Annotated in this window: 50 protein-coding genes, 2 pseudogenes and 1 riboswitch (2 of these 53 cut by a window edge); of the genes and pseudogenes, 17 read left to right on the top strand and 35 right to left on the bottom strand. The window is 66.9% G+C overall.

The features are described 5' to 3' along the window. Positions 1 to 430 carry the end of an ATP-dependent Clp protease ATP-binding subunit ClpA gene (gene clpA / locus ACORQU_RS17960; RefSeq protein ID WP_491642415.1) on the top strand. It extends 1,856 nt beyond the left edge of the window, so the window shows 430 of its 2,286 coding nt (coding positions 1,857–2,286); the start codon falls outside the window, past its left edge; the stop codon is at positions 428 to 430. A gap of 205 nt (positions 431 to 635) precedes the next feature. On the opposite strand, the gene infA is transcribed toward clpA, so the two are convergent. From infA to ACORQU_RS17940, 4 genes and pseudogenes are all read right to left on the bottom strand, one after another. Continuing rightward, the gene (gene infA / locus ACORQU_RS17955; protein WP_271645773.1) at positions 636 to 854 is read right to left on the bottom strand and encodes a translation initiation factor IF-1; all 219 of its coding nucleotides are present in this window, start codon (positions 852 to 854) and stop codon (positions 636 to 638) included. A gap of 242 nt (positions 855 to 1,096) precedes the next feature. Then, a pseudogene (locus ACORQU_RS17950) lies at positions 1,097 to 1,327 on the bottom strand (hypothetical protein); the annotation flags it as partial. 32 nt (positions 1,328 to 1,359) lie between these two features. Further along, positions 1,360 to 1,437 (bottom strand): annotated as a pseudogene (locus ACORQU_RS17945) (hypothetical protein); the annotation flags it as partial. Then, positions 1,434 to 1,760: a LysR family transcriptional regulator gene (locus tag ACORQU_RS17940; RefSeq protein ID WP_491642414.1), complete on the bottom strand. Its 327-nt coding sequence runs from the start codon at positions 1,758 to 1,760 to the stop codon at positions 1,434 to 1,436. The pseudogene ACORQU_RS17945 and the gene ACORQU_RS17940, both read right to left, overlap by 4 nt. A gap of 218 nt (positions 1,761 to 1,978) precedes the next feature. On the opposite strand from ACORQU_RS17940, the gene ACORQU_RS17935 reads away from it, so the two are divergent. Together ACORQU_RS17935 and ACORQU_RS17930 are read left to right on the top strand one after the other, a co-directional pair. Beyond that, positions 1,979 to 2,476 (top strand): lipocalin-like domain-containing protein, encoded by a 498-nt coding sequence (locus tag ACORQU_RS17935; RefSeq protein ID WP_491642413.1) that lies wholly within the window; start codon positions 1,979 to 1,981, stop codon positions 2,474 to 2,476. A gap of 56 nt (positions 2,477 to 2,532) precedes the next feature. Further along, a complete protein-coding gene (locus ACORQU_RS17930; RefSeq protein ID WP_491642412.1) occupies positions 2,533 to 3,147 on the top strand; it encodes an SDR family NAD(P)-dependent oxidoreductase in 615 nt (204 codons plus the stop codon). A gap of 319 nt (positions 3,148 to 3,466) precedes the next feature. On the opposite strand, the gene aat is transcribed toward ACORQU_RS17930, so the two are convergent. From aat to trxB, 5 genes are all read right to left on the bottom strand, one after another. Further along, complete coding sequence (gene aat, locus ACORQU_RS17925) at positions 3,467 to 4,225, bottom strand: leucyl/phenylalanyl-tRNA--protein transferase (protein WP_491642410.1); 759 nt, start codon at positions 4,223 to 4,225, stop codon at positions 3,467 to 3,469. Next, complete coding sequence (locus ACORQU_RS17920; RefSeq protein ID WP_491642409.1) at positions 4,222 to 5,349, bottom strand: GNAT family N-acetyltransferase; 1,128 nt, start codon at positions 5,347 to 5,349, stop codon at positions 4,222 to 4,224. Before ACORQU_RS17920 ends, aat begins: the two co-directional genes overlap by 4 nt. Beyond that, positions 5,349 to 6,644 carry a DUF2254 domain-containing protein gene (locus tag ACORQU_RS17915; protein ID WP_491642408.1) on the bottom strand — a complete coding sequence of 432 codons (1,296 nt, stop codon included), beginning with the start codon at positions 6,642 to 6,644 and terminating at the stop codon, positions 5,349 to 5,351. Before ACORQU_RS17915 ends, ACORQU_RS17920 begins: the two co-directional genes overlap by 1 nt. 96 nt (positions 6,645 to 6,740) lie before the next feature. Continuing rightward, the gene (locus ACORQU_RS17910) at positions 6,741 to 7,640 is read right to left on the bottom strand and encodes a metallophosphoesterase (RefSeq protein WP_491642407.1); all 900 of its coding nucleotides are present in this window, start codon (positions 7,638 to 7,640) and stop codon (positions 6,741 to 6,743) included. 28 nt (positions 7,641 to 7,668) lie between these two features. Beyond that, positions 7,669 to 8,622, bottom strand: a complete 954-nt coding sequence (gene trxB, locus ACORQU_RS17905; protein ID WP_491642405.1) for a thioredoxin-disulfide reductase — start codon at positions 8,620 to 8,622, stop codon at positions 7,669 to 7,671. Between the two features lie 254 nt (positions 8,623 to 8,876). Here trxB and ACORQU_RS17900 point away from each other — a divergent pair, with 254 nt between their 5' ends. The 5 genes from ACORQU_RS17900 (at position 8,877) to crcB (ending at position 16,068) form a co-directional block, all read left to right on the top strand. Beyond that, positions 8,877 to 11,243 carry a DNA translocase FtsK gene (locus ACORQU_RS17900; RefSeq protein ID WP_491642404.1) on the top strand — a complete coding sequence of 789 codons (2,367 nt, stop codon included), beginning with the start codon at positions 8,877 to 8,879 and terminating at the stop codon, positions 11,241 to 11,243. A 95-nt stretch (positions 11,244 to 11,338) separates the two neighbouring features. Next, positions 11,339 to 13,255: a DUF3857 domain-containing protein gene (locus tag ACORQU_RS17895; RefSeq protein ID WP_491645168.1), complete on the top strand. Its 1,917-nt coding sequence runs from the start codon at positions 11,339 to 11,341 to the stop codon at positions 13,253 to 13,255. A gap of 91 nt (positions 13,256 to 13,346) precedes the next feature. Continuing rightward, positions 13,347 to 13,976, top strand: a complete 630-nt coding sequence (gene lolA / locus ACORQU_RS17890) for an outer membrane lipoprotein periplasmic chaperone LolA (protein WP_271645788.1) — start codon at positions 13,347 to 13,349, stop codon at positions 13,974 to 13,976. A gap of 190 nt (positions 13,977 to 14,166) precedes the next feature. Continuing rightward, complete coding sequence (locus ACORQU_RS17885) at positions 14,167 to 15,465, top strand: replication-associated recombination protein A (protein ID WP_491645167.1); 1,299 nt, start codon at positions 14,167 to 14,169, stop codon at positions 15,463 to 15,465. A 15-nt stretch (positions 15,466 to 15,480) separates the two neighbouring features. After that, a riboswitch (Fluoride riboswitch) is annotated at positions 15,481 to 15,552 on the top strand. A 111-nt stretch (positions 15,553 to 15,663) separates the two neighbouring features. Continuing rightward, on the top strand, positions 15,664 to 16,068 hold the full coding sequence (gene crcB, locus ACORQU_RS17880) for a fluoride efflux transporter CrcB (protein WP_491642403.1): 405 nt from the start codon (positions 15,664 to 15,666) through the stop codon (positions 16,066 to 16,068). A 48-nt stretch (positions 16,069 to 16,116) separates the two neighbouring features. Here crcB and ACORQU_RS17875 read toward each other — a convergent pair whose 3' ends face one another. The 11 genes from ACORQU_RS17875 to ACORQU_RS17825 form a co-directional block, all read right to left on the bottom strand. Beyond that, positions 16,117 to 17,190, bottom strand: coding sequence for an SAM-dependent methyltransferase (locus ACORQU_RS17875; protein ID WP_491642402.1), 1,074 nt, complete (start codon positions 17,188 to 17,190; stop codon positions 16,117 to 16,119). Positions 17,191 to 17,212: 22 nt separating this feature from the next. Continuing rightward, positions 17,213 to 17,995 (bottom strand): DUF1295 domain-containing protein, encoded by a 783-nt coding sequence (locus ACORQU_RS17870; protein WP_491642401.1) that lies wholly within the window; start codon positions 17,993 to 17,995, stop codon positions 17,213 to 17,215. Continuing rightward, on the bottom strand, positions 17,992 to 18,543 hold the full coding sequence (locus ACORQU_RS17865) for a DUF2878 domain-containing protein (protein ID WP_271645793.1): 552 nt from the start codon (positions 18,541 to 18,543) through the stop codon (positions 17,992 to 17,994). The genes ACORQU_RS17870 and ACORQU_RS17865 overlap by 4 nt, the downstream gene beginning before the upstream one ends. After that, positions 18,543 to 19,829 (bottom strand): class I SAM-dependent methyltransferase, encoded by a 1,287-nt coding sequence (locus ACORQU_RS17860; protein WP_491645166.1) that lies wholly within the window; start codon positions 19,827 to 19,829, stop codon positions 18,543 to 18,545. The genes ACORQU_RS17865 and ACORQU_RS17860 overlap by 1 nt, the downstream gene beginning before the upstream one ends. A gap of 5 nt (positions 19,830 to 19,834) precedes the next feature. Further along, entirely contained in the window at positions 19,835 to 20,710 is an 876-nt protein-coding gene (locus ACORQU_RS17855; protein ID WP_491642399.1) for a DUF1365 domain-containing protein, read from the bottom strand. Beyond that, complete coding sequence (locus tag ACORQU_RS17850; protein WP_491642398.1) at positions 20,707 to 21,954, bottom strand: NAD(P)/FAD-dependent oxidoreductase; 1,248 nt, start codon at positions 21,952 to 21,954, stop codon at positions 20,707 to 20,709. Before ACORQU_RS17850 ends, ACORQU_RS17855 begins: the two co-directional genes overlap by 4 nt. Then, the gene (locus ACORQU_RS17845) at positions 21,951 to 22,889 is read right to left on the bottom strand and encodes an acyl-CoA desaturase (RefSeq protein ID WP_491642396.1); all 939 of its coding nucleotides are present in this window, start codon (positions 22,887 to 22,889) and stop codon (positions 21,951 to 21,953) included. Before ACORQU_RS17845 ends, ACORQU_RS17850 begins: the two co-directional genes overlap by 4 nt. A gap of 119 nt (positions 22,890 to 23,008) precedes the next feature. Next, complete coding sequence (locus ACORQU_RS17840; RefSeq protein ID WP_491642395.1) at positions 23,009 to 23,812, bottom strand: anti-sigma factor; 804 nt, start codon at positions 23,810 to 23,812, stop codon at positions 23,009 to 23,011. Positions 23,813 to 23,814: 2 nt separating this feature from the next. Next, positions 23,815 to 24,384 (bottom strand): sigma-70 family RNA polymerase sigma factor, encoded by a 570-nt coding sequence (locus ACORQU_RS17835; protein WP_271645799.1) that lies wholly within the window; start codon positions 24,382 to 24,384, stop codon positions 23,815 to 23,817. Positions 24,385 to 24,466: 82 nt separating this feature from the next. Further along, positions 24,467 to 24,847: a DUF4345 family protein gene (locus ACORQU_RS17830; protein ID WP_271645800.1), complete on the bottom strand. Its 381-nt coding sequence runs from the start codon at positions 24,845 to 24,847 to the stop codon at positions 24,467 to 24,469. 96 nt (positions 24,848 to 24,943) lie between these two features. After that, complete coding sequence (locus ACORQU_RS17825; RefSeq protein WP_491642393.1) at positions 24,944 to 25,681, bottom strand: hypothetical protein; 738 nt, start codon at positions 25,679 to 25,681, stop codon at positions 24,944 to 24,946. Between the two features lie 159 nt (positions 25,682 to 25,840). Between ACORQU_RS17825 and ACORQU_RS17820 the strand changes: the two genes are divergently transcribed. Next, positions 25,841 to 26,257, top strand: coding sequence for a DUF4124 domain-containing protein (locus ACORQU_RS17820; RefSeq protein ID WP_491642392.1), 417 nt, complete (start codon positions 25,841 to 25,843; stop codon positions 26,255 to 26,257). 168 nt (positions 26,258 to 26,425) lie between these two features. On the opposite strand, the gene ACORQU_RS17815 is transcribed toward ACORQU_RS17820, so the two are convergent. Both ACORQU_RS17815 and ACORQU_RS17810 read right to left on the bottom strand, forming a co-directional pair. Continuing rightward, a complete protein-coding gene (locus tag ACORQU_RS17815) occupies positions 26,426 to 27,454 on the bottom strand; it encodes a thioesterase domain-containing protein (protein ID WP_491642391.1) in 1,029 nt (342 codons plus the stop codon). Further along, positions 27,451 to 29,076: an AMP-binding protein gene (locus ACORQU_RS17810; protein ID WP_491642389.1), complete on the bottom strand. Its 1,626-nt coding sequence runs from the start codon at positions 29,074 to 29,076 to the stop codon at positions 27,451 to 27,453. The genes ACORQU_RS17815 and ACORQU_RS17810 overlap by 4 nt, the downstream gene beginning before the upstream one ends. A 648-nt stretch (positions 29,077 to 29,724) precedes the next feature. Here ACORQU_RS17810 and paoA point away from each other — a divergent pair. From paoA to ACORQU_RS17780, 6 genes are all read left to right on the top strand, one after another. Continuing rightward, positions 29,725 to 30,384, top strand: a complete 660-nt coding sequence (paoA, locus tag ACORQU_RS17805; RefSeq protein ID WP_491642388.1) for an aldehyde dehydrogenase iron-sulfur subunit PaoA — start codon at positions 29,725 to 29,727, stop codon at positions 30,382 to 30,384. Beyond that, positions 30,381 to 31,331 (top strand): FAD binding domain-containing protein, encoded by a 951-nt coding sequence (locus tag ACORQU_RS17800; RefSeq protein WP_491642387.1) that lies wholly within the window; start codon positions 30,381 to 30,383, stop codon positions 31,329 to 31,331. The genes paoA and ACORQU_RS17800 overlap by 4 nt, the downstream gene beginning before the upstream one ends. A 1-nt stretch (position 31,332) precedes the next feature. Next, positions 31,333 to 33,540, top strand: coding sequence for an aldehyde oxidoreductase molybdenum-binding subunit PaoC (gene paoC, locus ACORQU_RS17795; RefSeq protein WP_491642385.1), 2,208 nt, complete (start codon positions 31,333 to 31,335; stop codon positions 33,538 to 33,540). 339 nt (positions 33,541 to 33,879) lie between these two features. Next, positions 33,880 to 34,338: a FecR family protein gene (locus ACORQU_RS17790; RefSeq protein ID WP_491642384.1), complete on the top strand. Its 459-nt coding sequence runs from the start codon at positions 33,880 to 33,882 to the stop codon at positions 34,336 to 34,338. A gap of 7 nt (positions 34,339 to 34,345) precedes the next feature. Continuing rightward, positions 34,346 to 34,963, top strand: a complete 618-nt coding sequence (locus tag ACORQU_RS17785; RefSeq protein WP_491642382.1) for an OmpA family protein — start codon at positions 34,346 to 34,348, stop codon at positions 34,961 to 34,963. A 13-nt stretch (positions 34,964 to 34,976) separates the two neighbouring features. Continuing rightward, positions 34,977 to 37,016 carry a CHASE2 domain-containing protein gene (locus ACORQU_RS17780; RefSeq protein WP_491642381.1) on the top strand — a complete coding sequence of 680 codons (2,040 nt, stop codon included), beginning with the start codon at positions 34,977 to 34,979 and terminating at the stop codon, positions 37,014 to 37,016. 69 nt (positions 37,017 to 37,085) lie between these two features. On the opposite strand, the gene ACORQU_RS17775 is transcribed toward ACORQU_RS17780, so the two are convergent. From ACORQU_RS17775 to ACORQU_RS17720, 12 genes are all read right to left on the bottom strand, one after another. After that, positions 37,086 to 38,120, bottom strand: coding sequence for a sialidase family protein (locus tag ACORQU_RS17775; RefSeq protein ID WP_491642379.1), 1,035 nt, complete (start codon positions 38,118 to 38,120; stop codon positions 37,086 to 37,088). Between the two features lie 29 nt (positions 38,121 to 38,149). Beyond that, on the bottom strand, positions 38,150 to 39,709 hold the full coding sequence (locus tag ACORQU_RS17770) for a sodium/sugar symporter (RefSeq protein WP_491642378.1): 1,560 nt from the start codon (positions 39,707 to 39,709) through the stop codon (positions 38,150 to 38,152). 30 nt (positions 39,710 to 39,739) lie between these two features. Then, on the bottom strand, positions 39,740 to 40,636 hold the full coding sequence (locus ACORQU_RS17765; RefSeq protein WP_491642377.1) for an SMP-30/gluconolactonase/LRE family protein: 897 nt from the start codon (positions 40,634 to 40,636) through the stop codon (positions 39,740 to 39,742). Further along, complete coding sequence (locus ACORQU_RS17760; protein ID WP_491642376.1) at positions 40,633 to 41,424, bottom strand: SDR family NAD(P)-dependent oxidoreductase; 792 nt, start codon at positions 41,422 to 41,424, stop codon at positions 40,633 to 40,635. Before ACORQU_RS17760 ends, ACORQU_RS17765 begins: the two co-directional genes overlap by 4 nt. A gap of 5 nt (positions 41,425 to 41,429) precedes the next feature. Further along, on the bottom strand, positions 41,430 to 42,578 hold the full coding sequence (gene dgoD, locus ACORQU_RS17755) for a galactonate dehydratase (protein WP_271645818.1): 1,149 nt from the start codon (positions 42,576 to 42,578) through the stop codon (positions 41,430 to 41,432). Next, entirely contained in the window at positions 42,575 to 43,213 is a 639-nt protein-coding gene (locus ACORQU_RS17750; RefSeq protein WP_491642375.1) for a 2-dehydro-3-deoxy-6-phosphogalactonate aldolase, read from the bottom strand. Before ACORQU_RS17750 ends, dgoD begins: the two co-directional genes overlap by 4 nt. A 10-nt stretch (positions 43,214 to 43,223) precedes the next feature. Further along, positions 43,224 to 43,940, bottom strand: a complete 717-nt coding sequence (locus ACORQU_RS17745) for a FadR/GntR family transcriptional regulator (RefSeq protein ID WP_491642374.1) — start codon at positions 43,938 to 43,940, stop codon at positions 43,224 to 43,226. A gap of 102 nt (positions 43,941 to 44,042) precedes the next feature. Next, positions 44,043 to 45,614 (bottom strand): sialidase family protein, encoded by a 1,572-nt coding sequence (locus ACORQU_RS17740; RefSeq protein ID WP_491642373.1) that lies wholly within the window; start codon positions 45,612 to 45,614, stop codon positions 44,043 to 44,045. Continuing rightward, on the bottom strand, positions 45,611 to 48,373 hold the full coding sequence (locus tag ACORQU_RS17735) for a TonB-dependent receptor (protein WP_491642372.1): 2,763 nt from the start codon (positions 48,371 to 48,373) through the stop codon (positions 45,611 to 45,613). The genes ACORQU_RS17740 and ACORQU_RS17735 overlap by 4 nt, the downstream gene beginning before the upstream one ends. A gap of 246 nt (positions 48,374 to 48,619) precedes the next feature. After that, complete coding sequence (locus ACORQU_RS17730) at positions 48,620 to 49,771, bottom strand: aldose epimerase family protein (protein WP_491642371.1); 1,152 nt, start codon at positions 49,769 to 49,771, stop codon at positions 48,620 to 48,622. 95 nt (positions 49,772 to 49,866) lie between these two features. After that, on the bottom strand, positions 49,867 to 50,790 hold the full coding sequence (locus ACORQU_RS17725) for a 2-dehydro-3-deoxygalactonokinase (RefSeq protein WP_491642370.1): 924 nt from the start codon (positions 50,788 to 50,790) through the stop codon (positions 49,867 to 49,869). Positions 50,791 to 50,818: 28 nt separating this feature from the next. Continuing rightward, positions 50,819 to 51,802 carry a glycoside hydrolase family 43 protein gene (locus ACORQU_RS17720; protein WP_491642369.1) on the bottom strand — a complete coding sequence of 328 codons (984 nt, stop codon included), beginning with the start codon at positions 51,800 to 51,802 and terminating at the stop codon, positions 50,819 to 50,821. A gap of 414 nt (positions 51,803 to 52,216) precedes the next feature. On the opposite strand from ACORQU_RS17720, the gene ACORQU_RS17715 reads away from it, so the two are divergent. Together ACORQU_RS17715 and ACORQU_RS17710 are read left to right on the top strand one after the other, a co-directional pair. Beyond that, positions 52,217 to 53,416, top strand: a complete 1,200-nt coding sequence (locus ACORQU_RS17715; RefSeq protein WP_491642367.1) for a cellulase family glycosylhydrolase — start codon at positions 52,217 to 52,219, stop codon at positions 53,414 to 53,416. Positions 53,417 to 53,497: 81 nt separating this feature from the next. Further along, a complete protein-coding gene (locus tag ACORQU_RS17710) occupies positions 53,498 to 56,326 on the top strand; it encodes a TonB-dependent receptor (protein ID WP_491642365.1) in 2,829 nt (942 codons plus the stop codon). 130 nt (positions 56,327 to 56,456) lie between these two features. On the opposite strand, the gene ACORQU_RS17705 is transcribed toward ACORQU_RS17710, so the two are convergent. Next, on the bottom strand, positions 56,457 to 56,878 hold the 3' portion of the coding sequence (locus tag ACORQU_RS17705; protein ID WP_491642364.1) for a histidine phosphatase family protein. The gene runs 208 nt beyond the window's last position; the window shows 422 of its 630 coding nt (coding positions 209–630); its start codon lies off the right edge, out of view; the stop codon is at positions 56,457 to 56,459.

Here is a 56,878-nt window from a genome sequence, read left to right as displayed (position 1 = left end):
GATCGGCTTCACCAAGCAGGATCACTCCACCGATGCGATGGAAGTCATCCGCCGAGGCTTCACCCCGGAATTCCGCAATCGCCTGGATGCGATCGTGCAGTTCCAGGCACTGGGCTTCGACCACATCCTGCGCGTGGTCGACAAGTTCATGATCGAACTGGAGATGCTGCTGCACGAAAAGCACGTCACCCTGTCGGCTACGCCCGAGGCGCGCGACTGGCTGGCCCAGCATGGTTTTGATCCGCAGATGGGTGCCCGCCCGATGGCCCGCGTGATCCAGGACAAGATCAAGCGTCCGCTGGCCGACGAGCTGCTGTTCGGCAAGCTAGTGGAGGGTGGCAAGGTCAGCATCGACGTCAAGGACGACGAGCTCGTCGTCACCGCCCAGCCCGAGCCCGAGCGACTGCTGCCGGCGACCGTAGAGGACTGATCTTCGGTCCATCTGGCGCCGGCGATTGGCCAAAGCCAATTGAAGAAGAAGGGAAGGCGGCCTTGCGTCGCCTTCCTCGTTTTCCAGGCTGACAGGCGGATCCGTGCGCCGTCGTTTGGAGATGTGCCAGGGTCGCGCTCCCGAACGTAACGCAAAAAGGCAGCCTCTCGGCTGCCTCTGCGGTCGGCGCTGCAAGCGCGGCCCGTTATTTCATGCGGTAGGTGATGCGGCCCTTGGTCAGGTCGTAGGGCGTCATTTCGACTTTCACCCGGTCACCGGTCAGGATGCGGATGTAGTTCTTGCGCATGCGGCCGGAGATATGGGCGATGATCTCGTGGCCGTTTTCCAGGCGCACGCGGAACATGGTGTTGGGCAGCGTCTCGGTGACGGCGCCTTCGAATTCGATTGAATCGTCTTTCGACATGGATGCCTGCTGAGAGTGCGGGCGGACCGGGCGGGCCCGCGAAGCCAGTCATTATAACCTGAAGCTGGTGTCACCGCAAAAAATGCGTTAAGCCTCGCCCAGTGCGGCGGCCGGCAGATGACCCACCGACGTGGGTCCAGGGGCCGGCCGATCCGGCTTTCCTGCTTCACCAAGTCTGCGATCTTGGGCAGGAAGCGGTCTCGTGGCATCGGCTCGGCGCCCATGCGGGTCAGGTGGTCGTTGGCGACCTGGGCATCGATCAGCGGCCAGCCCCAGCCACGCAGCACGTGGGACAGGCCCGCGAGGGCGGCTTTCGAACCTCCCGAGCATGCCGAGAACATGCTCTCCCCAAAAAACATGCGACCGATCGCCACGCCGTAGATGCCGCCAACGAGCGTGCCGGTGTCATCCCAGACCTCCAGCGAATGCGCGTGTCCGAGACCATGTCCTGCGGAATCGTCTCCATCAGGCACACGCCTGCATCGAACCCCTGTTCCACGACATCGACGAGACGTCCTTTCGAAACCAGATGGAGCTCGACGTCGGGATAGCGATCCAGGAACGGAGGCACGACGTGTCTCAGGAGGATACGGGCACCACTCTTGTTGGCATTGATCCGCAGCGTGCCGGTCGGCGTGCCGCGCTCCTCGGAGAGGATATCGAGCGCCTGATCGAGATCCTGAAGAACCGGGGGAGCCGAGCGAGCATCCGGGCGCCAGCCTGGGTCAGTGACACGCGGCGTGTCGTCCGGTCGAAAAGCCGGATGCCCAGTTTGCCCTCGAGTCCGATGATCGTGTGGCTGAGCGCGGAGCGCGAGACACCCATGACGTCTGCCGCCCTGCGAAAGCTGAGGTGACTGGCCACTGCCGTGAAGGCGGCCAGGTCATTCAGGCTGGGACGCACCATTCGTGATTATTCCTCACCACCTCATCCCATATTGAAGATCTTATAACACCAACCCCCGTGATTTACATTCGCAGACTTGCAAACGGGTAATCGCCTGAAGAAAACATGGTTCATCACCGGCAGGCACTCGAGGCGCAGTGGGAGGTCGCCCATTCCACCGACCGCCAGGCTCCGTGAAATCGCAGCAACCTAGACACCAGGAACAGAGGAAAAAAAACATGTCTATTCGTCCCGTCATGCTGGCGCTCGCTCTCGGCACCTTGCCCTCATTCGCCTTCGCACAGACCAGCGCTGAAAATCAGGTGCTGGGCACATGGAAAATGGTATCGGCGACGATCGACCCTGCCGGAAAGAATATTCCCGCCTATGGAGAAAAACCCAACAGTCTCCTCGTCTTTACGCCCGATATGCACTTCGTGGAGGTACTTACCGACGCCGACACGCCTCGTTTTGTGTCCAATGCGCGCGGTGAGGGGACGGATAAAGAGAACCGCATGGCGATGTCACGCAGTATCGGATTCTTCGGCACCTATACTGTCGACAGTAATGGAGAATTTAGCGGAAACCGTGTCTTGGGTTCGACATTCCCAAATTGGGTCGGCAGCGTGCGGACCCGTGACGATCTGACGCTTACTGTTGATGGTGACCGCATGTCCGAGAGATTTCGGCGGCCCGAGGGCACCGAGATCCAGATCGAATGGCGACGCGTCAAATAAGGTGAGAGGCCGCAGGACTGCGGACGGCAAGGCCCCCTTCATCGAGTTGAACAATCATGCAGCACATCCAGAAGCCTTTGGCAAAGGTCATCCTCATCACAGGCGCTGGACGCGGCATCGGCGCTGCGCTCGCTGTCGCGGCTGCGTCCGAGGGGCACTATGTCGCTGTAAATTATCGCTCTCAGAGCGCCGAAGTCGATCAGTTGGTGTCTTGCTTGAATGACGGCATCGGTATTCGGGCGGATGTCAGCATCGCCGAGGATGCTCAGCGGCTTATTAATGAAACGCTCGCGCACTTCGGTCGCATCGACTGCGTGATCAACAACGCGGGCATCGGCGAATTATGCCCGATCGACCGTCTCGATCTCGCGCATTTCCAGAAGACGCTTCATGCAAACTTGACGAGCGCTTTTCTTGTCTCGCAAGCGGCATGGCCTCACATGACGCGAGACGGTGGCCGGCTTATCTTCATGTCGTCCGCCGCCGCCCGCACCGGCGGGGGACTTTCAGCCGCCTATGCCGCTTCGAAAGGCGGTGTCGAGAGCCTGATGCATGCCTATGCCACTGCACTGCGCCCGCACCGAATCACCGCCAACGCCATAGCCCCCGCGTTGATCGAAAGCAGAATGGCCAAAGCGATTGCTTCAGGTCCACCGAGAACCTTCCACTAGGGCGTATGGGTCGCCCTGAAGAACTCTGGCCGGCGACACGGATGATCATCGAGACCGAATATCTAACAGGCCAAGCCATTCATGTAGATGCCGGCAAATACATGACCTGAATGCGTGGCGAACGGGCCGCCAGCGATCCAAGAAGGATAAATCACATTTATCCAGGAAGAACGGTTATGCATGCGCATCACTTCTATGAGTCAAGCAAAGGGCATGGCCTTCAACATGACCCATTGAATTCGATCGTCGCGCCACGCCCGATTGGCTGGATCAGCACCCTAAGCGAGGACGGGAAAGCGAACCTGGCTCCATACGGCTGTTAAGCCACGCACAGTGTGGCGGCTGGCAGATGACCCACCGACGTGGTCCAGGGGCCGATCCGGCCCTCCTGCTTCACCAAGTCTGCGATCTTGCGCAGGAAGCGGTCCCGTGGCATCGGCTCGGCGCCCATGCGGGTCAGGTGGTCGTTGGCGACCTGGGCATCGATCAGCGGCCAGCCCCAGCCCCGCAGCACGTGGGACAGCCCGGCGAGGGCGGCTTTCGAACCTCCCGAGCATGCCGAGAACATGCTCTCCCCGAAAAACATGCGGCCGATGGCGACGCCGTAGATGCCACCGACGAGCGTGCCGGTGTCATCCCAGACCTCCAGCGAATGCGCGTGTCCGAGCCGGTGCAGTTGCCCGTAGGCCTGCCCCATGTCCGCGGTGATCCATGTGCCGTCCTGGCCGGGACGCGACGCGGTGGCGCAGGCCTGGAGCACCTGGTCGAACGCGGTATCGGCACGCAGGACCCAGGCACTGCCGCGCAGCTGGCGGCGGAATCGGGAAGACAGGCGAACGCGGCCGGTGGCAAAGACCGTGCGCGGGTCCGGGGACCACCACAACGGCGGCTGGCCGTCCGAGAACCAGGGAAAGATGCCAGCTCGATAGGCTTTGAGCAGGCGCGGTGGTGACAGGTCACCGCCCACGGCCAGCAGGCCGTTGGGTTCCCTGAGCGCCAGGGAGGCGTCGGGAAAGGGGGCGTCCTGCGCGGGAGCGAGCAGGAAGGGCAGGGGTCGGGGCGCCACGGGGCCGGTCACGCCGACGTCGAGCGGAACGGGGAGCGCTGCGCGAGGATCAGCGCGTGCTCACGCACCGAGGCGTCCTCCTCGGCGCACCAGCGTGCCAGTGCCTCGCGAAAGGCCTCATCGCCGATCCAGTGGCGGCTGCGCACGAAGGTCGGCAAGAAGCCCCGCGCGATCTTGTGCACGCCCTGGGCGCCTGGCTCGAAGTGGGTCAGACCCTCGCGCAGGCAGTAGTCGATCCCCTGGTAGTAGCAGGTCTCGAAGTGCAGTCCGGCCAGGGTGGCGTCCGCGCCCCAGTAGCGGCCATAGAGGCTGTCCCCACCGCGCAGGCAGAGGGCGCCGGCAACCGGGCGCCCTTCGTATTCGGCCAGAAAGATCACCAGCGCACGCGGCATGCGCAGGGCCAGGGCCTGCAGGAACTCCAGGGTCAGCGCAGGCGAATTGCCGTACTCGTGGAAGGTCTGCAGGTAGAAGCCATACATCGCCTCCAGGTCGTCATCGCTGGCCTCGTCGCCGTGGACCACCCGGAAGCGCACGCCGGCGCGCGCCACCTTGGCCCGTTCCTGGCGGATGTTCTTGCGATGCTTGTGGTCCATTGCGGCCAGGAAGTCATCGAAGGTCCGCCAGCCGGCCGTATTGCGCCACTGGTACTGCACGTCGGTACGCGCCAGCCAGTCGGCGCCGAACACGGCGTCCTCGGCCTCGGTATGGAAGTTCACGTGCGCCGAGGACAGTCCATGGCGCCCGACATGCGCCTGCATGGCCAGCAGCAGCGCCTGGCGCAGCGCAGGGGTGGGTGCGAGCAGGCGTGGTCCGGTCACTGGCGAGTAGGGCACCGCGCACAGCCACTTGGGGAAGTAGTCCTGGCCATAGCGCGCATAGGCATGGGCCCAGGCATGGTCGAACACGAACTCACCATGCGAATTGGTCTTGAGGTAGCCCGGTGCGGCGGCCACCAGCCGATCGTCTTCCCACAGGGTCAGGTGCTGCGGTGTCCAACCCCAATCAGTCCGCAGGCACCCTGTCTGCTCCAGGCCTGACAGGAAAGCGTGGTGGAGGAAGGGGTTGCTGCCATCGTGCAGCGCATCCCACTGTGTCGCTTCAAGCCCGTCCAGCGCGCGGATCCAGCGTGCTTCCATCAAGACCGCTCCGGCGCCGATGGCGCATGCGCCCCAGGCTCCACGCCGTTCTCCCGTGCCGCGACCTCCTGCAGGCGCGTGCGGTCCGGCGCAAAGTCCATGTGCTGCAGCGCCCGGTCCAGGGACAGGCCGGCATGGAGATGCGCCGACCGGCGCATGGGGGCGTAACCAGAGGCCGCCAGCGCCGCATAGGCCTTCTGCAGGCGAACCTGGACTTCGAGCGAGGTGGCCGCCTCACGTGAGATCAGTGGAAACACGTCGTCGAACATGTCGGTTTCGTCCAAGGGGGCGACGTGGACGCGGGGGTACTTCACCTCCGGCATCTCGCCCTGTGCGCACTTGCCTGCCCAGCCGGATAGCAGCCGCACGCAGGTGCCGACCACGTCGATGCAGGTGCCGGGGTCGTTGATCGCCGGGGACATCGCCCGCAGCGCGATCTCGGTCAGCACCACCAGGCCGTAGCGTGGATCGTTCTCGATCGTGCGTGCGTCGGCCAGGCTGATGGCGGCACGCAGCTGCTCGGTGAGCTCCTGATCGGGCTGGCCTTGGATATGGAGCAGCGGACGGTCCGGGGTGGCGAAAGTGCCGGGCTGGCAGGCCACGTGCACCGTGAGGTCGTGTTCTTCGGCCAGGGCGTGCAGTCGCGTGGTATCGATGTGCTCGACATAGCCGACCTGGCGCGCGCCGATCGGCTGGGTGTCGGCGGGAAGGGGATCGAGGCAATGCATGCCGCCCAGCAGCGGGTCCTCCGCACGCCGCTGCATCGCTGCCCGCGTGGCGCGCTCGACCAAGTCCACGGTTTCGCCCATGCGCCCGAAGCGCGAAAGCTGCTCGATCGAGCGCAGCAGGGTGACGGTGATCAGCACGATCACCGCGATGGTGGCGCCGAACAGCACCAGCCGCCCACTGTCGCCGTAGATGCCCGTGCTGAGCGCGATCAGGCCGACGATGGAAAACAGGAAGGCGCCGATGAAGGTGGCCAGCGCCCCTTGCGCGCGCGTGTCCTCAATCAGCAGGCGCGCGGCGCGCGGCGTGGCACTGCTGGAGGCCGAGCCGTAGGCCGAGACCATGGTGGACAGGGAGAAGGTGGTCACCGTCAGCATCGAGGCGGCCAGGATGCCCAGGATGTTGCCGACCGAATCCGCGCCGATCTTGCCGGCCAGGCCGACGGGCAGCAGGAACTTCACGAAGGCACCGGCCAGCGCGGTCACCACGCCAAGCGCCCCGTAGAGCGTGGCGCGGAACCACATCCTGCGCGTGATCCTGGCCCAGGCCAGCTTCCACTTGGACATCATCGGGGCAGGGTGGACCAGCAGCGGAGACAGCCCACAGTATGCCCAGCCTCATCGCGAGCGGGGTGTAGAAGGTGGTGCTGCACGGAGTGGAAACGTCTAGGGGCGCAGTTCGAGCAGGTCGATCACGGGAGGATCGAACAACCGCACCGGCAAGCCGCTCTCGCCCAGGCCGGAGGTCGTGTAGACGCGGATGCGTCCACGCGGGCCCGCATACCATTGCTCGCCCCGATCGAAGCCATGGCGCACCGGGAGCACCTGCCTGTACAGCCACGGGATCCGCAGTTGACCCCCGTGCGTATGTCCGGCCAGGAGCAACAGGTGTTCACGCGGCCGCAGGCGATCGGCGCTGTCCGGGTTGTGCGCAAGGACCAGCAGGGGCCGGCTGGACGGGATCCGGGCGAGAAACCCGGCGCCGTCCTTGCCAGCCCAGCGATCTCCCAGTCCGGCAAGCGCGAACCCGCGGACCTGCGTCGTGCGTCCTTCGATCACCGTGACGCCCTGCGCGCGCAGGGCCGCACGCAAGGCTAAGTCGATCTCCGGACCGGGCTTTTGCTCATCGTGATTGCCCAGGACCGCGTAGGTCGGGGGCTTGAGGGCGGCCAGTGGCGCGAACAGGGTATCGAGCGACTGCCCCTGCGGTTCGTAGGTTAGATCGCCGGCGATCAACACTGCGTCGGCCTGCAGGGGATTGATCCGCGCCACGACGCGCCGCAGGAAGTCGGCGCCCTTGAACATGCCCAGGTGCGGATCGGCGATCAGCACGATGCGTCCCGTGCCGCCGGTGCCGTGCAGCACAGTGTGACGAACCACGATCAGGTTGGGCTCGGCAAACCGTGCCCACAGGAACAGCAGCGTGGCGGCGCATAGCCCTGCCAGCGCGACGCGCGTCTTGCGCTGCCTGCATCGCCACAGGCCGATGAGCAGCAGGGCGGCGGCCGGCCAGGCCAGCCAGCCGCCGTGGAGCACGGCCGCGCGCAGGACGTCGTGGGAATCCATTCCCAGCGAGATCACCGTGTGTTCCGGCTCAGGCGCCCTTGTCCAGGAAGCGCTCGGCGTCCAGCGCGGCCATGCAGCCGAAGCCGGCCGAGGTGATGGCCTGGCGGTAGTGCTGGTCGGCCACATCGCCGGCGGCGAACACGCCCGGCACCGTGGTCTGGGTGGCGTTGCCGTCCAGGCCCGACTGGATGGTCAGGTAGCCATTGTTCATGCCCAACTGGCCGTCGAACAGGCTGGTATTGGGCGTATGGCCGATCGCCACGAAGAAGCCATGCACCTTCAGGTCCTGGGTGCTGTCGTCCAGCACCGACTTGACCCGCAGGCCGGTCACCCCGGCCTCTTCGCCCAGCACCTCGTCCACCACGTGGTGCCACACCGGGACGATCTTGCCGGCGTCGATCTTGGCCTGCAGCTTGTCCTGCATGATCTTTTCCGCGCGCAGGGTGTCGCGGCGGTGGACCAGATAGACCTTGTTGGCGATGTTGGACAGGTAGAGGGCCTCTTCCACGGCGGTGTTGCCGCCGCCGACCACGGCCACGTCCTGGTCGCGGTAGAAGAAGCCGTCGCAGGTCGCGCAGGCCGAAACGCCGCGACCCTTGAAGGCTTCCTCCGACGCCAGTCCCAGATACTTGGCCGTGGCGCCGGTGGCGATGATCAGTGCGTCGCAGGTGTACTCGCCCGAGTCGCCGGACAGCTTGAACGGACGCTGGGAGACATCGGCGGTATGGATGTGGTCAAAGATGACCTCGGTCTCGAAGCGCTCGGCGTGGGCCTGCATCCGCGCCATCAGGTCCGGGCCCATCAGGCCGTGGGCGTCGCCCGGCCAGTTGTCGACCTCAGTGGTGGTCATCAGCTGGCCACCCTGCTGCAGGCCGGTGATCACCACAGGCTTGAGATTGGCGCGCGCGGCGTAAACAGCGGCGGTCCATCCGGCCGGACCGGAGCCCAGGATCAACAGGCGGCTGTGCTTGGAAGTGCTCATGTATACTCGAAATTTGTGGCGAAAAAGCGCGGAACGGACGCGAACAGGCCCGTTGTGCAGGCGCATAGAGTGGCGGTGCGGGCAGGACGAATCAAGGCGCGCCGATGGAATGCTCAGGCCGATCCGCTCGGATCGACGCGGCGTTCCGCCCTCGACGGTCCGATCCCGTGCCAGGGCCACGACAGCACTGATTTCCCTTTCAGATTCGTTTAGTATCAAACACTAACGAAGTATTTCTGAGGTCGGATCCCAAGGTGGCAAAAGCGCTCCCGGAACGCGGCAAGTCAAAGGACGCCCCCAAGGCGCGCCGCAACACGCCGACATCGCCACCCAATCCCGGCCGCCAGCGCCTGTGGCGCGATCTGGCGCTGATCGTGATTGCGCCGGTGCTGTTGTATTTGCTGGCATGCCTGTTCACGTATTCGCCCCAGGATCCCAGCTGGTCCAAGGCCGGCAGCCTGACTACGCCGATCCACAACCTGGGCGGGCACGTGGGGGCGATGGTCGCCGACATGCTGTTGGGCTTCTGCGGCTACGTGGCGTTCGTGCTGCCTGTGATCCTGGGAGCCATCGCCTGGATCGCCCTGTTTGGCATGGACAAGGGCGAGCAGGGCGAGGCCGACCTGGGGCCGGCGCTGCGCCTGGTGGGGATGGTGGGCTTTCTGATTTCGGCGTCGGGGCTGCTGCACATGCGCGGCCTGGCGGCCAACGATTTTTCGGCGGGCGCGGGTGGCATCCTGGGCCGGTTGGTCGGTAACTCGCTGACCACGCTGTTCGGCGCGCTCGGCTCCAGCCTGTTCCTGCTGGCCCTGTTCCTGGTGTCGATCACCCTGGCGACGGGGCTGTCGTGGTTCGCGGTGATGGAGCGCATCGGGGCATGGGTCGTGGCCCTGCCGGCGCTGCTGCGCCGGGGCAGCAAGCAGGCCGAGGACTGGCAAAAGACCCGTGCGATCCGCGAGCAGCGCGAGGAAGTCCGCAAGGCCGACACCGTCGCCCGGGCCAAGCGCGAGCCGGTCAAGATCGAGGCCCCCGTCGCCGTGGTGGTCGAGAAGAGCGAACGGGCCAAGCGCGAGACCCAAATCCCGCTGTTCCACGGCACCGGCGCCACCGCCGACGGGCTGCCGCCGCTGGCCCTGCTGGACGATCCCAAGCCGCAGGCCAAGGGCTATTCCGAGGAAACCCTGGAGACCCTGTCGCGGCAGATTGAGTTCAAGCTCAAGGATTTCCGCATCGACGTGCAGGTGGTCGGTGCCTATCCCGGCCCGGTCATCACCCGCTTCGAACTGGAGCCGGCGCCGGGCGTGAAGGTCAGCCAGATCAGTTCGCTGGACAAAGATCTGGCGCGCGGCCTGTCGGTCAAATCCGTGCGCGTGGTGGACGTGATCCCGGGCAAGACCGTGATCGGTCTGGAAATCCCCAATACCAGCCGCGAGATGATCTATCTGTCCGAGCTGCTGCGCTCGCGCGAGTACGACAAGTCCGCCAGCCATCTGACCCTGGCGCTGGGCAAGGGCATCGCCGGGCAGCCGACCGTGGCCGACCTGGCGCGCATGCCGCACCTGCTGGTGGCCGGTACGACCGGTTCGGGCAAGTCGGTGGCGGTCAACGCCATGGTGCTGAGCCTGCTGTACAAGGCCAGCCCGAAAGACCTGCGGATGCTGATGATCGACCCGAAGATGCTGGAGCTCAGCGTCTACGAAGGCATCCCGCACCTGCTGGCGCCGGTGGTCACCGACATGAAGGAGGCTGCCAACGGCCTGCGCTGGTGCGTGGCCGAGATGGAGCGTCGCTACAAGCTGATGAGCGCGGTCGGCGTGCGCAACCTGGCCGGTTTCAACAAGAAGGTCAAGGACGCTCTGGAAGCCGGGCAGCCGCTGATGGATCCGCTGTTCAAGCCCAACCCGGACCTGGACGAGATGCCGCGGCAGCTGGAGCCGCTGCCCTTCATCGTGATCTTCATCGACGAATTCGCCGACATGATGATGATCGTCGGCAAGAAGGTCGAAGAACTCATCGCCCGCCTGGCGCAGAAGGCGCGCGCGGCCGGCATCCACCTGATCCTGGCCACCCAGCGCCCGTCGGTGGACGTGATCACCGGCCTGATCAAGGCCAACATCCCCACGCGCATCGCCTTCCAGGTCAGCTCCAAGATCGACTCGCGCACCATCCTCGACCAGTCCGGCGCGGAAACCCTGCTCGGCCATGGCGACATGCTGTACCTGCCCCCCGGCACGGCGATGCCGGACCGCGTGCACGGCGCCTTCGTCTCCGACGAGGAAGTGCATCGCGTGGTCGAGCACCTCAAGGCCAGCGGCCCGGTGGATTACATCGAGGGCGTGCTGGAGGAAGTCCAGACCATGGGCGACGGCGTGGTGGTCGGCGCGACCGGCCTGCCCGAGACCAGTGGCGGCGGCGGAGATGAAAGCGATCCGCTCTACGACGAGGCGGTCAAGGTGGTCACCGAAACCCGGCGTGCGTCGATCTCCGGCGTGCAGCGGCGGCTGAAGATCGGCTACAACCGCGCCGCGCGGTTGGTGGAAGCCATGGAGGCCGCCGGCGTGGTCAGTCCGCCCGAACACAATGGTGATCGCAGCGTGCTGGCGCCGCCGCCGCCACGGTGAGCCTCGCCGACTTTGCATCCGTCCGGCCGGGAACCAAACCGGGGGCGTGGACTCCAATGCCGCTCCCCCGATCCGGAATCCCGCCGATGCGTCGACTGCTGATCCTGTGTTGTGCCTGGCTGTGCTGGCCAGCGCTGGCCCAGACCGGCGACGGCGAAGCGGGCAGGGCACCGGCCGGCGAAGCCAGCACCAATTTCAGCTTCGTCCGCTCCCTGGCCGACTACGTCGTCGCGCCCGACTACACCAGTACGCAGACCGACGAATACGAGATCCTGGTGCGGACCAAGGCTGGCGTGGATGCCTGGAGCCAAGTGCGCCTGAGCTACAGCGAGAAAATGGAGCGCCTGAAGGTCCTGGCCGCCTACACGGTGACCCCGGACGGCGTGCGCCATGACGTGGCGCCGGACCGCATCTACACGCAGGAAAGCTATTCCAGCGCCTCGGCGGCGATATATGCCGACCGCAAGGTCAAGGTCATCGTCTTCCCGAACCTGGCGCCGGGCACGCGGCTGGTCTATCGCTACAGCACCCAACAGGTGCAGCCCTACTTCCCGGGTTACTTCAATCTGTGGGAGAGCTTCCCGCGGATGCAGCAGTTCGACCAAGCCAAGGTCACGCTGACCGCGCCGGCGGACATGCCGATGTTCCTGCACGCCACCGGGATGCAGGGCGGCGCGCGCACGGTGAAGGACGGCCAGGCCCATTGGACCTGGACCTATCGCAATCCGACGCCGATGGAGCCGCAGCCGTGGAGCGTGCCGGCCTGGGAATACAGCCCGGGGATCACGGCCAGCACCTTCCAGACCTGGGGGCAGCTGGGGCGGGCCTACCAGGTGGCGGCGGGCAAGGCCGCGCAGGTCACGCCCGCCATCCAGCGCCAAGCCGATGCGATCACGGCGGGGATCGACGACCGCCAGGGCCAGGCGCGGGCCCTCTACGAATGGGTCGCCACCCATATCCGCTACGTCGCGGTGTACCTGGGTAATGGCGGGCTGGAGCCCAACCCGGCCGACGCGATCCTGGCCAACCGCTACGGCGACTGCAAGGACCACACCGTGATCCTGGAGGCGCTGCTGGCGGCCAAGGGCATCGCCAGTTCGCCGGTGCTCATCGGTGCCGGCGGCGGTCCGGTCCTGCCGCCTGGCGTGGTGCTTGGGCGCTTCAACCACGCCATCACCTGGGTGCCCGAGTTCGGCCTATACCTGGACTCGACCGATCCTTATGCACCGTTCGGGCAACTGCCTGCGTCCGACCTGGACGCGCCGGTGGTGCATACCGCCGATGGCGTGGTGGCGCGCACCCCGCCGAACGACCCTTCGCGCAGTGCCTACCGCGCCATCAGCACCTTCGATTACGACGACAAGGGGAATGTCAGCGGGCATACGCAGATCGACAGCGGTCCGACAGGGGAGATCGGCCTGCGTGGCACGTTCTCGCAACTGACCGTCCAGAATCGCCAGCGCATCGAAGACTCGATCATGGCCGGCTCGGGGATGGACGGCCAGGGCCACCTGCAGTTGCGTGGCCGCGCCGACGACCTAGAGCATCCCTTTGGCTACGCGTTCGACTTCAGCGCGCGTGACGAGGTCGATTTCTCCACCGTCGGTGGCATGACCCTGCCCGACATGCCCGGTGCCGACTCCATGCGGGGCCTGTACGCCAAGGCCGTGGCCCCGACCAATCTCACGCCCTTCCAGTGCAACCAGACCCTGCGTGAGGAAACCTACGTGCTGCGCTTCCCGGACTCGGTGCCGATCATCGCCATCCCGCGCAGCGCCCATTACGCCAACGCGGCCGGACGCTACGAGGTGACCTGGACGCGGGACGGGCAGCAGATCACCGCCACCCACCGCCTGCAGCTCAACGCGATGCGTGGGCCGGATCAGCGTTGCCAGCCGCAGGACTACGCCGCATTCCGTGCGCTGTACCAGGACGTGCGCCGCGGCTTCCGCGGGCAGGTGCTCTACGGCGACCTGTCCACGGTGCAGACGGCCTCCGGCGCGGCGCGCTGAACATCCGGACGCGTCCTGCCCGGGGATGGAATGCCGATTCAGGCACGCCGCGTCACACTTGGCACCAGAAATAACACGACAGGGGTTTCCCATGATTCGCACATTGCGACTGGCCGTTCTGGGAACGGTCCTGCTGGCCGGCACCGCCCTGGCCGGCGCGCGTGACCAGTTGACCACCTTCACCAGTGGCCTGAAGGGCCTGGATGGGCAGTTCACGCAGAAGGTCTACAACGGCAACGGCGGGCTCAAGGAACAGTCGAGCGGACGCGTGGCGCTGTCGGCGCCGGACCTGTTCCGCTGGGAATACGCCAAACCCTACGAGCAGCTCATCGTGGCCGACGGCAAGAAGGTCTGGATTTACGAGCCTGACCTGCAGCAGGCCACTGTGCGTGCACAGGGCAACGAAGCCCAGACCAGCCCGCTGGCCGCGCTGATGAAGCCGGCCGAGCTGGACAGCAAGTTCGATGTCAGCCAGGGCCCGGACGAAGCCGGCCTGGAATGGATGACCCTCACGCCCAAGCGCAGCGACGACAGCAGTGGCTTCGAGGTGGCGCGTCTGGGCTTTGCCGATGGGCAGCTCAAGCGCATGGAATTCACCGATGCGGTGGGGCAGCGCACTGAAGTGGCTTTCAGTGGCTGGAAGCGCAATCCTTCCTTCCCGAGCGGCACCTTCCGTTACGCGCCGGGCAAGGACGTGGACGTGGTGGGCGACGTCAACTGACGCGCCCGCAGGCGGCATGCCGGCGCTGCTGCCGTGAAGACTGCGGCGCCAGCATTCCGTCGGAAGCGCCAGGCTGCGGTGTGCCGGTTTCGACAGGGCATTTCTTGCGCCGCGATACAATGCCGGCGTGGCCAGAGCCAAGACCTTTCCCGATGACGCGCCCGACCTGCTGAGCGTGGACCGTAGCGCCATGCAGCCGCTGGCCGAGCGCATGCGGCCGCAGACGCTGGACGAGATGGTCGGTCAGCGCCGGCTGCTGGCGCCGGGCACTGCGTTGCGGCGTGCGGTCGAATCCGGCCGGGTGCATTCGATGATCCTGTGGGGGCCGCCGGGGTGCGGCAAGACCACCCTGTCCCTACTGCTGGCCCAGTACGCCGATGCCGAGTTCAAGGCGATCTCCGCCGTGTTGTCTGGTTTGCCGGAGGTGCGCCAGGTGCTGGCCGAGGCCGCACATCGCTTTGCCCAGGGACGGCGCACGGTCCTGTTCGTCGATGAGGTGCATCGGTTCAACAAGGGCCAGCAGGACGCGTTCCTGCCGCATATCGAGCGCGGCACGATCCTGTTCGTCGGCGCGACGACCGAGAATCCCTCCTTCGAACTGAATTCCGCGCTGCTCTCGCGTTGCCGCGTGCACGTGATGGAGGCGGTCTCGCCGGCCGACATCGCCCAGGCGCTGCGCCATGCGCTGGGCGATGCCGAACGCGGCCTGGGCGGACAGGATCTGCGGATCTCCGACGAGGCCCTGCTGCAGATCGCCGGGGCGGCCGATGGCGACGTGCGCCGCGCCCTGACCCTGCTGGAGATCGCCGCGGAACTGGCGGTGGACGAGGGCGGCGAAATCACCGAGGCCACCCTGGTCCAGGTCCTGGCCGACCGCACGCGGCGTTTCGACAAGGGTGGGGAGCAGTTCTACGACCAGATCTCGGCACTGCACAAATCCGTGCGCAGCTCGAATCCGGACTCGGCCCTGTACTGGCTCACGCGCATGCTCGATGGCGGCTGCGATCGCGCCTACCTGGCCCGGCGGCTCACGCGCATGGCGATCGAGGACATCGGCCTGGCCGACCCGCGCGCGCAGCAGATGGCACTGGAAGCCTGGGACGTCTACGAGCGCCTGGGCAGTCCGGAAGGCGAGCTGGCGCTGGCCCAGCTGGTGCTGTACCTGGCGGCCACGGCCAAGTCCAATGCCGGCTATGCCGCCTTCAACCTGGCCAAGGCCGAGGTGCGCCAGACCGGGACCCAGGAGGTGCCGATGCACCTGCGCAACGCGCCGACCAAGCTGATGAAGGGCCTGGGCTATGGCGACGGTTACCAATACGACCACGACGCGGAAGGCGGCATCGCCCTGGACCAGACCGGCTTTCCCGATGCGATGGGCGAGCGGGTCTATTACGAGCCGGTCGAGCGGGGCATGGAGATCAAGCTCAAGCAGAAACTCGATGCCTTGCGTGCGGCGCGGGCACAGGCGCGGGCTGACAAGGACCGCTGAGCGTCGGTATATTGCGCGGCTACAGGAGATGGCATTCCTCCTTGAACCGCCGGCGTGACCCGTCGTGCTGATGATGCCTGCCAACCCCCACGCCGGGGCGGCAGGTGCGTGCCCCGGCATCGATCCCATGGAGACCGCCATGCCGCAACACGCTTCGTTTCTTCCGTCCTCCTCGCCGGTGTGCGCCGGGAGAAACGCATGAACCCCGCGATCTGGTGGCAGCAGTTGGCGCTGGTGATGTGCGGTGGCGCGATCGGGGCCGCTACGCGATTCTGGGTGGGTGGGCAGCTTGTGCGGCACTTCGGCGCCGGGTTCCCGTACGGCACGATGGCGGTGAATTTCCTCGGGTCGCTGGTGGGCGGCTTCCTGCTGGTCTGGCTGGAGGATCGCGGACCGGCCGCGCTCTACCTGCGCGCCTTTCTCATCGTGGGAATCATGGGCGGCCTGACCACGTTTTCGTCGCTGATGATGGAAAGCCTGATGCTGCTGCGCGAGGGCCGCGGTCTTGCGGTGCTGGCCAACCTGGGCGTCAGCATTGCCGGCGGATTGCTGCTGGTCGGCCTGGGCGCGTGGTTGGCCATGCAGCTTCGTCCGGCTTCCTGATCTAGGGGCGCGTGGCGCCGGTGTCGCTGGACACTGGCGCCGGGCAGCTCAGCGCTTGAAGCGATAGTGGGCGACCATCCACTCATTGCCGCCCGAGTAACCGAACAGCTCCGCGCAGGCCATCCAGAACATGCGCCAACGCTGGTACCAGCGCCCGGCATCGGCTACGCCGTAGGTCTGGCGCATCAGGCCCATGACCTGATCGCGATTGGCGTCCTGCTTTTCCAGCCAGGCGTTGGCGGTCTTCTCGTAATGCGTGCCCGACAGCAGCCAGCGCTCCTCGATGGTCAGCTGGTCCTGGAACTTGAGCAGCGTATCGGCGGCTGGCATCAGCCCACCGGTGAAGAAGTGCCGTCCCATCCAGTTGTCGCTGCCCTCGGTCTCGAACAGATACAGCAGTTCGCGGTGGCAGAAGATGTGCACGAACAGCTTGCCGCCCGGCTTGAGCCAACCGGCGACCTTGGACAGCAGCGCCTGGTAGTTGCGCATGTGCTCGAACATCTCGATCGAGATCACCCGGTCGAACATCTCGGCGGGCAATTGCAGGGCGTTGACGTCGGCGGTGATGACCTCGACGTTGAAGATGGCGCGCTCCCGGCAGCGGGCCTCGATGAAGGCTTTCTGCGAGGCCGAGTTGGAGACCGCCGTGATCATCAGCTGCGGATAGCGTTCGGCCATCCACAGGGTCATCGATCCCCAGCCGCAGCCCAGCTCCAGCACGCGGCTGGCATTGGCCAACTGGGCGCGCTCGCAGTACAGACGCAGCATCTTTTCCTCGGCCTGGGTCAGGTCGCGGGTCGAGTCGTCCCAGAAACAGGCGCTGTACTTGAGGTGCTTGCCCAGACAGAGGCGGAAGAACTCAGGCGGCAACTCGTAGTGCTGGCGATTGGCGGCCTCGGTCTCGACCGCAATGGCGTCCTCGCGCAGGCCATCCAGCCAGGCCTGCTGACGCGCGAAAACGGCCTCCGGGCCGCCCTTGCGCTCGTCCTTGAGGCGTTGGGCGCACAGGCGGCGGATGCCCATGCGCAGCAGCGGGTCGGGCAGGCGGCCGGACTCGGCCAGGCGCGTGGCCAGGCTCTCGCGGGTGGGGGCTTGTTCGGTGAACGGGGTGGGTGCGGACATCGTCTGATTCTCTCCAGCTCGATCAACGTTTGGGTGGGCGCGGGAAGAAGGCGCTGGTCGTGCGCTGGTAACGCGCATAGTCCTCGCCGCGGCTGCGCAGTGATTGCGCTTCTGTGTATGGGATCCCGGTGACACGGTACAGAAAGGCCAGCATCAGGGCCGGGCCGCACAGGCTGCCCAGGACCCAGCCCCAGGGCAGGCCGACGGCCAGGCACACATAGGCGAACCAGTGCAGCCATTCGAAGAAATAATTCGGATGACGCGAATAACGCCACAGCCCGTCCCGGCAGGTCTGACCCTTGTGGGCGGGGTCGCGCTTCCAGGCCGCCAGTTGGCGGTCGGCCAGGCTCTCACCTGCGACCGACATGGCCCAGATCAGGACACCCAGCGTGGTCCACAGGCTCCAGTCGCCGCGCGGGTTGTGGGCGACGATCCAGAACGGGATCGACAGCAGCACGATCATCAGCGCCTGGGCCAGGAAGAACAGCAGGAACTTGCCCTGGGCATCGTCCCAATGCTTGCGCAGGTACGCGTAGCGCCCATCCTCGTGTGCATCGCCGAACACGCGGGTGCCCAGGTGCCAGGCCAGGCGCAGGCCCCAGGCGCCGCCGAGCACGGCCACCAGCAGCCGGGGCAGCAAGGCTCCGTCGAGCAGCACGGCGTAGGTCATCGCACTGGCGGCCATGCCGAACGACCACACCACATCGACCACGCCCGCGTTGCGGGTGCGCAACTGCCAGGCCCATGCCAGCAGCATCAGCGCGACGGCGCCAAGGAAAATCCAGAGCAGGGGCCAGGCGTTCATGAGGGGCCCACCGGGTGGACGCGGGGGACGCGTGGCGTGTGCAGGGCTGCCATGGCCAGCACCCCGGTTGCCGCGGCCCAAAGCGCGCCGAGTGTCACCAGGCCGGCAAAGGTCGGGGCAGAGAATCGCACCGCATCGAATCCGCTCTGCGCGCCGAGATAGGACACCGGTCCGCCGATACCCATGACCAGCACTGCCAGCGGCGGGCGACGCATCAGCCAGGCCAGCGAATGGCGAAGCGTGAGCGCCAGGCCCGCCCACAGCGCCAGGATCCAGGCCGGCGCCAGATGCGACCAGGGCAATGGCGCGGCGTAGTGCACCAGGCCACTGGCCGCCATCACCGAATCGACCAGGGCGCCCAGCAACACCGCCAGTCCCACCAACCCGGCCTCACGGCGCAGCGAACCGCCAAGGGCGACATGCACCAGGGCGAAGCCGGCCAGCGCCACCAGAGACGGCCACCACAGGCCGCGACCCGCACCCCAGACCGCGAAGAGCCACTGGGCCTGCAGCGCGAGATAGTTGACCAGATGGCGCGAGGTCGGCATCACACGTGCGCCAAGGCGTAGGGATACTGCGCCGCGCGCGCACCGGGCTTGGTGAGCCACAGGTGCACATCGCCGATGGAGCGCTCCAGGAAGCCCGCCTCGCAGTACACCAGGTAGAACTCCCACATCCGGATGAAGCGTGCGTCGTAACCCAGCGCCCGCACCTGGTCGAGCTTGCCCAGGAAGCGCTGGCGCCACGCACGCAGGGTCAGCGCGTAGCTGGGCCCGATGTCCTCCAGGTTGAACAGGCGCAGGTCGCTGGCGCGGGCGATGGCGCCGGTCATGGCCGCCACCGAGGGGATGAAGCTCCCCGGGAAGATATGCCGCTTGATGAAGTCCACCGAGTCGCGGGCCTGCGCGTAGCGGTGGTCTTCGATGGTGATGGCCTGGATCAGGGCCTGGCCGTCGGGGGCGAGCAGGTCGGAGACCTTGGCGAAATAGGTGTCCAGGTACTGATGGCCGATGGCTTCGATCATCTCGATCGAGACGACCCGGTCGAAGCAGCCCTCCAGATCGCGGTAATCCTGCATCAGCAGGGTGATGCGCTCGCCCAGGCCGGCGGCGGCGATGCGCTGGGCCGCTAGGTCGTGCTGCTCGCGCGAGATCGTGGTGGTGGTGACATGGCAGCCGTACTTGCCCGCCGCATGCAGGGCGAAGCCGCCCCAGCCGGTGCCGATCTCCACGACGCGGTGCTCCGGGCCGAGCTGCAGCTTTTGACAGATGCGGTCCAGCTTGCGGGTGGCGGCGGTTTCCAGCGACTCGTCGGCGTGTTCGTAGATGGCCGATGAGTACATCAGGTTCTCGTCCAGGAACAGCGAGAACAGCGGGTTGCCCAGGTCGTAGTGCGCGGCGATGTTGCGTCGGCTGCCGGTGCGGGTATTGCGTGACAGTGCGTGCAAGGCCTTCATCGCCACTGCGCCCACCCGCGCGGTGCCGCTGTCGAGCGCATCGAGCAGGTCGCGATTGCGCACCAGCATGCGCATCAGGGCGACTAGATCGTCGCAGTCCCACAGGCCTTCCATGTAGGCCTCGCCGGCGCCGACGCTGCCGTTGAGCGCGGCCATACGCCAGAACGCCGGGGCGTTGACGCGCATGTGTGCCTGCAGCGGGGTAGCTCCTGCCGCATCGGGCTGACCGAGCACGTGGACCTGGCCGGCTTCCTCCACCACTAGGCGGCAGCCGCGCAGGCCCGAGAGCGTGTCCAGCAGGCGGCGGCGCAGGATCCGTTCGGCCATCGAACCGCGCGCGGCCGGGGGCGTGGCGACGGGCGTGGTGGCGGCATCGATGCGGCTCATGGCGTGGGCCTCTTGTCGGGATGGTCGTGAACGGGGTTGCCGCGCAGCCACAGGCGCAGGGCATGCCAGTGGATCGCCAGGACGACCTGTACGGTCATCAACGGATAGCGCAGCAGGACGGCGGCCATGTCGGCAGCGCGCAGCCGGCGACGCCGCAGGCTCAGCGTGGCATCGAACCGCTTCGGCGCAATGTGTCCGTCGCCGTCCGGCCGGCACAGCACGTCCATGTGCACGCGCAGCGTCTCGGCCGGCAGCTCGAAACGCCATGCGTAGTCATGGTCCATGCCCATGAACGGCGACACATGGAAGGTCTTGTCGAAGCGCCAGGACAAGCGCGCCCCGTCCCGTTCGGCGGTCGAGGCGGGCAGCACATAGGTGTGGCGCTGCTTCCACGGCGTATTGGTGATCTGTGCCACCAGCGTCTCCAGCGTGCGCCCATCGGCGGCGAAGCAGTAATAGAACGTCACCGGATTGAACACATGCCCGAACATGCGCAGATGGGTCAGCATCCGCACTGGACCGTCGGGGCGATGTCCAATCTCAGCTTCCACGCAATCGCGGACCGCCTGGTCCAGCGGCACGGACGGATCGCCCAGATAGTCCGAGCGGCGGAATTGGACCAAGTTGCGTCGGCCCACCGACCACAGCCAACGCCGTGCGAACACACGGTCCAACTCGCGCAGGTCCAGATAGGCCATGAACAGCGGCCAGGTGAAGGCATGCGGCCTGGGCGCGTGGCGGCGATGCCGCACCTGGCCGACATACAGGGCGCTGGCCAGGCTCGCGTCAGACACGGTGCCCGCGGCAGCGACTCCACGGGGGAGCTCGTCTGTATCGCGGCCGGAGCGCAAAGGGGCCCGGAGCTGGTTCATGGCCATGCCGCGCCCAACGCCCGGGCGACCTGGATACCGCTGCGCAGGCCATCTTCATGGAAGCCAAACCCCCAGCCCGCACCGGCGTGCCACACATGGCCGCGTCCCTGGATCTCCGGCAGCGCCGCCTGCGCGGTGACCGTGGCAGGGGTCTGGTGTGGATGGCGGTAGTGCATGCGCCGCAACACCTTGGTTGGGTCGATGTCGGCGGCCTGGTTGAGGCTGACGATGAAGTCCTGTGGCGCATCGAGCGACTGCAGGGCGTTCATCCAGTAGCTCACCGTGCACGGGGCGTCTGGTTGCGCGGGGACGCGCGCATTCCACGCCGCCCAGGCGCGTCGGTCGCGGGGCAGGACACGGCGGTCGGTGTGCAGCAGGGTCTCGTTGGACTGGTAGGTGATCCCGCCCAGCACTGCGCGCTCCTGGTCGTCGGCGTCGGTCAGCAGGGTGAGTGCATCGTCGGCATGGCAGGCCAGAACGACTTCGTCGAACGCATGCTCCTCGGAGCCGGCATGCAGTTGCACGCGGCCATCGATGCGGCGCACCTGCTGGACCGGACAGCCCAACTGCAGGTCCACCTTCCAGCGCCGGCGCAACGCATGCACGTACTGGCTGGAGCCGCCGCTGACCACGCGCCACGCCGGGCGGCCGGTGAGCTGCAGCATGTGGTGGTTGTCCATGAAGCGCACCAGGTGCTGCATGGGAAAATCGAGGATCGTCGAGGAGGGCGAGGACCACAGGGCCGAGGCCATCGGCACGATGTGCGCGTCGCGAAACATCGCCGAGTAGCCGTGCAGGGCCAGATAGTCCCCCAGGGTCGGACCGGGCGCAGGCTCGACCAGGACGGCGGGGGCCTGCCGGTAGAAGCGCCGCAGGTCGGCCAGCATCCTCCAGAACGCGGGGCTGACCAGATTGCGCTTCTGGCAGAACAGCCCCGCCAGGTCGCCGGCGTTGTACTCCAGACCGGTGCGCGCATCACTGACCGAAAAGCTCATCGTTGTCGGCTGCGAAGCGACGTCCAGCTCTTCGAACAGCCGGCTGAGCAGCGGATAGTTGTCCGGATTGAACACGATGAAGCCGCTGTCCACCGCGTACTGGCGATCTCCCAGCACGATGCCGTGGGTATGGGTATGCCCGCCCAGGTCATCGCCTGCTTCGAACAGCGTGACCGCGTGCTGGCGGGACAGGGCCCAGGCGGCGCCCATGCCGGCGATGCCGCCGCCGACTACGGCGATCCGGCTCATTGCCGGCTCCGCGAGGTCCGGACCAGCCCGGCGGGGACTGGTTTGAGGTCGCGCACCAGGCCCAGCCAGCTCAGGAGCTTCAGTCCGTACCAGGTCAGGTCGACCTCCCACCAGCGGAAGCCCTGCCGGGCGGAGCCAGGGAAATAATGATGGTTGTTGTGCCAGCCTTCGCCGAAGGTGAGCAGCGCCAGCATCCAGTTGTTGCGGCTGTCGTCGCGCGTGTCGAAGCGCCGCGACCCAAACTGATGCGACAGCGAATTGATGGTGACCGTGGCGTGGAACAGCACGATGGTGGAGACGAAGAAACCCCATACCAAGAGCTGCCAGCCGTTGGTCTCCAGGCCGGGCGCGGCATCTTCCAGCCAGGCGCCCAGGGCAAACAGACCCAGGGCCAGCAGGACCGGCATCAGGATGTCAAAGCGGTCCAGGAAGCGCAGTTCCGGGAAGCGGCGCAGGTCGGGGATGGCGTCCCAGTTGGTGCGAAACCCGCGCGGGGTGAGGAACCACCCCATATGGCTCCACCAGAACCCATGCTGGCCGGGCGAATGCGGATCGGCGGGCGTATCGGTGACCCGATGATGGTGTCGATGATGGGCGGCCCACCACAGCGGTCCGCGTTGCACGCTGCTGGCGCCGATCGCGGCGAACACGAACTGCACCGGCCGCGAAGTCTTGAATGCCTTGTGCGAAAAATACCGATGGTAGAAACCGGTGATGGCGAACATGCGCACCGCGTACAGCGCGACCGCCACCGCGACCGCAAACCAGGACGCCTCTACCCAGATGACCGCCAGGCAGGCCACATGCATCAGGGCGAAGGGCAGGGCGCGCAGCCAGTCGATACGGTCGGCGCCGGCCTCGTTCAACGTCGTTGGCCCGGCCGTGTCGAACCAGCGCACCACGCTGGCCCACCATCCTGTCGGCCGCGCGGGCAAGCGAGCCTGCGCGTTTAGGGAAGGGGCATTGAGCGGCGAATCCGGCACACAGGCTCCTTGGATGCCCTGGGGAATGCAACGTGTACGACGGCCGCGCGCGTTCGGATGCAGTCCGGCCTTCAGGGACTGAAAGCAAGCGCCGTGATACCACCCTTGGCCACGACCGCACCGGTGGCCACGCCGCCGGGCGCGCCGCCCGGCGGTTCCATGGTCACCGCCAGCAGGGCGTCGGTACTGAGCAGATCCCGCAGGCGGGCAGGCAGGGTGTGCTGCTGCGGATGGTCCGGATCGAGCAGGCCCATGGAGATGGCCTTGCCGCCCTTCGGGATGATCCACAATTCGGGCACGCGGCCCCGCTCACGAGCCGGATGCATGGGCATGATCGTCATGCGTCCGCTGCGGGTATCCATCGTGGCCACATAGCCGGTCTGTCCGTCGTCGCTGGCCAGCGAGGCGACCATCTGCGGGATCGGCTGAGCGGGCGGTGTCGGCGCCTGGTGCGCGACCGGAGGCGTTGCGGTCGGGGGTCCCTGGCGCAGGAGCGAGACCAGGGCCAGCACCGCCACCATCGCCGTGGCCAGCCCGCCAATGCCAACGCCGCGCCACAGCCCAAGATTGTTCCAGAAGCCGGTGCGCGGCGATGATGCGGTGGCATGTCCGCCTCTGTCAGGCGCCGGTTGCAGCAGCCCCAGCGCGCTGCCGATACGGATCCAGAGATAGTCGGGCACCTCGATCGGCGCCACCTGGTCGACCAGCGGGGCAAGATGTTGCTCCCATCGCTGCACGTCGGCGGCGAAGGCGGGATCCTGTTCAACCCGCGCGCGGGCGGCGGCATGCGCCTGCGGCTCCAGCACACCGAGCACGAACTCGCCGGCCAGTACCGATTCGCCAGGCGGATCCTGCTCGATGGTGTCAGGGGTCATGTTCATCGTTCCAGGCACGCCTTGAGCTTGGCCAGGCTGCGGCGGATCCAGCTCTTGACCGTCCCCAAGGGCGTGCCGCTGCGGGTGGCGAGTTCTTCGTAGGTGCTGCCTTCGAAGAAGGCGGTGCGCACCAGCAGCCGACGGCGCGGCTCCAGCTCTTCCAGGCAGACGTCCAGGCCGTGGGCGTCCTGCGCGGCCTCGGTCACCTGATCGGCCCGCGGCGCGCCGTCCACCAGTTCCGGGCCAAGGTCGATCGGGATGGCGCCGCGCTCCATGCGCGAGGCGCGCAGATGGTCGATCGCACGGTTGCGGGCCATCATCGCCATCCAGGTCAGGCCGCTGGCCTTGGCCGGATCGAACTGGCCGGCCTTGCGCCAGACGTTGCTGTAGACCTCCTGCAGCACGTCCTCGGCTTCGCTGCGCTGGGACAGCAAGCGCATGCAGACCGCGAACAGCCGTGGCGAGGTCATGCGATAGAGACGTTCAAAGGCGACCCCGTCGCCGCGTGCCGTGGCCAGCAACAACTGGTCGGCTTCGTCGGCAGCCCGGCTGCGCTCGGTGGAGTCCGCCATGCGGTGTTGGCCTTGTGAGGTCGTGGTGGCTTGTAGGTTCCGCGATCCTACAGAAATCACCGTCAACCCCGCCTCGACATCTTCATGTGTGCTTATTGCGCCATCGCAGGAACAGGGCCAGGCCGGAGAGGAACAGCACCCATTCGGCCGCGGCCAGCCCGATGGTCGTGGACTCCAACGGCCCATAACGGCTGATCGCGTAAGCCCGCCAGGCCACGATGGGTGCGTAGAACACCATCCCCAGGACCAGTCCGTTGCGTGGCTGCCGGCTGACGGCGAAGTAAGCAAAGAGGACGCCGATCCCGAATTCCATGCCGCCATAGACCGCCAGGAACTCGGTCTGGCCAGACGGCGTGAGCGCGGTGAAACCCACCGCATGGGCAGTGGCATCGGGCGCGACCGTGCACCAGATGGCCAGGCCGATGTAGAGCAGGGCGTTGAGCCACAGGTAAACGTTGACCATGTCGATCCTTCCAATGAAAGCTGACGCGAAGGCCGCATCAGCGGCTGATACGCATGCGATGCGTGAGGCGCGGTGTCACGGGCGATTGGCGCAAGCCTACGCGGCACAGGTGCTCACCAGTGGCATGGAGGACGCTTCTTGCATCTGGGCCTGGGTCGCGGTGCCAACCGCGTTGGCCGGAAATTCGATCCGGACCTTCGGATAGCGGCCCTTGGCATCGCGGATATTGCCGACGCCTTCGAAACGCAGCAGGCGGCGGCTGTCATTGTCGTAAGTGACGGTGATGCTGGGTGCGATGCCGCCGTACCACGCGTCCAGGGTCAATCTGAATTGGCGGGTCCGGTCCTTGGCGGCGCCCGCCGCGATGCGCAGGTCCAGGTTGGCCTGCCGCGCGGGCACCAGAAATGCGATCCGGGTGTCCTGGTCCTTGACCAGCGCCGTCCAGTGGTCGCGCACGTAGCGGTCGAAGCCCGCATCGATGACCTGGGCCGAGGCGCGCGGCAGCACCGCGGAGCGCTCCTTGCCGTCGGTGGCGCTGAAGACCTTTCGTGCGCTGCCGTGGCCACGCACGCCTTCGCGATATCGGGACCGGGCGTCGACCAGCTCGAAATCCGGTGCCGCGCTGCCGTCGGACACCCGCTTGCGCGCGAAGGGCTGGCCGTTTGGGCACCGATAGAGCACGGTGCGTTGGCCGCCTTCGCCAATCCAATGCGATTCGGTGTACAGCATCCTGCCCGAGGCCGCGTACGCCTTGCCTTCGTAATGCGTGACGCCGGGCACGGCCGGGTCGGCCGCGGCCACCAGCGTCAAGGCGAGCGCTGTCAGCTTGAACATGTCCCACCTGTGCGATCTGCGATGCCCTGCTTACGCAGCCGGCGTCGGCTTGGATGCAGTCGGGCGGTTGTCTGACCCGCCGGCAGGCCTGGCCCCGATGGCGCGGTGGCGTCCTCGCCCTGAAGCTGGCAGCACCCAGGCGTGCAAAGGAGTGCCGCGATGAAGATGCTGCTGATCGTCGGGCTTTGCCTGATGGCCGGACATGGCGCTGCGCAAACGGTCTACAAATGTCGCCATGCGGGTGGCGCGGTGGTCTACCAGTCCGCGGTCTGCGCGGGATTCACCGAGAAACAATGGACGGCCACTCCAGCGCCTGCAGCAGGAAGCGGCGCCTCGCAGGCGCGTGCAGCGGCCGAACGCAGCATCGAGCGCGACCGCCAGTCCCTGAAGGAGCGCAACCGCGTGGCCCCCGTGCGCCTAGGCCGTCGCGCCAAGATGCGCGCCACGCGCAAGGCGCCCACTGCATGTGAACGCGCACGCCTCGCACGCGCAGCCGCGCACGAACGGCGTGGCGTGCGCTGGTCCTTCGACGATGCCTCAAAATGGGATGCACGGGTGTTCAAGGCTTGCCGATGAAACCTGGCCATGATCCGACTGGCTTGATCATCGCGACGCGACGCACCCGATGGCCAGAGCCTCAGACGCCGGCCCGTTGGACAGCGTCGCTGCGGCGGGCGGGTCATTGCGTCCAGGCCAGCGCAACCAGGTTGGCGTGTTCCCGGAAGAACACGCCGGGGATCGACGCTACTGGAGCACTGCTTCCATCAATTCGGCTTCAGCCGGCGGGCTGCCCGCTGTCCTGCGCACCGCCGCCTCGATGATCGGCGTAATGATCAGGATGGAACTGCGTCGCAGCAACTCCGTGTGGAGGGTTGGCAGGCGCACGGTCTCGATGCCAGGGCAGAGTTCAGCCCAGCGCGTTGCAGTGCGCGGACTGAGCTCTTCGCTGAGCACCAACAGTGCCGGCCCCTCGAAGGGGAGCGGACGCCAGTGCTCCAGGGCGCTCAGTCGGAAGCGCCAGATCAACGAGCGCTGGCAGCGCACGACCCAACTGGGCCGCAAGCGTTCAAGCGCGGCCATGACCAGCCGACGACCGAGGCGGGTGGCGCCCATCAGATGCAAGGCAAAGGTGCTCCAGTCGCGATACCGCTGGCGCCATTTGGCCGCGTCGGGCACCACCGGCGTGTCGAAAATGCCGAGCCACGCGACACGGCGCCCGGAGGATCTCAGCACGTGAGCGGCCTGGACGGCGGCGGCACCTCCAAAGCTGTAGCCCGCTAGAAAGAGATCGCCCGTGGGAGCGACGCGTTCAATCTCCGCGACGCCAAGCGCAGCGGTGGCGACCAGATCGGTCAGCACGGCGGTGGGCGCATCGAGGCCAGGCGGCTCGATGGTGTGAAAGCGGACCCGGTCTCCGAACGAGCGTCTGAATTCAGCCAGCATCGGCTCATCGCCGAAAATCCCGGTAAACAGGAAGATCGTCACCACGCCTTCGGCGGTGGTACGGGGTGCGCCACTGGTGTTTTCGGTGGAGCTTCCCAACGAGCTTGCCAGTTCGATCGCCGTCAACTGCGGGTCGAACTGGTCGTATGAAAGCCTGCGGCCGAGTGCCTTCTCCAGCCCCAGCAGCAGGTGCAAGGTGCACAGTGAATCGCCGCCGGCGTCCTCCCAGCTTTGCGTTTCATCGCAGGGAAACCCGAGCACCTCGCTCCAGACTTCCTGGACCGTCGTCAAAAGCTTTGGCTGTTCCATCGAGCGCACTGGGGTATTCATGCGATGCTGACCGAGACGTCAGGCGTGTTGAGGCGGGCCAGCAACGACAAGCCATCGACCTTGCCGTTCGGCAATCGCGGCATGGCATCGACCACAAGGATCCTGGAAGGGATCATGAAGCTGGGCAGCACGCGCCGTAACTCGGCGCGCAACAGCGCGGGCAGCTTCGCGCCATCGGACCGCGGATCGGCGACGACGAAGGCCAACAGGCGCGGCCCTTCGCTGCGGGGGTCGACGACCACTTCGGCTTCGCGGACTTCGGGCAATGCACGCAGGGCCACTTCGATCTCGCCTGGCTCCAGACGCTGGCCATTGACCTTGATCATCCGATCCTTGCGGCCCAGGACGGTGAAGACACCATCCCCGTGGTAACGGGCCACATCGCCCGTCTTGTAGATGCGTGAGCCAGCGTCGTCCTGGTCCGGCAACAGGCGACCGGCGACCAACTGGTCGTCGCTCCATTCGCCAAGCGCGTTGTATCTGCTGCGAATCCACAGTTCGCCAGGTTCGCCGTCGCTGCAGCTGACGCCATTGTCGTCGACGATGGCGGCCATGGTGTCCGGTTGAAGGATGCCGGCCGCCACGCGCACCGGGTCGTACGCATCGTCATCATCTGCAAACCACTGCAGACCACTGGATTCGGTCGCGCCATACGTGGACCGGATGAAGCATCCTTCCGGCAGCGACTGGCGTAGCGCCAGGATGTCAGCCTTGAGCAGCGGCTCGCCGTAGGCGTGCACCACGCGCAGGCCTGCGAAACTGTTGCGTGCTTCGGGAAGGCGCGCCAGGCCGCGCAGCATCGAGGGTGCTGCGCGCAGTTGGGTGACCGGCCTGGACGCCAAGGTCTCGAGCAGGCCGCCGAGCCCAGCGCTTTTGATATCCACGACCTGGGTGGCCGCAGCGGCCAGCGGCGCGCTCAGGAAACCCGCGAAACCGGCCAGGGATGCGGGCGACGACAGCGACAGCATCCGGTCGTGATGGGTCAGGTGCACCGAATCATGGTGAATGCGGACCCAGTTCATCATCGCGCGTTGGCTGTGCACGATCAGCTTGGGGCGACCCGAGCTGCCCGAAGTGCAGACGATGACGGCAGGAGCGTCCAGATCGACCGGGAGGGTCTGGAACTCGGGCTGCGACCCAAGGGCGATGCGCGAATCGACCGCCAGCACCGAGGCTCCCGCATACGCGGAACGGTGATGATGCGGCTCCGCCAGCACCAGCTTGATGCGGGCCCGTTCGACGATGTCCATATTGCGCGCATCGGGCGAAGCCGCATCGAGTGGCACCATGACCCGACCCGCCATCAGGCAGGCGAACACGGCGACCATGTAGGCAGCGCCGGCCGGCAGCAGAAGGCCGACATGGGAGTCCTCTGGCACGGCGTGGGTGATCTGGCCAGCCAGCCCCGCGGCGCGTTGCCAAAGGTCCTCCAGGGTCGTCACGCCGCCAGCTTCTTCGACTGCGATGGCTTCGGGCCACTGGACAACCATCTCTCGCAGGCTGTCGACCAGCGGGCGCCCAGTCGCCGGATCGCCAAAAGGCTGGTAATCGTGGTCGACCGGACCACGGTGGTCCGGCGGAATTTGGGGCGTCGCGATCCAGCGCATTGGGGCGTTCGTCATTTTTTTATATTGTGTCGCAGTCGAAAATTTTTATGTGAAGCCAGCTTGATGCGCTGCGACCCTGACGGGCCGTGCGTGAGTCCGTTCGGGTTGAGAACGCATTTAGCGTCCGAATAATGACAAGTTGGACAGAATTGAGCCGTTTCCGTTGAGCGGCCGGGATCAGGCGCGCTGATGAAACGGGTCGCGTCGCCGGGTGGTTTCGGTCCAGACATCGCATCGACCGGCGCGAGTCCCTTGGTGCCGAGGATTTGAATGCGCGCCTCCGGTCCGTGCCGCGCCGGCCGCGCGCAACGGCGTGGGGGCCGATACCGGGCATTTTTCGAGCATATCGACCTGCTGGCCCACACCGGGAAGCCGGACGTCCAGCGGTCGTGATCGCGGTAGGGTGACTCGGGGCGTCCCAAGCACAACCGATGTCTACAGGGGCAATCCCCAGACACTTGAGCGATCAGGCCGCTGGCCGATGTATGCACGCAATTCATGACGGTGCGCGATGCAAGGGCCGTCAACCGGCGATCCGCTTGTAGGATCAAGTGCTGCATCGGGCGGCCATGCACGCCCTCGGATTCACGCATGCCTGACCCTGGCTGGTGGAGGCTAGGGCATCACGCAAATTTCCCCACCCAGCTAGAGGACTAGCCAGGCATGAACAATCCCTTGCACGACCTCAAGATCACCCGCCGCGAAATGATTGCCGCCAGCGGCGTCTCGGCCGCCGGCGTTGCGGCAGGCAGCATGGTCGCTGCCCCCGTGCAGGCGATGGTCGCGAGCGCCCCCAGGGCCGAGACCATTTCCACCGCCAAGGTCAAGCTGGAGGTCAACGGCAAGCCGACCACGTTGGAACTGGACACACGCACCACGCTGCTCGACGCATTGCGTGAGCACCTCAAGCTCACCGGAACGAAGAAGGGCTGCGATCACGGCCAATGTGGGGCCTGCACGGCCATCGTCGATGGCCGCCGCATCAATACGTGCCTGACCTTCGCGGTCATGCACGATGGCGCGAAGATCACCACGATTGAAGGGCTGGGCCAGCCCGATGCGCTGCATCCCATGCAGGCAGCGTTCGTCAAGCACGACGGCTATCAGTGCGGCTACTGCACCCCCGGCCAAATCTGCTCGGCGGTGACTGTGCTGGAAGAGATCAAGCAGGGCATTCCCAGCCACGTCACCGAAGACCTGAATGCCCCTGGCAAGTTCACGCCGGAGGAGGTCCGTGAGCGCATGAGCGGCAACATCTGCCGTTGCGGCGCGTACTCCAACATCCTGGAAGCGATCAGCGAAGTGGCGGGGGAGAACGCATGAAAGCCTTCACATATGCGCGCGCGAGCTCCGCAGCCGAGGCCTCGCAGGCGCTGACGGACCATCCGGACGCGAAGTTCATCGCCGGCGGGACGAACCTGATCGACCTGATGAAGCTGCAGATCGAGACGCCGACCCATTTGGTGGATGTCAACGGCTTGGAACTCGATGCGATCGAGCCGACCGAAGACGGCGGCCTGCGGATTGGCGCACTGGTTCGCAACACCGACCTGGCCGCCGATGCACGGGTGCGCAAGGACTATCCGCTCTTGACCCGTGCCCTGGTGGCCGGCGCGTCCGGTCAGCTGCGCAACAAGGCCACGACGGCCGGCAACCTGCTGCAGCGCACGCGGTGCCCGTACTTCTACGACACCAACCAGGCCTGCAACAAACGCCTGCCGGGCAGTGGCTGTGCCGCCGCGGAAGGCTTCAACCGGCAGCTGGCCATCGTCGGTGCCAGCCCCGCATGTATCGCCACCCATCCCAGCGACATGGCCGTGGCCATGCGCGCGCTGGACGCCAAGGTGGAGACGGTCAAGCCGGACGGACAGACCCGCGTGATTGCCCTGGATCGGCTGTATCGCGCACCGGGGACCACGCCACACCTGGAGACCACGCTGGAGCGCGGTGAACTGATCACCGCGGTGACTCTGCCCAAGCCGGCGGGCGGCAAGCAGGTCTACCACAAGGTCCGCGACCGCGCGTCCTACGCTTTTGCCCTGATCTCGGTGGCCGCGATCGTGCAGCCCGATGGCACCGGTGCGGTCGCACTTGGCGGCGTGGCCTATAAGCCGTGGCGCGACCCCGCCGCCGACGCCCAGATGCCCAACGGGGCCAAGGCCGTGGTGGACACCCTCCTGGCCGGCGCCAAAACCACCGAACACAACGCCTTCAAGCTGCCGCTGGTGGAGCGGACGCTGGGCGCCATCCTGGCCGAAGCGAGGGCATGAGATGAAATTCGACACGCCAGCCACGACCAACCCCATCGATAAGGGCCGGATCGTCGGCAAACCCCACGACCGCATCGACGGTCCGCTCAAGACCACCGGCACCGCGCCCTACGCTTACGAGCGCCACGACGTGGCCCCCGATGCCGCCTACGGCTACGTGGTCTGCGCCGCGATCCCCAAGGGACGCATCCGTGCGATGGATCTGGCCGCCGCCAAGGCTGCGCCGGGCGTACTGGGCATCGTCACCGCGCAGAACGCGGGCAAGCTGGGCAAGGGCCAGTTCAATACCGCGACCTTGCTCGGAGGGCCCGAGATCGAGCATTACCACCAGGCGGTCGCCATCGTGGTGGCCGAATCCTTCGAGCAGGCCCGGGCAGCGGCCGCCCTGGTCAAGGTGGATTACGTGCGCCAGCAGGGAAAGTACGACCTAGCGGCCGCGCGCGACACCGCGAAGATGCCTGAAGGCGACAGCAACAAGGACACCGCGGTCGGCGACTTCGCCGGGGCCTTCGCCGCGGCGCCCGTGCAGTTGGACGCGACCTATCACACCCCGGACCATTCCCACGCGATGATGGAGCCGCATGCCTCCATCGCCCGGTGGGACGGCAACAAGGTGACCCTGTGGACCTCGAACCAGATGATCGCCTGGGGGCGTGGGGATGTGGCCAAGACGTTGGGCTTGCCGAAGGAGAACGTCCGCCTGATATCGCCTTACTTGGGCGGCGGTTTCGGCGGCAAGCTGTTCGTGCGCACCGACGCCATCCTGGCCGCGCTCGGGGCCAAGCACGTGGGGCGTCCGGTCAAGGTGACCCTGGCCAGACCGCAGGTGTTCAACAACACGACCCACCGGCCGGCCACGCTGCAGCGCCTGCGCATTGGCGCTACCCGTGACGGCAAGATCACCGCCACCGGCCATGAAAGCTGGTCCGGCAATCTGCCGGGCGGCGATCCGGAAACCGCCGTCGCCCAGACCCAGTTGCTCTACGCCGGCCCCAATCGGATGACCGCCATGCGCCTGGCGATGCTGGACCTGCCGGAGGGCAACGCCATGCGCGCGCCCGGCGAGGCCCCCGGGCTGATGGCCCTGGAGATCGCCATGGACGAGATGGCCGAAAAGCTGGCCATGGATCCGGTCAAGTTCCGTGTCCTCAACGACACCCAGGTCGATCCGGCCAAGCCCGAGCGCCCCTTTTCCCAGCGACGTCTGGTGGAATGCCTGGAGCAGGGGGCCGAGCGCTTCGGCTGGGACAAACGCACCAAGCCTGCGATGCGCCGCGAAGGACGCTGGCTGATCGGTATGGGCATGGCAGCGGCCTTCCGCAACAACCTCAACATGAAATCCGGCGCGCGGGTCACGCTGGACAACGCCGGCCTGGTGACCGTGGAAACCGATATGACCGACATCGGGACCGGAACCTACACCATCATCGCCCAGACCGCGGCGGAAATGATGGGCGTGCCCATGTCGCAGGTGAAGGTCGTGCTGGGTGATTCGGCGTTCCCCGTGTCGGCCGGCTCGGGCGGGCAGTGGGGTGCCAACAGCTCCACGGCCGGCGTCTATGCGGCCTGCATGAAATTGCGCGAAGCGGTCGCGGCCAAGCTTGGCCTTGATCCCGCGCAGGCGGATTTCGGCGACGGCATGGTGCAAGTGGGCACCCAGCGTAAGCGGCTTGCCGACGCCGCCAGTGCCGGCCCGTTGACCGTCGAGGACACCATGGAGTACGGCGACCTGGCCGAGCGCTACCAGCAATCGACCTTCGGCGGACACTTCGTCGAGGTCGCGGTGGACAGCTATACCGGCGAGATCCGCATCCGGCGCATGCTGGCGGTGTGCGCGGCCGGGCGCATCCTCAATCCCAAGTCGGCGCGCAGCCAGGTCATCGGGGCCATGACCATGGGTGCCGGTGCGGCCCTGATGGAGGAACTGGTGATCGACAAGCGGCTTGGGTATTTCGTCAACCATGACCTGGCCGGCTACGAGGTGCCCGTGCATGCGGACATCCCGCACCAGGAAGTCGTCTTTCTCGAAGAGACGGATCCGACCAGTTCGCCGATGAAGGCCAAGGGCGTCGGGGAATTGGGCATTTGCGGCGTCGCCGCTGCCGTGGCCAATGCGGTCTACAACGCCACCGGCGTGCGGATCCGTGATTACCCGGTGACGCTGGACAAGCTGTTGGACAAGCTGCCTCGGCCGGCGTTGACGGCTTGACGCCGCGGACGTGGGTCTTTCAGGGACCCGCGTTTCCCCCGGTACGGCGGAGACGCCTGGCTGAATTGTAAGGGGGGCAGTGGACGCCGCCGACCTGGCACCAGGATCCATTTTTCCTGGATTGGCAGGCGCCGCGGCGCGTGGAAACGCGATCCATCCCTGGTCAGGATGATGAAGGTTTTGTTTATGCTTTTCTGCCCATCATCTGACACTGTATTTGCAGCGTGCGCGGCCGATATCGTGCATGCCGGTTCGGATGCATGGATGCAGGATGTGGCGTCAGCCACGCGGGGATGGAGTCCGACCGGGGTGGCCGTGCCTTGACAGGGGGAAATCGTGATGAAGCTTTGCCTGCGCCTGGTGGCGCTGTTGTGTCTGGTATGCCTGGCCATTCCCGTGCTGGCCGCGGAGAGCACCATCGATGATGGGCATGTCGCGCTGGTCAAGCAGGTGCGCGGGTCGGTGACGATCACGCGCGGTGGCAAGACGCTCGAGGCGGCCGGAGGCGCGCAGCTCGAGGTCTCCGATCGGGTGGTCACCGGCGCAGGTGCCACCGCATCGATCGTGTTCCGCGATGGCACGCTGCTGACGCTGGGGCAGGACGCGGACATCGTGGTGCGCGATTACGTCTTCGCGCCGAAGGAGGACAAGTTCTCCTTCTCGCTCTACATGACCCGCGGCTCGGCGATCTACGAGTCCGGCAAGATCGGCAAGCTCGATCCCGAGTCGGTGAAGATCGAGACGCCCAAGGCCACTGTGGGCGTGCGCGGTACCCGGTTCCTCATCGAAGCCAACTGAGCCAACCATGTCTGTCATGCGATTCCGTGGCGCCGGGCGACTGGCCCTGTCGTGCGTGGCGGCAATGACGCTGGGCGCCTGCGCCTCGGCGCCCACGCGGGTGACGCTGCTGCCTGACCAGGAGGGGCACGTCGGCGCGGTCGTGGTGTCCAACGGCCAGGGCAGCCAGCGTATCGACCAGGCATACGCCGCTGTGGAAATCGCGCCGTCCGCCGCCGCGCCCAAGCCGCCGCACGCCCAGGATCAGGCGCGCTTTGACGCGGCCCATCGGGCCCTGCTGGACGCCCAGCCCAGCCCGCCGCGCAGCTTCGTACTGAATTTCCTGTTCGACAGCATGGAATTGACGCCCGAATCCAAGCGCCTGCTGCCACAAGTGCTGGAAGCCGTGCGCGACCGTCTGCCGACCGAGGTGACCGTCTTCGGCTACGCCGATGCGGCGGGCACGGCGGCGTACAACCTGTCGCTGTCGGCCCAACGCGCCCGTGTCGTGGCCAAATTGCTTAAGCAGATCGACCCGGAGCTGCCGGTGGATGTGCAGTATTTCGGTGACAAGGCACCGCTGGTCCCGACCCGGCCGGGGGTGCCCGAGCCCCGCAATCGCCGTGCGGAAATCGTGATCCTGTGAGTCCGCGCGCGCCATGAGCACCTTCATCCCCACCGCACCCGTACCACGGCGCACCATCGTCGCCTGCCTGTTGGCCGCGCTTGGCGTCGCCGCCCTGATCGGGCTGGCTGGGCGCAGTGGCCTGGGTCCGGCTGGCGCGCTGGATCGTTGGTTGCTGGACACCTTGCTGGTGCGCAGCGCCTCGCAGGCACCGGCGCCGGACGTGGTCGTGGTCGATATCGACGAGGTCAGCCTGGCCTCGGTCGGGCAGTGGCCGTGGCCGCGCTATCGGGTCGCCTCCCTGGTGGAAGGCGTCGCCGCCGCCAAGCCGGCCGCCCTCGCGCTGGATGTGCTGTTCCCGGAGCCGGACCGGACCTCGCTGGTCGATATCCGGCAGGCATTCAAGCGGGATTTCGACCTGGACATCGGGATCCAGGGCGTCCCCGAAGGCTTGCAGGACAATGACGGCTACCTGGGGCAGGCGATGGCCCGATCCGACGCGATCGGCGCGCGCTACTTCTATTTCGACCACCAGACCGCGCCCCGGGCGCTGCGGCCTGGGTTCGGATTCGATGGCCGGCTGGACCTGATGACGCTCGAGCAGGCCCCCGGGGTGATGGAGAACACGCCGACCGTGGCCTCGCAGACCCGGGTGAGCGGCTTCGTCAACAGCCGCCTCGATGCGGATGGGGTGCTGCGCCGGTTGCCGCTGCTGATCGAGCACCAGGGGGTGGTCTATCCCAGCCTGGCGCTGGCGGCGACGATGCATGCGCTAGGCGTCCAGTCCGGAACGGTGGAAGCCGGGCGCGACGGGCTGTCGCTGAAGATCGGTGAGCATCGCATTCCCATCGACCGGAGCGGCTATGCGCTGTTACGTTTCAATGGCCCGTCGCGCGTGTACAACAGCGTGCCGGCGGTCGAGGTGCTTAGCGGCCAAGTCCGACCGAAGGATCTGGCCGGCAAGATCGTCTTCATCGGATCCTCCGCGGTCGGCTTGAACGATGTCCATGCCACGGCCGTCGACGCGGAGTTTTCCGGTCTCAAGATCCAATCGGTCATGGCCCAGAACATTCTGGACGATGCCTTGGTGCGTCTGCCTGCGTGGGGAGGCGACCTTGCACTTGCGCTGGGCCTGCTGGTGGCCGCGGTGTTCGGCCTGCTGTGCGTCTCCGGCTATCGCCTGACGGTGGTGACCCTGGCTACGGTGATGGCGGCGTCCGCGTTGCTGGGAAGCATGGCCATGACCTTCCAGCATACGGGCCTGTTCCTGCCGATGGGCGGGCCGCTACTGACGCTGGGTGTCGTGCTGGTAGGCGGCTTTGCGTTGCGCTTTGTCTTCAGCCAGCGACAGGCGCTGCGCTGGCGCAGGCAGCTGGCCAACGCCCGGCAGGTGGCCATCGAATCGATGGCGGCGGTGGCTGAAACGCGGGACCCTGAAACCGGCGCGCATATCAAACGCACCCAACATTACGTGCGCGCCATCGCCGAGGAACTGCGCAGGACCAAACGGCATGCCGCGTTGCTGACCGAGGAATACATCGAGCTGCTGTTTCTGTCCGCGCCGCTGCATGACATCGGCAAGGTCGGTGTGCCCGACCACATCCTGCTCAAGCCCGGTCCGCATACACCCGAGGAGCGGGAGATCATGCGCGGACATGCGCATTTCGGCCGCAAGATCATCTATAGCACCGCGCGCAGCATTGAAGGCGACAACTTCCTGCGCATCGCCGGCGAGATTGCCGCCACCCACCACGAGAAGTGGGATGGCACCGGTTATCCGGACGGCCTGCAGGGCGAGCAGATCCCCCTGTCGGGCCGGATCATGGCGGTGGCCGACATCTACGATGCGCTGATCAGCCGGCGCTGCTACAAGGACCCGTATCCGCACGAGCGGGCCAAGGCGATGATGCAGGAACTGCGTGGGACGACCTTCGATCCTGCGGTCCTGGATGCGTTCTTCGCCATCGAAGCGCAGGTTGTCGCCATCGCCGAGCGGTATCGGGACGACGACGCGCCGCTCCCGGTCGCAACAAAGACTGTAGAAGCCACGGGCGCACGGCTGGTGCCAGGCTGAGGGCTGCGGCAGAGCGGAGCACAGAAACAGCCGCTTCGCCTCACCCGCTCCGCGGCGCAGGACCCGTGGTCAAGGTGCCACGCGCAGGCGACCGAACCTAAACTCCACATTGCGTCCGACGTTGCTGAGCTGGGCGATCTCGCCATCGCCCAGGTCGTACAGGGCCGGCCAGCTGTGGAGGAAGCCGACGGGACCCGGCGCCGACGGCAGGGGCCGCCACTTGGCGCCAGCGTCCTGGCTGGCCTCGATCCGGTTGGCGCAGGACGTCGCCAGGAGCGTGCCTTCGAGCGCCAGCACCGAAGGCGCGCAGCGCAGGCCGCCCATCGGCATGCCCAGGCCCTCGTCCCAATGGACGCCATCGTCGGAATATTTCATCGACACCGGGCATTGCGGATCGCGGCCGCAGATCTCGAACGCCATCAGCCATCGGCCATCGACCAAGCGGGTCATCACCGGCATGCCCGGGCGCAGGTGGCCGCCGCCGGGTTCGGCGGCGACCACCCGGCGATCGTCCCAGCTGCGTCCACCGTCTTCCGAGATGCGCTGCGCGACCACCTGGGCGTCGGCGGGGCTGGCGTCGGCCAGGGTTTCGTCGGCATAGAGCACCGTCAGCCGCCCGTCGGGCAACAGGTAAAGCTTGGGCTCCCATACGCCGCGATCGGTGCGTCCCTGCGGCTCCTCGTTGCGGGCGATCACGCTCAGGGGCTGCCAGTGAAGGCCTTGGTCGTCGCTGGCGTAAAGCACCAGCCGATAGGAGCGATGCTCGATGAGCGAGCGCATCGCCAGCAGGATGCGGCCGTCCGGCAGTTGCAGCAGTTCGCCGTTGTCCAGTCGGCGCCCGGCCTCGGCCACTTGCCCGCGGAGCGTCCAGGTGCGGGCACGGTCCTCGCTGATGCGCAGCTCCAGCGGCGTACCCTCCTGCGCGACGCCGAAGCGGGTATTCACCGCCAGCCAGCGGCCGTCCTGCAGCCGCGTCATCCGGCCCCAGCCAGCGCCGTCGCGGGCCAGCACCGCGCGTCGGCCCCAATCAACCCGGACGGCTTCCGCGGCCGCGGCGGACCACGGCAGGGCCATGTGCGCCAGCACCATTCCAGCGAGCGCCACGCCTACGCGCCATCGCGCCGCGAGCGGGCTCACCAGAAGGTCACGTACAGCGCCGTCAGGATCGCCACCACCGCAAGCGCGGCCACGTTGAACGAGGGCGTGGTGTGGTAGCTGACATCACGGGTCTGGATGCGGTCGCGGTCGCCGCTGGCCTTGGTGACCAGCGACACCACGATCGCCAGGACCAGTGACAACAGGAAAACCAGCCCGATGCGGTTCATGAACGGCACGTCCGGCAGCGCCAGCTTGAGCACCAGGGACAGGACAAACGAGGCGATGGCGGCGGTCAGGGCGCCGGCTTCGTTGGCCCGTTTCCAGAACATGCCCATGAAGAAGATCACCACGATGCCCGGGGTGAAGAAGCCGGTGAACTCCTGGATGTACTGGAAGCCCTGGTCGAACCCGCCCAGCAGCGGCCGGGCGGTCAGCACGCCGATGACGATCGCGGTGATCGCGGTGATGCGTCCGACCATCACCAGGCGCTTCTGCGACGCCTCGGGCGCGCGCTTGGCATAGAAGTCCAGGGTGAAGATGGTCGCCACCGAATTGATCTTGGACGCCAGCGAGGCCACGATCGCGGCGATCAGCGCGGCGAAGACCAGCCCCAGCACGCCGCTGGGCAGCAGCCGCATCATCGTCGGATAGGCCTCATCGGGGCGCTCCAGCCCCGGGGCCAACATCACCGCGGCGATGCCGGGCAGCACCACGATCACGGGGATCAGCAGCTTGAGGAAGGCGGCGAATACGATGCCCTTCTGCGCTTCGGGCACGTCCTTGGCGGCCAGGGCGCGCTGGATGATGTATTGGTTGAAGCCCCAGTAGCTCAGATTGGCGATCCACAGCCCACCGATCAGCACCGACAGGCCCGGCAGATCCTTGTAGAAGGGGTTGTCCGGCTTGAGGATCATCTGGAAGCGGCCCGGTTCCTGCGCCAGCAGGGTGGTGAAGCCGGCCACCACGCTGCCATCCCCGATCTTGCTCAGCGTAATGACCGTGACCATCATGCCGCCGATGACCAGTAGCGAGACCTGCACGATGTCGGTCAGGGCCACGGCCTTGAGTCCGCCATAGAGCTGATAGAACAGGGCGAAGGCGCCCAACAGCACCAGCGCCAGCATCTGGTCCATCCCGGTGACCTGGGCGATGGCGATCGAGCCCAGCCACAGGATCGAGGTGAGGTTGACGAACACGTACAGCGCCAGCCAGAAGATCGCCATGACCGTGCGGATGCGCGTGCCGTAACGCTCCTCGAGGAACTGCGGCATGGTGGTGATGCGGTTGCGCAGGAAGATCGGCAGGAACCACTTGCCGACGATCAGCAGGGTCAGGGCGGCCATCCACTCGTAGGAAGCGATGGCCAGGCCGATGGCATAGCCCGAGCCGGACATGCCGATGATCTGTTCGGCCGAGATGTTGGCCGCGATCAGCGAGGCGCCGATGGCCCACCAGGGCAGGCTGCGGCTGGCCAGGAAGTAGTCCTGAGCGGACTTCTCACGGCCACCCTTCTCGCGCGAGACCACTTGGGCCAGCACGAAGATGCCGGTCAGGTAGACCAGCACGATGGTGATGTCGAGGGGGGAAAGACGCATCGGGGAAACTCTCCGCAGGTCGGATCGGGATCAGGAGCGCAACGCGGCGTTGGGATCGCCGGCAAAGCGCGCTTCGGGCAGGCCGCGCACGCCGGCCGGCGCGGCGAAGACATCGCCGCCGGCTGGATCACGGTCACTCCCCACCAGGCCGTCGTGGGCGCTGGTGATGTACAGCGTGGACAGGTCCGCACCACCCAGCGCCGGCCGTGTGGGCTGGGCGGTAGGGAGATGGATATCGCGATCGTGTTGGCCGTCGGGCAGATAGCGTGTCACCCGGGCCGCGCCCCACTGCGCGCTCCAGAGGCCGCCTTGGGCGTCCACCGCCGCGCCGTCCGGCTCGCCGGGGCGATCGGACAGGTCGACGAACGTGGCGGGCACACCCAGGGTGTCGCCATATGCGACGCGCTGGATGCGCCGGTCCAGCGAATCGCAGAAGTACATCGTGTCGCCTGCGGGGCTGAAGGCGATGCTGTTGGAGATCGCCACGCCGGGCAGCGGTAGCGCCTCCAAGGTCAGATCCGCATTGAGCCGGAAGAAACCGCCGACCTTGTGCTTGGGACCCTGCGCCGGCTCATGCAGCGTGCCGAACACGAAGCGACCCTGCCGGTCGCAGCCCCCATCATTGGCGCGCGTATCGGGCGCACGTGGGATGTCGCAGAGCGGGCGCAATTCACCTGTGTCCAGGTGAAAGAAGGCGAGCCTGGAGGCCAGCGCCAGCAGCAGCCAGCCATCGGCCTTGCATAGCGCGAACGAGGCCAGCCGCTCGGGCATCGGCCATTGCTGCGTGTGACCGGTGGCCGGGACGTGGCGCCACAGCACCGCGTTGTGGATGTCCGTCCACAGCAGGGCGCCGGTGCGCTCGCACCACACCACGCCTTCGCCCAGGCGGTTGCCAGCAGCCACGACCGTACGTGCGTCGTCGCTCACACCCAGCCCCCATCCACGATGAACTGCTGGCCGGTGCACATGCGGCTGTCGTCGGCCGCCAGGAACAGCGCCATCCGCGCCAGGTCCTCGACCTGCAGGTAGCCGGGCAGGCACTGCGACTGCGCGATCTGCGCCTTGCCGGCATCGTCCAGCCACAGGCGACGCTGCTTGTCGGTGATCACCCAGCCGGGCACCAGCGCGTTGATGCGGATGCGGTCGGCGCCCAGCTCGCGGGCCAGGCCGTTGACCAGGCCGTGCACCGCCGACTTGGCCATGGCGTACATCGGGTAGCCGGCGTTCTTGATCATCCAGCCGGTGGAGCCCAGGCAGATGACCGAGCCACCACCGGCCGCGCGCATGTCGCCGACCACCGACTGGGTGGCGAAGTACTGGTGGCGCAGGTTGACCGCGATGTTGCGTTCGAACTCGGCCGCGGTGGTCTGGCCGAATCGATGGCGCACGTCATTGGCCGCGTTGTTGACCAGCACGGTGATCGGCCCGAGCTGCGCACGGGCCTCGGCGATCGCCGTCTCCAGCGCCTCCAGATCCGTGGCATCACAGTGCCGGTAGAGCGGGACGTGTTCCGCATCGGCCAGGCTGGCCTGCAAGGCCTGCGCGCCGGCGTCGTCGATGTCCAGGAACGCCACGCGCGCGCCCTGCCGCGCGAAGTGCGCGACGAAGCCGGCGCCGATGCCGGTGGCGCCACCAGTGACCAGCACCGTGCGCCCGGCCAGGCTGGGGTAGCGCGCCATCGACGCGGTCTCGGTGTGTTCGATGTCCTCCCTCATCGCACTCACCACTCGGCCACGCTGCCGTCGGCATGCCGCCAGATGGGGTTGCGCCATCGGTGGCCCTCGGCGACGCGCTCGTCCACATAGGCCTGGTTGATCTCGATGCCCAGGCCCGGGCCGCCGGGGATGGCGACATAACCGTCCTGGTAGGCGAACGGCGAACGGTCCACCAGGTAATCCAGCAGATCGTTGGAGGCGTTGTAATGGATTCCCAGGCTTTGTTCCTGGATGAAGGCGTTGTAGCAGACCGCGTCGATCTGCAGGTTGGCCGCCAGCGCGATGGGCCCGAGCGGGCAATGCAGGGCGAGCGCCACGTCGAAGGCCTCGGCCATCGCGGCGATCTTGCACGTCTCGGTGATGCCGCCGGCATGCGAGGGATCGGGCTGGATGATGTCCACGCCGCCGGTGGTGAGGACGCGCTTGAAGTCGTAGCGCGAATACAGGCGCTCGCCCAGCGCGATCGGGGCAGGGGAGAGCGCGGCCAGTTCTGGGATCGCCTCCAGGTGATCGGAGAGCACCGGCTCTTCGATGAACATCAGGTCGAAGGGTGCCAGCTCGCGCATGAGCACCTTGGCCATCGGCTTGTGCACGCGGCCATGGAAGTCCACGGCCAAGCCGATGTCCTTGCCCACCGCATCGCGCACGGCCTGCACGTTTTCCAGCACGCGGGTGACCTTGTCGTGGGAATCGACGAACTGCACCTCCTCGGTGGCGTTCATCTTGACCGCGCTGAAACCGCGCTCCACCGCCGCGGTGGCCGCGCGCGCGGTGTCGGCTGGGCGATCGCCCCCGATCCACGAGTACACACGCATGCGCTGGCGCACCGGGCCGCCCAGCAGCGCGTGTACCGGCTGGCCCAGGGCTTTGCCGTGGATGTCCCACAGGGCCTGGTCGATGCCCGCCAGGGCACTCATCAGGATCGGGCCGCCGCGATAGAAACCGCCGCGGTACAGCACCTGCCAGTGGTCCTCGATGTGGCGCGGGTCCTTGCCGATCAGGTAATCGGAGAGTTCATCGACGGCCGCGGCGACGGTCTGCGCGCGGCCCTCGACGACCGGTTCGCCCCAGCCGCTGATGCCGGCATCGGTATCGATGCGGACGAACAGCCAGCGCGGCGGAACCAGAAACGTGGTGATGGCAGTGATTTTCATGGGGTGGGGGCCCTGTGGGTCGTTTTGTTCCAGGCGTCGATGAACGTGCGGGCACGCGCGCCGACCTCGGCGGCTGGCGTGCCCGGCTTGTACAGCGCCGAGCCGATGCCGAAACCACTGGCTCCGGCGGCGAGGTAATCGGCCATGTTGTCCGGGGTGATGCCGCCGACCGGCAGCAGGGCGGTGCCCTTGGGCAGCACGCTCAGCCAGGCCTTGAGCACGGCAGGAGGGAGTTGTTCGGCGGGGAAGAGCTTGAGCGCGTCGGCGCCCGCGGCCAGCGCGGCGAAGGCCTCGGTCATGGTTGCCACGCCGGGGGCGCAGACCATGCCGGCGGCCTTGGCTTCGGCCACGACCGCCGTGTCGCCATGCGGCATGACGATGAGCCGGCCGCCAACGCGGGCGATGTCACGGACCTGGGCTGGGGTGGTCACTGTGCCGGCACCGACCAGGCAGCGATCGCCGAAGGCCTCGGCCAGCAGGCCGATGCTCTCCAATGGGTCAGGCGAATTGAGCGGGACTTCCAGGGTGCGGAAGCCGGCATCGACCAGTGCGGTGCCGACGCCGATCGCGTCCTGCGGCGTCAGCCCCCGCAGGATCGCAACCAGTGGAAGAGGTTGCAGCCATGCGGTGCTCATGCGGACTCCGTCAGGTTTGAGTGGCTTTGCTGCGCGAACGGCGCCGGATGTTGGCGCGTGAATCGACGATCATCCCGGCCATGGCTTCGCGCGCCGATTCCGGGCGCTTGAGCCGGATCGCGTCGTAGACGGCGAAGTGGCGCGGCAGCGAATACTTGAAGTCGGCCGCCTTGCGCGCCGACAGCAAAAAGTAGGTCCCCAGCGCGGTCTCGATCACCGAGAACAACGAGCCCATCAGCTCGTTGTTGGAGGCGTCCAGTACCGCTTCGTGGAACTGCAGGTCCGCCTTGGTCCAGGCGTCCTGGTCCACGGCCGCATCCATCGCCTCGTAGGCCTGCTTGATGCGGGCCAGCTGCTCGGCGGTGCGCCGCTTGGCGGCCGCCGCAGCGGCCGCCGGCTCGATGATCGCGCGCATCTCGACCAGCTTCTCCACGAAATCCTCGGTGGGCATCGAGGCACAGCGCCATCCCAGGATGTCGGCGTCCAGCTGGTTCCAGTAGCGCGGGTCGCGCACCCGGGTGCCGGTCTTCTGCTTGGTCTCGATCAGGCCCTTGGAGCCGAGCACCTTGAGCGCCTCGCGCAACGCCGAGCGGCTGACCGCCATGCGCTGGGCCAGCGCCTCCTCGCGCGGCAGCAGCTCGCCAGGCTTGATCTCGCCGCTGATGATGAGCCGGCCGATCTCCTGGATCACCTGGTCGTGCAGGTTGCGCACCGCGATCTGTCTCACTGGAAATCCTCTGTCCAGACGCACGAGATGGCGCCGCTGACAGTATTATCCGACAAAATCTAGAACGCACGCGCGCGATCTCGGCCTGGGACCGTGTTCCGGTCATGGCGTCAGTCCCAGGATGTCCAGATGGTCATAATCCAGCGGGCGCTCCGGGTTGCTCAGCACCAGCGTGTTGGCGCCGCGCTGCAGCGTGACCGTCCAGCTCGCGAGCTGCCAGCCCTTGCCATCCGGTGCTGGCGAAGCGTCCAGCGTCGCCAGTGCTCCATTGACCTGCAGCACGGGGATGGCCTGAAAGCCGACGGCCTCATAGCGCACCTGTACGCGCTGCCTGCCCGCGGTCCCGACCTGCACCTTGAAGCGCAGGGCCGCATCGGCATTGCTGGATAAGCGCATCTTGCGCCCGGCCGAGGCGTCGTCGGTCTGGATCTGCGCGGCGTCGTGGCGCTCGGCGTCCTCGGCCTCGTAGCGGTGCAGCGCAAGTGGTGCACGGGCATAGAGGATCTCGTTGGCGTCCTCACGGTCCGGGGCTGTCGGTGTGGAGGATGAGGTCACATGCAGCAGGCGCCCGTCCGGCAAGGGCACCAGGGCCTGGGTCCAACCCGCATGGATGTTGCCGGTCTGCTTCTGCACCGGCGCGACCACTTCCCACCACGGCCCGCGGCCACCGGTGTCGTTGCGGTAGAACGTGCGCCCACCGGCATCGCCACCACCGCCGGCGCGCTGCGCCGCGACGATCAGGGTGCCCTGGTCGGTGGGGCCCGGCATCCACAGCACGGTCGGGCAGGCCGATGGCCATGCGCCCGAGACCGTCTGGATCGCCACGCCGTGGTCCTCGGGCGCCCCCCAGTCCAGGCCGTCGGTGCTGAACTTCACGTGCACCTGGCCGTTGTGGGGTGCCTGGGTGTTGTCGATGTTCTCGAACACCATGACGTAGCCGTGGCCGGGCACGCGCTCGACCACCGCCATGCCGGGGCGCTCGACGCCACCGGGGAAGGCCACGTCGAACACTTCCTCGCCCCAGGTCCGCCCGCCGTCGCTGGAGACCTTGTGGGCGAGCAGCTGGTTGTACCCTTGCGCCTTGTGGCGCTCGGTCGAGTAGTAGGCCACCAAGCGTCCATCGCCGAGCCGCACGATATCCGGCTCCCACACGCCCTGATTGAGGCGGTCCGAGGGCTGGCCGTCACCGCCGACGATACTGCTGCGGTAGTGCCAGCTGGCTCCGCCATCGGTGCTGGCATAGAGCTGCAGGTCCTGCGCGATCAGGTGCTCCCCGGCGTCGCGGCGGATGGCGTTGGCGGCCAGCAGCAGGGTGCCGGGCTTGAGGTCTCCGCTGGCGCCAGCCAGCTCGCTCAGGTGGGGTTGCCAGCGCAGGGTCCACTGGGCGGATTGCCCATGGGCCTGGTCGGTGACGTGGCCGACCTGCCGCCAGTGATCACCGGCGTCGCGGCTCTCGTACAGGGGCAGGCTCTCCGGACCAGCGGGTTCGAACACCAGCAACAGGCGACCGTTGTCGGTCGCCCGCGCCTGATGGGACAGGCGCACGGCCGAGGCATAGCCGACGCCGTCGGCCAGGTGCCGTCCCGCCACCGCGGTATCGGCGTCCGCCGCACTGGCGAGGCCGATCGGCAGCATCGGCGTCAACGCGGCCAGCAGGAGCAGGGCAGGCCTCACAGCTTGAACCTGATGCCCACGCCGTAGGTCTTGTCCTGGAAGCGGATGTCGCGCGGCCGCGTGGTGCCGTCACCCCAGAACTGGTGGAAGTCGTTGCCGAGCAGGTTGGTTGCCGACAGCACCATGGTCACGTGCGGGTTGAAGTCGTAGCTGAAGGAGAAGTCCAGCGAGTTGGCCGGTTCCACGTAGTCCTCGTTGCCCGATACCGTGTCCTGGGTGAATCCGTCGATGTATCGGCTGCGGTAGCCGTAGGCCAGGCGCGCGGAGATGCCGAAGTTCTCGTAGAAGAGCACCGCGTTGTAGTTGTTCTTCGAGACGTTCTGCAGCGGACGGGTGATGATCGGGCCACCCACCGAGGCCGGGGCCTTGGTCTCGCCTTCGATATAGGTGTAGTTGAACTGCGCGCCCAGGCCGCTCCACGCACCGGGCAGGAAGTCGAAGGTCTGCTGCCAGGCCGCTTCCACGCCCTGCAGGTAGCCGCTGCCGGCACTGAGCGGGATGGTCAGCTGGTACGGATCGCCGCCGATGGTAGTCGCGGTGGTGTAGGTCTGGATGTAGCCATCGATGTCGCGGCGGAACAGGCCAACGCTGGCATAGCCGACCTGCGAGAAATACCACTCCAACGAGGCGTCGTAGTTCTTCGATTCGATCGGGGTCAGCTCGGGGTTGCCGCTGGCGGCCTGGCCCTCGCGATTGATGGTGCCCGGGTTGAGCGACAACGACGGGTTGAGCGAACCGAAGTCCGGATAGCTCAGCGTCTTGGCGGCGGCGAAGCGCAGCTGCCACGCCGGGCCGAAGTGGAAATTGGCGCTGACGTTGGGCAGCACGTTGAGATCGCTGGTGTTCTCGCTCAGGGGGCTGTAGGTCGCCGTGGCCGCGTCGTAGCTGAAGGCGTCCAGGTTGCGCCGGACCTTCTCGGCGCGCACGCCGACCAGGCCGTCGACATGGACCGTCTCGCCCAGGTCAATGTCGTACCGGGCCTGAAGATAGCCGGCCAGCTTCTTTTCGCCGATATCGAAGTAGCGGCCCGGGTTCTCCGCGGCAATGCCATCGGGCAGGCCGTAAAGCTCGCGCAATGCGTCGGCGTTCTTGATCAGGTAGTCGTAGCAGGGGACCAGCCAGTCCTGCTTCATCGCCGCGTTGCTGCCCATCGTGCACATGAAGTCGCTTCCCAGGCGGGTGACCTGGTTGTCCAGGTTGGGATCTGCGGTTGAACCCTGGCCGCCTGGCGGCGGGGTGGAGATCTGGGTGCTGCCACGCGCCAGCGCCTCTCGGTCGGCGTAACGCAAGCCGAACTGGATGGAGGCGATCGGGCCGTCGAGGAAATCGAAGTGTCCGTCGCCGTGCCAGGCGTTCTCCTCGCCGTAGGTGTAGCTCCAGGTCTGGAACAGGCCGGCCAGGTAGAAGTTCTGCGGGTTCAGCGCCGGATCGCCATCCAGATACCAGTTGACGTGGTTGCCACCAGTGCCGGCCCAGACGGTGCTGATCGGGCCCTGGAGATAGGTGTCGATGATGAAGTTGCGGTCTCGGTAGTATCCGGACGTGCGCGAGATCTCGGTGGACAGGTGCAGTTGTTGGCCATCCCACTTGAAGCCAAGCGCGTTCTGGATGTCCTGGCCACGCTGCTTGTGCGCCTGCATGCTGGTGGCCGCATAGCTGTCACCGTCCCAGGTGCCGCTGGCCGCGTCGCAGATGGTCTGGCCCTGATAGTCACCCGCCAACTGGTTGGCATAGCAGTTGTCGGTCACCGACAGCGAGGTCGGCGGGATCACCCCGACCGGGAAGCTGAAGTAATACGCCTGCCCGTAGCGATCGCGCACGTAGTCGTACAGGCCTTCCAGGTAGACCTCGGTGTTGTCGCTGGGCTTCCACTGCAGAGCGTAGTTGAAAGCCCCGCGGCGCCGGTTGCCGTCGTTGTAGGCGGTGCCGAAGCCGTTGGGCGCAGAGATCAGGTTGCCGTCGTCGGTGCGGATCGGGTTGGTCCCATCGGTGAGGACCTTGGGGTAGTCCGACCAGACCGCGTCATAGGCGTACTCCTTGGCCATATAGCCGAAGTTCACCAGCGCGCCGATCTTGCCGATATCGGTATCCCAGGTGTTGCTCAGCAGCAGGCTGGCGTTGGGATCGTGCTTGCCACCGTAGTTGCTGTGGGTCAAGTCGTAGGTCGCGGCGACCTGTGGCCCTTCGAAGTCAAACGGTCGCCGCAGCTGGATGTCGACCAGGCCGGCGATGCCGCCCAGGGGCAGGGAGGCCTCGCTGGTCTTGTACACGCTGAGCGTCTTGACCGCGGTGGCGGGCAGGTTCTGGAACGCATAGCCGCGCCCGGAGCCGCTGAAGATTTCGCGGCCGTTGACCGTGCTGATGATGTTGGGCAGGCCGCGGATCACCACGCCGGTGGTCTCACCCTGGCTGCCCTGGGCGATCTGCACGCCGGTCACGCGCTGCAATGCATCGGCGACCGAGTTGTCCGGCAGCTTGCCGATGTCCTCGGCCACGATCGAGTCGACGATCATGTCCGCGCCTTGCTTGAGGTTCTGCGCGGTCTGCAGGCTCTGCCGCAGCGCGGTCACCTTGACCGCGTCCAGGTCGGTCGGTGACGGGGTGGTGCCGTCCTGCGCGTCCGGTACGGCAGGCGCAGCCGTCTGCGGCGCATCCTGCGGTTGGGTGGTGGTGGACTGCTGTGCGTGGGCCAGCGCCGGGAGCAGCAGGGACGACAGGATGGATACCGACAACAGCGTGCGTGCAGGCCGTTGGGACATGAGGTCTTCTCCGGATGAAGTCTGTGGAACGCCGACGGCCTTGGGTCAGGGCAGGCACACGTGCGGCGGTGGCGATGCGGGGGACGTGGTGCGATCAAGCGTGCGAAGCGTCTGGCGCGGGCAGGTCGCGCCGTGGATCCGTCCTTGCCAGTGCAGCAGCTCCAGGCATGCCTCCGGCTTCCGCACCGGCAATGAGCCGGCACGTCGCGGGGAATCGGTGGAATGGACGTCCGAGGCAGCGCCGCGTCAGCGGCCCGCGGCGGCGTCCTTGTCGGTCGTGAAGTGGTAAACGATGCGGTTGACGTAGGTCTTGCCCGGATCCAGGCGCGCCGCGGCCGGGCCGAAGCTCGCTTGGTTGGGGGTATCGGGGAACAGCTGCGGCTCAAGCACGAATGCATCGCCCTGGCGATACAGGTGGCCGGACTTGCCCACCGTGGTGCCATCCAGGAAGTTGCCGGAATAGAACTGTAGGCCCGGCTGGTCGGAGACCAGGGACATCACACGACCGCTCTTGGGATCATGGACCCGGGCAACCTCGCGTGGCTTCGCCGCGCGCGTCTTGCTGATGACCCAGTTGTGGTCATAGCCGCGGCCCAGCGCCAGCTGTGGTTCCTTGCCGGCGTCACGCACGTCGCGGCCAATCGGCTTGGGGCTGCGGAAGTCGAACACCGTGCCGGCCACCGACGTGATTTCACCGGTTGGGATCAGCGTGGCATCGACCGGGGTGTAGGCATCGCCATGGATGGTCAGCTCCTGGTCCATCGCCGAGCCCGAGCCTTCGCCGGCCAGGTTCCAGTAGGTGTGGTTGCTGAGGTTGACGACGGTGGGCTTGTCGGTGGTAGCGCGGTACTCGATGGCCAGCGTGCCGTTGCCTTCCAGCGTGTAGGTCGCGGTGACCGTGAGCTTGCCGGGAAAGCCCTGGTCGCCGTCCGGGCTGACGTGGCGCAGGGTGGCGCGATCGGACTTGGCCTCCACGACATCCCACACCACTTTGTCCAGGCCTTGCTTGCCGCCGTGCAGGCTGTTGGGGCCATCGTTGAGTGGGACCTGATAGGCATGCCCATCCAGGGTGAAGCGGCCCTTCGCCAGCCGGTTGGCAAAGCGACCCACGACCACGCCGAAGTACTGCGGATTATCCAGGGTTGCCTTGAGCGTGGCGTCGCCCAGCACCACGTCGCCGGGCTTGCCGTTGCGGTCGGGCACGTCCAGCGCATGCAGGGCCGCACCGAGCGTGCTGATGGTGGCCTGCATGCCGTGGCCATCGTGCAGCGTGATCGTCTCGACCTTGGTGCCTTCCGGCGTGGTGCCGAGCACCGCGCGTTCCTGCGCATCCGCCGCGGCGGACGTGGCCAGCAAGCCGGCCGCGCACAGCATCGCCCCTCTCACGACATTCCCCATCGAACCATCCCTCCAGAAGTTGTGAGTCTACTAAACCATATTATCGGACAATTAAAACGCTGCACTGCAACAGCGGCACCAGTAACGGCATCCGCTCATCGGGCGATGCATCGATCCAGTTCGACGAATCCCTGCGCCACGGCATCCTGCGAAGGCACGATGCTGGCGCTCTCGCCGAGCACCTCCAGCGCCGCGCGGTAGAGCGCACACACCGGGCCGGAGCCCACCAGCGGAATCGGACCGGCGTCGAAGCCACCGAACACTGACCGCGCATCTCCGATCTCCGCCCCGATCAGCAGTCCGCGCAGGTAGCTGCTGGCATCCTCGGGGGCCAGGCCCTGGCGGATGGCGCGGGCGCGCACGCCGAACAGCAGTGCACCCAGTCCCAGGCCGCCGGACGCGCCTTGGCGCACCCCGTCGGCGAAGGCTGCCCCAACGTGGCCGGGACCCCGCATGATCGACGACAGCGCACCGCCGGTGGAGAGACGGTCATGCAACTCCCCGGACAGGGTGGTCATGAACTCCGCGATCCGTCCGTCCCGCACGCTGACCCACTTGGTGTGCGTCCCCGGCAGGGCCACCACTGGCGCCTGCCCAAGTCGACCGGCGGCCAGCAGGCCGAAGAACTCGGTCTCCTCGCCGCGCATGATGTCCGGCGCGCCGTCGCGGGCACGGACGCAGGCCAGGCCAGGGACGATCTTCATGTCCAGCGTGCCGATGCGCACGTCGACCAGCTGCGCGGCCACCTGGGCCACGTCGGCCGGACACGGGACATAGCCCGCGTCGGTCCAGCCGATGTTGGAGCCGATCATGCCGGCGGCGTAGACGTGCTCGACCTGCGGCCAGCGGGTGCGGACCTGATGGGCGAGCGCGGCCATTCCGTCGCGGTCCAGGGTCGCCACGCCGGCCGCGACCTCCAGTGCATCCTCGATGCCGGCCTCGGGCGCGATCCGGTAGGCGCGGAAGTTGGTGCTGCCCCAGTTGATGCCGACAATGCTGTCGGTGCGGGTCTCGGTCATGTGACGGGATTCCGGTAGAAGGCGAGGATCACGGGCCCACCACCGGGCGGCCGTGGGTCCAGTCCAGGGGCAGGATGTAGAGCGCACGGTAGCGCGACCCGCCGGGTCCGGCCGGCCGCCAGCCGTGGAAGGCGATCCAGTCGCGCCCATGGGCGTGGAAGACGCTCTGGTGGCCCGGTCCGACCAGCGCCGGCGGCCCCGGTCGACTGGACAGGATGGGATTCTCCGGCGCGTCGTGGCAGGGGCCGAGCGGTCCCTCACAGCGCGCATAGCCGGTGGCATAGGCACCGGAGCCATAGTCGTTGCCGGCGTAGAACAGATACAGCTGGCCGGCGTGCAGGACGAACTGCGGCGCTTCGATGACATGGCCCTCCCATGGCGCATCGTTGGCGATGCCGGCCAATGCCTGCGGCTGTCCGGCTAGCGACAGTCCGTCGCCCGCCAGGCGCTGGACCAGGAAGCGGGTGGTCACCCCGCAGCAGTTGCCGTCTGTCTTGTAGACCAGCCACAGCCGCGCGTGTCCTGCGGCATCGGTGTCGCGATACGGGCTGGCATCGATGACGCCGTAGGTTCCGCCGCAGGTCAGCGGCTCAGGCTGCGGCACGAACGGGCCCTGCGGCGTGTCCGAGGTCGCAGCGCCCAGGCACAAGGTGAGGCCATCGGGGCGCTGCCGGGTGGCATGCCGAGCGGTGAAGTACAGGACATAGCGCGTGCCGATCCGCATGACTTCCGGGGCCCAGATATCCGGACGTCCGGCCCGCGCCCATGGGGGCGGGGAGGGCATCGCATCGACCGGTGCGGTCCAGTGCAGGCCATCTGCCGAGGTGGAATGCGCGACGTGGAGCGGCGCACCTCCAGGCCCGGCGCGGTTGGTCGCGTAGGCCGCCAGCGAACCGTCCTCCAGCGGAAGGATGAACGGGTCGGCAAAGCCGGTGTCGAGCACAGGCGCGACGGGCAGTGCCTGCGTGCGCTGCGGCGGCGTGGCGCAGCCGCCCAGGAGCAGCGCGGCCAAGGTGATCGATGCCAGGCGGCGGCGCTTTTCGGCAAGAGTTGAAAAAATCATATTGTCGGATAATATGCGCGAACGCCGGCCTGTCAAAGGTCGGATCAGTTTGTCGGCATCAGCGCAACGCCTTGGGAGGGGACATGCGCGTCACGACCGCACTATCGGCGCCGTCCCGGCGCCGCACGTCCGCCAATGCTTCCGTGACACGGCCTGCGCCACGTGCGTGGTGCCCGCGCGGAATCCTGCGTTGATGCCCGCCGCACCGCGGCAAGGCACGCGGCCGCCCGCGTTGACGCCCCGCCGCGTCCGCGCATGCGCATGGACACGCTTCCCAACGACCAGACACCCCATCCGCCTGCCTGCCGCCCATCCGGCGTGCGGGCCGGCTCACCGCACCTGAAACCCAGACCGGAGCACCTCATGCCCTCACGCCCCCTTGCCATCCTGCTCTTGAGCGCCGCCCTTGGCGCCGCCTGTGTCCTGCCGGCCGGCGCCCGTCCCGCGCCCGAGGGCGCCGCCGCGGTCGTCGACGCGCCTGGGCGCTGGAGCACCGAGCGCGCCAATGCCTGGTACCAGGCCCAGCCCTGGCTGGTGGGCAGCAACTACATCCCGGCCGATGCGATCAACCAGCTGGAGATGTTCCAGGCGGCGACCTTCGACCCGGCCCGCATCGACAAGGAGCTGGGCTGGGCACATGACCAGTTCGGCATGAACACCATGCGCGTCTACCTGCATGACCTGCTGTGGACGCAGGATCCCAAGGGCCTGATCAAGCGCCTGGACCAGTTCCTGACCATCGCCGACAAGCATGGCATCCGCCCGGTCTTCGTGCTGTTCGACAGCTGCTGGGATCCGGACCCGGTGCTGGGCCCGCAGCACCGGCCGATTCCCGGCGTGCACAACTCCGGGTGGGTGCAGAGCCCGGGGCGCCATGCGCTGGTCGACCCGGCCAACGACCCGCATTTCCGCAGCTATGTCCAGGGCGTGGTCGGTGCGTTCGCCAAGGACGAGCGCGTGCTGGCCTGGGACATCTGGAACGAGCCTGACAATCCCGGCGGCGGCAACTACATGGACAAGCAGTTGCCGGGCGAGCAGGAACGCATCGCCGAACTGCTGCCCAAGGCATTCGCCTGGGCGCGCAGCCAGTCGCCCATCCAGCCGCTGACCAGCGGCGTGTGGATCGGCAAGGACTGGTCGCCCGGTGCACCGGACCTCAACGCGATCCAGCAGGCGCAGCTGTCCAACTCGGACGTGATCACCTTCCACAACTACGAGCAGCCGGAGAACTTCGAGGCGCGCATCGCGCAGCTGCGCCCATACGGCCGCCCCTTGATCTGCACCGAATGGATGGCGCGCGGGAGTGGCTCGGCCGTGGACACCATCCTGCCGATCGGCCATCGCGAGCACATCGGGATGATCAACTGGGGCCTGGTCGACGGCGCCATCCAGACCCGCTTCCCATGGGACAGCTGGGAGCGGCCGTACACGATGAAGGAGCCGGTGCTCTGGTTCCACGACCTCATCCACGCCGACGGCACCCCGTATCGCGCCCGCGAAGCGCAGCTCTATCGTCAGCTCGAGGCCGAGCAGTCCGCACCGGCACAGGCCGCGGCGCGCTAGCTCGACGCAGCAGGCAACACCGAACACAGAAGGCCCCCACGCCCTCTCACGCGGCCACCAGGCCCCCTCCGGAGTTCCGGCATGAACGTACGTATTTCCCGCCCCGTCGCCACCGTGCTGGCCAGCGCTGTTGCGCTGGCCCTGATGAGTCCCGCCACCGCGCAGGAAACAAGCACGAGCGACCCGGCATCCGCCCCAGCGACTTCCACGGCCACCCCGCGCGAAGACACCCCACAGTCTGCCCAGGCCCAGGATGTCACGCCCGAACAGGTGGACGCGCAGGAACTGGGCGCGGTGAAGGTGGTCGGGCTGCGCGCCAGCCTGCAGACCGCCCAATCGATCAAGCGCGATGCCACCCAGATCGTCGATTCGGTGGTCGCCGAAGACCTGGGCAAGCTGCCCGACGTCACCGCCTCGGCGTCCCTGGCGCGCGTGACCGGCGTGCAGGTGACCCGCGCGGCGGGCGAGGCCGCCGACGTCCAGGTGCGCGGCCTGCCCAACCTCACCACCACCTACAACGGGCGGGAGATCTTCACCGCCGAGAACCGCAGCGTGGCCCTGCAGGACTTCCCGGCCGGCGGCGTGGCGGGGCTGGATGTCTACAAGTCCAGCACCGCCGACCTGGTCGAACCCGGCATCGCCGGCCTGATCGACGTGCGCTCGCGCCGGCCATTCGACTTCGAGGGGCGCGAACTGTCCGGCTCGCTCAACTACGCCTATTTCGACCAGTCCGACAAGGGCGATGCCAACGGCAACTTTCTTTTCAGCGACCGCTGGGACACCGAAGTGGGCGAGATGGGCTTTCTGGTCAACGCGGCCTGGAATCGCCTGCGCTTCCTGGATTCGACCCGCGAGAACTCGCTGGTGATGGGCGTGGCCCAGCCCAGCCAGACCGACCAGCCCGGCTTCCGTTTCCCCGACGGCATCGGCACCTTCTACGGGCAGGGCATGCGGACGCGCCCGTCGATCAACAGCGCCTTCCAGTGGAAGCCCAACGAAAGCTGGGAGCTCAATGCGGATTTCCTCTACCAGGGGTTCCGCAGCCACGACAACGACAGCTACATGTTCGTGCCGCTGTATACGGCCGAGACGCAGTTCTCCAACGTGGTCACCGTGCCGGGTGAATCGGGTCCACAGGCGCAGAGCCTGACCGCCACGGGAGGCCTGCGCCCGGAGGGGTACCAGGCGTCGACCAACGCCAGCACCAACACCTACCAGATCGGGCTGGGTGCGGTGTACCACGAAGGCGGCGTGCGCTGGTCCACGGACCTGGCCGCGACCAATTCGAAGTACAAGCTCAAGCAGGCCAACATCGATTACGCCTTTGCGTATGCGCCGACCGTGGACGTCAACTACGCTGTGCCTGGCAGCGACGGCGGAGGCAGCTACGGCTTCCGTGATTTCGACCTGAGCAACCCTGAGAATTTCATCTTCCGCGGGCTTTACGACCGCAACTACGAGGCTTCGGGCAAGGATCTTCAGGCCCGGACCGATTTCGAGTTCGTCCCGCAGACCGGCATCATCAGCGCCTACCAGGCCGGCCTGCGCTTCACCAACCGTGACGCCGAGCGCAAGAGCGGCGATCGCTATGGCTATGTGGAGGGGGCAGGGCTCACCTATCTGGACCTGCCGGTCGACCTGTCGATGACCGGAGGTGGTTTCGAGGGCGACGACCACGCGCCGCCGACCCGCTGGATTTCGCCCACCCGGGACAGCATCCGCGACAACGTCAATGCCCTGCGCGAACTCACCGACGCGCTGCTGCCGGCGGACAACCACGATTTCGATGCCATCGGTCTGCCGGCCTTCAATCCGCTCAATACCTTCAACGCCAACGAAAAGGCCACCACCGCATATACCCAGGTCAAGTACGTCCTGGACACGACGATCCCGATCGACGGTGCGCTGGGCCTGCGCGCGGTCCACACCAAGACCCAGGTGGACGGCACCTCACGCGATGACCAGACCTCGACCTATTCCCCGATCAGCAGCAGCAACAGCTATACCGACTACCTGCCCAATGCCAGCATCCGCTTTCGCCTGACCGACAGCTTCCAGATCAGGGCGGCGGCGACCAAGACACGTACGCGCCCGAACTTCGACCAGCTCAATCCATCCACGATCGTCAACTCGCCGCAGGGCGCGTGCAACATCGATCCTGGCAGCGTGAACTGCTTCCGCACCGCTTCGAGCGGCAACCCCGGGCTGTCCCCGCTGGAGTCGGAGAACTACGACCTGTCCTTCGAGTACTACTTCTCACCGACCGGCTCGGCCACGCTGGCCTTGTTCCGCCGCGATGTGAAGGGGTTCATCTCCAATGTCACCACCGATGTGGCCGATGCCGAATACGGCACCCTGCGCCTGACCCATCCGGAGAACGGCGGGGAAGGCAAGCTGCAGGGCACCGAGTTCGCCTTCACCAGCTTCCTGGATTTCGACGCCTTGCCCAAATGGGCGCGTGCCTTTGGCGTCCAGGCCAACTACACCTATATCGACAACGGCGCCGAACAGGGCCCGACGGTGGCTGCTTCGATCCCCGGCAAGCCTCGCGTGCCGGGGGTATCGAAGAACTCTTACAACCTGGTCCTGATGTACGAAAAGCCCGAGTTCTCCGCGCGCCTGGCCTACAACTGGCGCTCCAAGTGGGTCCAGGAGTACTCCCAGGTCTACGACGTCGCCTTGAATGCCAACGGCCCGTTCATGCCGCTGGTGCAGGACGATCGCGGCGTCCTGGACATGTCGCTCAATTGGACCCCGATCGAGTCGGTGACCTTTGCCTTCGATGTGTCCAACATTCTGGGCGATCCGATCACCAACTCACGCACCTACAACGTGCAGGGCGACACCTACGCGCGCCAGGTCAAGTACCTGGAAACGGTGTATTCACTCGGGATGCGCGTGCGGTTCTGAAGAAAGCCTCCGCAAGGTGGGGCGCCTGGAATGGGCGCCCCGCAGGCGTTTCGCGGATGGTGCGTGGCTTGTCGGCCGATCGGCGGGACATCCCGGGCCGCCGAATTGACCCCATGCCGGGTCGTGGCGCTCAAGCCCCTGCAGGCGCCACGTTCCAGCGCTCAATCACCGGGGTCATCGCATGGCGCGCATCCAGCGCCAGCAGGCTGAGCGTTGCGGGCTCCAGCACCAGGTGGGCGCCGGCCGCGACCGGCAGGCCCAGCCAGCGTGTGGCCAAGACCCGGCCGAAGTGTCCGTGCGAAAACAGCGCGATATCGCCAGACAGCCCGCGCAGGCGCCGCACCAGACGGTCGGCCCGCTCGGTGACCGCCGCCGGGCTTTCACCATTCGGGCAGCCATCGCGCCAGATGTCCCAGTCCGGTCGCTCGGCCCGGATCTCGATCGAGGTAAGACCCTCGTCGTCGCCGTAGTCCCACTCGGCCAGGTCGGGCTCCACCTCGGCCTGCGCTTCCAGGCCGGCCAGCGCGCAGGTGCTGCGGGCACGCATGCGGG

It is taken from the genome of Pseudoxanthomonas sp. JC1303, from assembly GCF_058448525.1.
This window is presented reverse-complemented; position numbering and strand designations above follow the sequence as displayed.

Excerpts from the sequence above, each read along its gene's own strand:
- ACORQU_RS17770 (WP_491642378.1), bottom strand. The coding sequence starts at position 39,709 with ATGCGTCTTTCCCCCCTCGACATCACCATCGTGCTGGTCTACCTGACC.
- dgoD (WP_271645818.1), bottom strand. The coding sequence starts at position 42,578 with ATGAAAATCACTGCCATCACCACGTTTCTGGTTCCGCCGCGCTGGCTG.
- ACORQU_RS17930 (WP_491642412.1), top strand. The coding sequence starts at position 2,533 with ATGCAGCACATCCAGAAGCCTTTGGCAAAGGTCATCCTCATCACAGGC.
- ACORQU_RS17825 (WP_491642393.1), bottom strand. The coding sequence starts at position 25,681 with ATGTTCAAGCTGACAGCGCTCGCCTTGACGCTGGTGGCCGCGGCCGAC.
- ACORQU_RS17915 (WP_491642408.1), bottom strand. The coding sequence starts at position 6,644 with ATGATGTCCAAGTGGAAGCTGGCCTGGGCCAGGATCACGCGCAGGATG.
- ACORQU_RS17710 (WP_491642365.1), top strand. The coding sequence starts at position 53,498 with ATGAACGTACGTATTTCCCGCCCCGTCGCCACCGTGCTGGCCAGCGCT.
- ACORQU_RS17910 (WP_491642407.1), bottom strand. The coding sequence starts at position 7,640 with ATGGATTCCCACGACGTCCTGCGCGCGGCCGTGCTCCACGGCGGCTGG.
- ACORQU_RS17855 (WP_491642399.1), bottom strand. The coding sequence starts at position 20,710 with ATGAACCAGCTCCGGGCCCCTTTGCGCTCCGGCCGCGATACAGACGAG.
- ACORQU_RS17780 (WP_491642381.1), top strand. The coding sequence starts at position 34,977 with ATGAGCACCTTCATCCCCACCGCACCCGTACCACGGCGCACCATCGTC.
- ACORQU_RS17750 (WP_491642375.1), bottom strand. The coding sequence starts at position 43,213 with ATGAGCACCGCATGGCTGCAACCTCTTCCACTGGTTGCGATCCTGCGG.
- ACORQU_RS17815 (WP_491642391.1), bottom strand. The coding sequence starts at position 27,454 with ATGAATACCCCAGTGCGCTCGATGGAACAGCCAAAGCTTTTGACGACG.
- ACORQU_RS17885 (WP_491645167.1), top strand. The coding sequence starts at position 14,167 with ATGCAGCCGCTGGCCGAGCGCATGCGGCCGCAGACGCTGGACGAGATG.
- lolA (WP_271645788.1), top strand. The coding sequence starts at position 13,347 with ATGATTCGCACATTGCGACTGGCCGTTCTGGGAACGGTCCTGCTGGCC.
- ACORQU_RS17715 (WP_491642367.1), top strand. The coding sequence starts at position 52,217 with ATGCCCTCACGCCCCCTTGCCATCCTGCTCTTGAGCGCCGCCCTTGGC.
- ACORQU_RS17870 (WP_491642401.1), bottom strand. The coding sequence starts at position 17,995 with ATGAACGCCTGGCCCCTGCTCTGGATTTTCCTTGGCGCCGTCGCGCTG.
- infA (WP_271645773.1), bottom strand. The coding sequence starts at position 854 with ATGTCGAAAGACGATTCAATCGAATTCGAAGGCGCCGTCACCGAGACG.
- ACORQU_RS17875 (WP_491642402.1), bottom strand. The coding sequence starts at position 17,190 with ATGTCCGCACCCACCCCGTTCACCGAACAAGCCCCCACCCGCGAGAGC.
- crcB (WP_491642403.1), top strand. The coding sequence starts at position 15,664 with ATGAACCCCGCGATCTGGTGGCAGCAGTTGGCGCTGGTGATGTGCGGT.
- ACORQU_RS17840 (WP_491642395.1), bottom strand. The coding sequence starts at position 23,812 with ATGACCCCTGACACCATCGAGCAGGATCCGCCTGGCGAATCGGTACTG.
- ACORQU_RS17810 (WP_491642389.1), bottom strand. The coding sequence starts at position 29,076 with ATGACGAACGCCCCAATGCGCTGGATCGCGACGCCCCAAATTCCGCCG.
- paoA (WP_491642388.1), top strand. The coding sequence starts at position 29,725 with ATGAACAATCCCTTGCACGACCTCAAGATCACCCGCCGCGAAATGATT.
- ACORQU_RS17830 (WP_271645800.1), bottom strand. The coding sequence starts at position 24,847 with ATGGTCAACGTTTACCTGTGGCTCAACGCCCTGCTCTACATCGGCCTG.
- ACORQU_RS17800 (WP_491642387.1), top strand. The coding sequence starts at position 30,381 with ATGAAAGCCTTCACATATGCGCGCGCGAGCTCCGCAGCCGAGGCCTCG.
- ACORQU_RS17725 (WP_491642370.1), bottom strand. The coding sequence starts at position 50,790 with ATGACCGAGACCCGCACCGACAGCATTGTCGGCATCAACTGGGGCAGC.
- trxB (WP_491642405.1), bottom strand. The coding sequence starts at position 8,622 with ATGAGCACTTCCAAGCACAGCCGCCTGTTGATCCTGGGCTCCGGTCCG.
- ACORQU_RS17785 (WP_491642382.1), top strand. The coding sequence starts at position 34,346 with ATGTCTGTCATGCGATTCCGTGGCGCCGGGCGACTGGCCCTGTCGTGC.
- paoC (WP_491642385.1), top strand. The coding sequence starts at position 31,333 with ATGAAATTCGACACGCCAGCCACGACCAACCCCATCGATAAGGGCCGG.
- ACORQU_RS17920 (WP_491642409.1), bottom strand. The coding sequence starts at position 5,349 with ATGGAAGCACGCTGGATCCGCGCGCTGGACGGGCTTGAAGCGACACAG.
- ACORQU_RS17790 (WP_491642384.1), top strand. The coding sequence starts at position 33,880 with ATGAAGCTTTGCCTGCGCCTGGTGGCGCTGTTGTGTCTGGTATGCCTG.
- ACORQU_RS17935 (WP_491642413.1), top strand. The coding sequence starts at position 1,979 with ATGTCTATTCGTCCCGTCATGCTGGCGCTCGCTCTCGGCACCTTGCCC.
- ACORQU_RS17865 (WP_271645793.1), bottom strand. The coding sequence starts at position 18,543 with ATGCCGACCTCGCGCCATCTGGTCAACTATCTCGCGCTGCAGGCCCAG.
- ACORQU_RS17760 (WP_491642376.1), bottom strand. The coding sequence starts at position 41,424 with ATGAGGGAGGACATCGAACACACCGAGACCGCGTCGATGGCGCGCTAC.
- ACORQU_RS17850 (WP_491642398.1), bottom strand. The coding sequence starts at position 21,954 with ATGAGCCGGATCGCCGTAGTCGGCGGCGGCATCGCCGGCATGGGCGCC.
- ACORQU_RS17835 (WP_271645799.1), bottom strand. The coding sequence starts at position 24,384 with ATGGCGGACTCCACCGAGCGCAGCCGGGCTGCCGACGAAGCCGACCAG.
- ACORQU_RS17730 (WP_491642371.1), bottom strand. The coding sequence starts at position 49,771 with ATGGGGAATGTCGTGAGAGGGGCGATGCTGTGCGCGGCCGGCTTGCTG.
- ACORQU_RS17940 (WP_491642414.1), bottom strand. The coding sequence starts at position 1,760 with ATGGTGCGTCCCAGCCTGAATGACCTGGCCGCCTTCACGGCAGTGGCC.
- ACORQU_RS17735 (WP_491642372.1), bottom strand. The coding sequence starts at position 48,373 with ATGTCCCAACGGCCTGCACGCACGCTGTTGTCGGTATCCATCCTGTCG.
- ACORQU_RS17820 (WP_491642392.1), top strand. The coding sequence starts at position 25,841 with ATGAAGATGCTGCTGATCGTCGGGCTTTGCCTGATGGCCGGACATGGC.